This is a genomic window from Arthrobacter sp. TWP1-1, assembly GCF_049897845.1.
Classification (GTDB): domain Bacteria; phylum Actinomycetota; class Actinomycetes; order Actinomycetales; family Micrococcaceae; genus Specibacter.
Window position 1 is genome coordinate 281,569 of the sequence record NZ_JAFCXC010000001.1, and the last position, 52,558, is coordinate 334,126.

Here is a 52,558-nt window from a genome sequence, read left to right on the forward strand (position 1 = left end):
ACCTTGGCGCCCTGCTGGTGTCCGGCGGCCATACGGAGATCCTGCGCGTACGCAGCATCGCCTCCGATGTCGAACTCCTCGGCGCAACCATCGACGACGCCGCGGGCGAGGCCTTTGACAAGGTGGCCCGCCTGCTCGGGCTGAATTACCCGGGCGGGCCTGCCATCGACAGGCTGGCTCGCGAAGGCAACGCGAAAGCCGTCAGGTTCCCCCGCGGCCTGACCATGCCCAAGTACATGGGCACGGCGGAGGCGCCGGGCCCGCATCGCTATGACTTCTCCTTCTCCGGGCTCAAGACCGCCGTGGCCCGATGCGTTGAAGGCTACGAAGCCCGCGGCGAGGACGTCCCGGTGGCCGACATCGCGGCATCGTTCCAGGAAGCTGTCCTGGATGTCATCACGGCCAAGGCGGTGCTGGCCTGCAAGGAACAGGGCATCACCACCCTGCTCCTCGGCGGCGGCGTGGCGGCAAATACCCGGTTGCGCGAAGTGGCGCAGCAGCGGTGTTTGGCTGCCGGCATTACGCTTCTCGTGCCCAAGCTTTCGCTCTGTACCGACAACGGCGCCATGGTTGCGGCACTGGGTGCGCAGCTGGTCATGAACGGGGTGGCTCCCAGTGATCTGGCGTTCGCCCCGGATTCCTCCATGCCGGTGACGAGCATCAGCCTGTAGTCTCGACCGCCGGAAAGTGGTGCGGCGTCGGGGGATTATTGCCGGAAAGTGGTGCGGCGTTGGTCTGGGGAAGTTCGACGGCGGAGCCTGGCTGCGCGGTAAAGGATCCCCACCGCGAACATCACCAACCCGGCCAGCACCGCCTCGAACGGCAGGGTGGCAACTAACAGCAGGCAGGCCGCGGCTCCGATGAGCTGCAGGGCCTTGGGGTAGCGGCGGTCTGCGGCGGGTTGAGTGAATGCCGCAATGTTGGCCACGAGGTAGTAGACCAGCACGCCGAAGGATGAGAAGCCAATGGCGCCGCGCAGATCGGCGAAGGCAATGATCAAGGCGATGGCCGCACCCAGCGCCAGTTCGGCCCGGTGCGGCACCTGGAACTTGGGGTGAATGGCGGCAAACCAGTGCGGGAAATCGCCCTCCCGTGCCATGGCTAGCGACGTCCTGCCCAGCCCTGCCACGAGGGCCAGCAGCGCGCCCAGGGACGCCAACGCCGCACCCAAACGGACCACGGGACCGGCCCAGGCCCACGCCCCCGAGGCCACAGCGGCCGCGAGGGGAGCGGGGGTGGCGGCAACGCCGTCGGGCCCTAAAGTGGCCAGAAGTGTCACGCCCACCAGAGCGTAAATGACGGCGGCGATGGCCAAAGCCAGCAGGATGGCCCGCGGGATGGTGCGTCGCGGATTCCTGACCTCCTCACCCAACGTGGCAATTCGGGCGTAGCCGGCAAACGCGAAGAACAGCAGCCCGGCCGATTGTAAAATCCCGTACCAGCCATGCGACAACAGCCCATCACCAGCGATCTTGCCGCCGCTGGGACTGCCCGCCCACGCCGCCGACACCGCGATGGCCAGGGCAATCAACACGGCCACCACAATGATCCGGGCCAACGCGGCGGTGCGGCTGATGCCCCGGTAGTTCACGGCCACCAAAAGTACGACGGCGGCAATCGCCACCGGCCGTTCCCACCCGGCTGGCGCGGCATAAGCAGCAAAGGTCATGGCCATGGCGGCGCTGCTGGCCACCTTGCCCACCACGAATCCCCATCCCGCCAGGAATCCGGGCCACGGGCCAAGTCGCTCACGGCCGTAGATATAGGTGCCGCCGGAGGTGGGATACGCCGCGGCCAGCTGGGCCGATGAGGTGGCGTTGCAATAGGCCACGAACGCGGCGATGACCAGGCCAATCAACAATCCGGAACCGGCCGCCTGGGCCGCGGGTGTGAAGGCGGCAAAAACGCCGGCGCCGATCATGGAGCCGAGCCCCACCACCACGGCGTCGAAGGTTCCCAATCTGCGGGCTAGACTCTGCGGGCTGTTCATTGGATCGATCGTATCGATGCCATATGAACGGTTTATGAACACCGTGGCTGCGGACACTGTTACTGCGGACCCCGGCCAAGGTGTCTAGGCGGAATGCGCAGGCGCCTTAGCATCGATCGTTGCCTTTTCAGGTGTTGGAAGCTGGGCCGAGCTGGCCCTGCGACGCTTGCCCACGATGCTGATCAGGCCGGGAGTCACGGAGATCACAACCAAGAGAATTGCTATGACGTCGACGTTATTGGCCACGATTTCATAGCGACCCAGCCACGTCCCTAGGAGGGTGATGGAGCCGGCCCAGCCCACGGCGCCGGCAATGTTCCACAGCACGAATTTCCTGTAGTTATAGTTGGCAACTCCGGCCACCAGCGGAGCATAGGTGCGCACCACGGGTACAAAACGTGCCAAGACCAGCGCCCAGCCGCCGCGCTTGGCGAAGAATTCCTCAGTCTCCGTTAAGTACTTGGTCTTGAGGATGCGGGCGTCGTCCTTGAACCAGCGGCGGCCAAACTTGCGCCCCAGCATATAGCCCACCTGGTCACCGGCAATGGCTGCAACTATCACCACCCCGATCAGCACGGGAAGGGATAGGTTGAGCTGCTGGTGCAAGAGACCGGCAGTGAAGAGGAGCGAATCCCCTGGCAGGAACGGAAACAGAAGGCCTGATTCGACGAACACGATCAAGCCCACGACGGCGAGAGTCGCCGGGCCCAGGCCGTTTAGAAGAACAGCCGGGTCCAGTGCGGACAGCAGCCCGGATATTGATGAAACGTTGGCAGAGAGCAAGACAGGGCCTCGATTACGAATACGGGTTGGATGGGGCAGCGGAGGTGCCGTCTTCAACGGTAGGCGTGCTGGCTGTGCGGATTGCTTGTGGTAGCTGTGAGACCGGATGCGGGATTTGGCCCAGAGAATCGCTCTCCCAAAAAGGGGTTTAATGCATTACGCTCTCCCCGGAAAGGAGAGAGCGTAATGGGTTAAAGCCCCATATCTGAGCGAGGGTCAGTGGGTTGGAGGGCGGTGGGTTATTTGTGAGTTAGAGGGCGGAGAAACGCAGGAGCAGCGTCCTTGCCTCCGGACGCAACGCGAATTCCGGCCACACATCAGGACCGCAGGCCCGCGAACCCAGACCATGCTGGGCGGCATCAAGGTAGAGGTAGTTATTTTCTGATGCCGGAAGCTCGTGCGGGTGCCCGGAGTTGGCGATTTCCTGGGCCGTGTTCCGCGTCAGCGTGAACCCGGGACGCCGTCCCAGCGCGTCGGGATCGGCCTCAACGCGAAGCCACGGCGCTCCTTCTCGGGCCAGCTCCAACCACCGAACATCGCTGTGGTGCCCGGTTTCCTGAGGGCGCGCGTAGCTGACATTGAGTTCATCAATGGATCCGCTGTGCGCTCCCACAACTGCCGAACGCAAGCTGTCAGGGTAGGATTCCCGCGGGCCAGCGCCGAACCATGATGCCCCGTCAATGTCGGTGGGCAGGTCTAACCGCACGCCGATCCGCGGGAACACCAGGTCCCAGCCCGCACTGGGGGCGATGCCGATGCGCAGCCACAGATCCTCGCCAGCGAGCTGCCAGTTTTCCTCCACAGCAACGGAGTTGCCGCTGTCGGCAGCGGCATAGCGCGTGCGCACCCGCAGCCCGTTCGGCAGGGCGGCAACGTCCTCAACACGGCGGGTCAGGCGGTCAAGTCCGGCCTGCTTCCACACGGTCTCCGACGACGGCGCCGGGACGCCCCGGCCGCTGTTGAGCCACGGATCTTCCGGGCCATAAACCCCAAAACCGTTACCCTTGTCATTGTCCGTGGGGGCCCGCCACAGCTCGAGCCGGGGACCCGCCACAGGCAAGCCCGCCAGCGAAACGAGGGATCCGCCGTCGAACATGGCAGGACCAAGTTCGAGCGGTGCCGCGCCATCGACGGGTGAGGCCGGGCGGGGTGCGCGGGGAGCGGCGTGCGGCGCCGAGAGATCCAGCTGAGTTTCGGCCAGGGAGTGCCCCGCAGGCGCCCAGCTCGTTGCCTCGCGCAGCACGGCCACAACGCTCAGCCAGGTCTCACCGGCCGCAGCAGCTGCGACGGGCGGCAGTGCCAAGGTGGCTGATTCGCCAGGCTGCAACGGACCGGAAGTGCCATCCGCGGCCAGCTCGCCCGAGGCGGCAAGGGTGCCGTTGTGCTCCACACGCCAGCGAAGCACGACGTCGGACGCGTCAGCTGTGTGCCGCAGATTGGCTACCGTGAGACTCGCGTTCCCCTCGGCGTTCAGGGCCAACGCGAGCCGGATCGGGGAGACGATCTGCTTGTACTCATACAGGCCGGGAGTAGGTGTGGAATCGGAGAGGACCATGCCGTCCATGACGAAGTTTCCGTCGTGGATCACCTCGCCAAAATCGCCACCATAGGCAAAGAACTCCGTTCCATCAGCGGTGCGCGTGCGGATGCCGTGATCGCGCCACTCCCAGACAAAACCGCCGTGCAGGCGCGGGTACTTATCCACCAGTGCCTCGTACTGGTCCATGGCACCGGGGCCATTGCCCATGGCATGAACGTACTCGCACAGGATGAACGGGCGGGTGCGCTGGCGCGCCGATTCGATGGCGTTGCAGCCAAGGAGCAGCGCATGGGAATCATCCCGACCAATGGAATCGGTTTCCGGAATGGAGGAGTACATGCGCGAGTACACATCCGTGTAAGCGCCGGTGTAATCGCCCTCGTAGTGCACCGGGCGGGACGTGTCGCGGGCATGCGTCCACGCGGCCATGGCGGCCAGGTTTGCACCCGTTCCGGACTCATTTCCCAAGGACCACATGACGATGGAGGCGTGGTTCTTGTCGCGCTCCACTGTGCGTTCCATGCGGTCAACGAAGGCATCGCGCCAGGCCGGATCGTCGCTCGGGTTGCCCACCCAGTCAAGGGCGTGGAAGCCGTGAGTCTCCAGATCGCATTCCAAGATGACCCAGAAGCCCATCTCGTCAGCCAAATCGAGCAGCCGCGGGTGGGGAGGGTAGTGACTGGTACGGATGGCGTTGACGTTGAACCGCTTCATGAGGGCCAGGTCTTCGCGGGCACTGGCCTCGTCAAAGACGCGGCCGCGATCTGGGTTCGTCTCGTGGCGGTTGACGCCATGGAACACCACCCGGCGGCCATTGACCAGGAACTGGTCGCCCACGGTCTCCACCGTGCGGAAGCCCAAGCGGAGCGAGATGCTTTCCGCCGCGCTGGCCACGGTTGCTTCGTAGAGTCGGGGGACCTCGGCGGACCAGGGCTCGGCCTTCTCCGCTACAAGCGGAGCAACCTCGGCTGCGGAATTCCAGATGACGTTGATACCCAGCTCCGGGACGGTCAGCGTTACAGGGAATGCGGCCGCATCGGCAGTGATTTCGGGATTGATGGTGCCCGCCGTCGCGTTCCACCCTGTCCGCAGCCACACATCCGTGAGTCCTCCGGCCGGGCGAGCCTGCAGCGCGACATCACGGAAGATGCCGGGCAGCCACCACTGGTCCTGATCCTCGAGGTAACTTGCGGCAGACCACTGGTGCACCCTGACAGCCAGGACATTGCTGCCCGGACGCAGGGCCTCGGTGACATCGAACTCCTGGGCGAGCCGGCTGCCGGAGCCAACCCCAATTTCCGTCCCGTTCACCCACACCTTGTAACGAGACTCGACGCCGTCGAAGCGCAAGGTGAGTGCCGCCGTCGTACTTTTAAACCAGGTATCCGGGACGTCAAAGCTGCGGCGGTAATCGCCTGTGGGGTTGGCGTCAGGCACGAAGGGCGGATCGATCGGGAACGGGTATTGCACGTTGGTATAGATGGGCCGGCCGTATTTGCCGTCTTCCGCCAGGACCCAATGTGAGGGGACAGCCAGGGTGTCCCATTCGGAATCGTCGAAGGATTCGGAGCCAACGCCTTCCGTGGCTTCGCCGGCGGGAAGGATGGATCCGGCGCCAGGGGTTCCGGGAGCCGCGGGCAGCAGGCGGAAACGCCAATCCCCATTAAGAGAGAGCGACGGGGCATCGCTGTTCAACCATGACCGGGCAGGAACGCGGAGGCCCGAGCCGGGGCCCTGGTCTGTGATGTAGGAAGAAGACATTGTTTAACCGATCCTTATGGGAGGCCGCCGCCCAGTAATTGTCGTCATGGGCAGTGTGGCGTGTGCTCCACCTCACCCTAAGGGCTGATTTAGGACGATAGCACAAATCCCGAGTGACCACTCGAATTTAAAATAATGCGCCACGTAACTCATGTAGGCTCGCTAGTCATGACCACCAATGAGGCTCGAATGAGGGCACCGCGCGGTCCTTACGCCAAATCCAAGGAGCGCAGGGAGAGCATTGTTGCCGCCGCCCACGAGGTGTTTGCCGCCCACGGCTACCGCGGTGGCTCCCTTCAGGATGTGGCGGACAAAGTGGGAATGAGCCAGACAAGCCTGCTGCACTATTTCCCTTCCAAGAGGGACATGCTGTTGGCAGTGCTGAATTTGCGTGACACCGTCACGGGCGACGGCGCGACCCGTGATCCGGAGGAAACTCTCGTCGACGCTGTCATCCGGCAAGCCCGCTTCAATGAGACCGTGCCGGGCGTCATTGAGCTCTATACGGTCCTGTGTGCCGAATCTGTCACTGACGATCATCCTGGGCGCGAGTACTTCACGCAGCGGTATGAGCGGCTGCGGCTCAGTTATCTGCGTTCATTTTCTGCGCTCGCGGACGAAGGCAAGTTGCGTGTTGGAGTGGACCCACAGCGGGCCGCGGCGAGCCTCATTGCACTGTGGGACGGCATTCAAACGCAGTGGCTGCTGGATCCCACGAGCGTCGATATGGCCGGTTGCCTGCGTGACTACCTGCAATTGCTGATCCTCCCTGAATGACAGGGGAATTACCAAGGCGCAAGACGAGGCGTCAGTCGCCCAGCAGGATCAGTGCCGTGTCCAGGGTGGCCAATGACTGCGGGTTGTCGACCCGGGCAAGGGTCATGGCTGCCACGACCAGCGAACTGAGAACCGTGGCTAGCTGCTGATGGGCGGCGCTCGCCATTTCGGGGCGGTGCGCGGCGATTCCGCGAAGCAATGACGCGCTCAGTTCCTGCCGATAGCCGGCAATGGTGAGGCTGACCGCTTCTTCGTTGGAGATGGGTGAACCGGCAACGTTCAGGAGCAGGCAGCCGTTGTTGGAGGGCAAGGTGCCGCGACGGGCTAGTGCGTCCCGCAGCCCAATGAAATAGTCGACGATGGCGCCGGGCTCAACTTCCGGGGCGTTCAGCGGCAGCAATCGTGGGCGGATAATTTCCCCGAGGTAGCTCGCCAGTGCAGCATCAAAAAGCCCCCGCTTGTTGCCGAAGGCGTGATAGATGCTTGAGCGGCTCAGTCCGGTGGCGCGCTCAAGGTCAGGCAGTGAGGCGTCCTCGTAGCCGTGCTCCCAAAATACCGTCCGCGCAGCGCGGACGGCCTCCTGGGTATCGAAGGCTTGTGTACGTCCCATCGGGCCCCTCATTTTGTGGATTGATCGGTTCAATATATAGTGGACTAGTCAATACATAATAAACCATGGGTGATGGTTCCCCGAACCAGCGCCCCCTTGAGGAGTCATCCATCGTGGTTATCACCGGTCTCGTGTTCGCAGGCATTGCGGCGCTCATTCACGTCTATATCTTCTACATGGAATCGATCGCCTGGACCGGGGATCGCAGCCGCGCCACCTTTGGAATTGCCAGTCTAGAAGAAGCCGAGGTTACGAAAGCTTTGGCCTTCAACCAAGGGTTCTACAACTTGTTCCTAGCCCTTGCAGTCATGATTGGCATCGTCGTTTTCGCCGCAGGAAACACCACCGTCGGCGCCACGCTGATTTTTGTCGGAGCAGGTTCCATGGTCGCCGCCGGCGCGGTGCTGCTTTGCTCCAGCCCTAGCAAGGCTTCGGCCGCCCTAAAGCAACTTGTTCCTCCCCTCCTGGGACTTCTGTCCCTTGCTCTCGGCCTGTCTCTCTAAAACAAGCCCTCTCCATCTCCTTCAACAGAATTCAACAGAAAGCTCAGATCATGACCAACTCAGTCAGCACCCAAATCCAACTCACTTCCCGCCCCATCGGCTGGCCCACCGCTGCGGACTTCACCACTGTCAAGGTGGAGCTTGCCTCGCTTGCTCCCGGAGAAGTCCGTGTGGTCAATGAGTACGTTTCCGTTGATCCCTATATGCGTGGCCGGATGAGCGCAGCCAAGAGCTACTCGGCGCCCTTTGCCTTGGGCGAGACCATGACCGGTGGCGCGATCGGCCGCGTGGTCGAATCTGCCAGTGAGCAGATTCCGGTGGGCTCCGTGGTGCTCCACCAGTTTGGCTGGCGCGATGTGGTTCAGGAAGATGCTGCCGGGTTTAAGATCGTTCCCGAGTTGCCCGGGGTTCCGCTTTCGCTTTATCTGGGAATCCTCGGCATGACTGGGTTCACCGGCTATGTTGGCCTGACCGCGATCGCCAACATGAAGGCTGGGGACACCGTCTTCATCTCGGGGGCTGCCGGTGCCGTGGGTACCGCTGCTGGTCAGATTGCCCGCCTGCTGGGCGCGGGCCGCGTCATTGGTTCGGCAGGAAGTGACGAGAAGGTCGCGCTCCTGACGGAAAAGTACGGCTACGACGCAGCCTTCAATTACAAGTCCGGTTCCGTGCGTGAGTTGCTGGCCGCAGCGGCACCGGAAGGCATCGACGTGTTCTTCGACAACGTGGGTGGGGATCACCTGGAAGCCGCTCTCGACGTCTTCAACCCGGGTGGCCGGGCCGCGTTGTGCGGGGCCATCGCTGGCTACAACACCACGGACCGAAAGTCAGGTCCGGACAACATGGTCAACATGATCACCCGCGGCCTGAACCTGAGGGGTTTCACCCTGGGCAGCCACCTGGACATGGCCGCGGAATTCAACCAGCACATGACCGGCTGGTTCACCGAGGGCAAGATCGCCTACGACGAGACGGTAGTTGACGGAATTGACCATGCCGTTGATGCCTTGCTGGACATGATGCGCGGAGCCAACACCGGAAAAATGGTGGTTCGCACGGCCATTCCGGTCGCCGCGAACGCCTAGTTGCTCGCCATCTCCGTCACAAGATTCCGGACGACGGCGCGAAGGTCACCATTGTTGCTGGCTGCCACGGCGCGTTGCCGCTGGTAGCTGGCACCTTTGTTGATGATCGCTTCAACGCTGGCCAGCTCGTCCGAGCAACCTAGCTTGGCGGCAACAGGTTCAAGCTTGTTCAGCAGCTCGAGCGTGTTCTCGGTGACGAGCTGTTCCTTGCCTGCGGCATCCAGAATGATGATGGCTTCCATGCCGTAGCGGGCCGCCCGCCACTTGTTTTCTTGGATGTGCCACGGCGGCATCGTGGGGATGGTGCCGCCGTCGTTCAGGGTATTTGAAAAATCTTCAACCAGGCACTGGGTCAGCGCCGCAACGGCACCAATCTCCTCCAGTGTGGACATGCCGTCGCAGATGCGCATTTCGATGGTGCCAAGGCCCGCCACTGGGCGGATATCCCAACGGATCTCATTGGTTGCATCGATGACACCCGTGGTGAACATGTCCTGCACATAGGATTCGTAGGCAGCCCAGTTCGGGAACTGGAACGGCAGCCCTGCCGTGGGGAGCTGCTGGAACATGAGCGCTCGCTGAGACGCGTAGCCGGTGTCCTCACCATTCCAATAGGGTGAGGACGCCGAGAGCGCCTGGAAGTGCGGGAAGTAGTTGACCAATCCGTCAAGGACCGGCATGGCCTTGGAAACATGGTCCAAACCGACGTGGACGTGAACGCCGTAAATGAGCATCTGGCTGCCCCACCATTGGGTCCTGTCAACGAGCTTGGCGTAGCGTTCCTTGTCGGTCACCACCTGGGTGCGCGAATTGCTGAACGGGTGGGTTCCTGCGCACAGCAGATCCAGTCCAAGCGGTTCGCTGGCGGCGCGCAAAATGTTCAGGCTGCGGCGAAGATCTTCGGTGCCTTCGGATACTGTGTGGTTGACTCCGGTGACCAACTCCACAGTGTTCTGGAGCATTTCACCCTTGATATGGGGGTGTTCGCCGTCTTCCATGACGTCGGGGTGGGCCGCGGTGATGTTGGCAAAAACATCATTGGCGCGGGCTGCCAATTCACCCGATTCCTTGTCAACGAGCGCTATTTCCCATTCCAAACCGAGCGTAGATTGCTCGGACTTTGCGAAATCAATCTTCACTGCGGCGCCTCCTTGGCAATGCGAAGTTGTGACAGCTATTCGGCAAAAGTGCCGACTGCTCTCTGATTGTAGTTCAGGATCTCAGGCACAATGGATGCATGCCTATCCTGAATAAAGACATGACATTGTGCATCTCACTGGCCGCGCGGCCCAGTAACATCGGCACGCGGTTCCACAATTATCTTTACGACGCGCTTGGGCTGAACTACGTCTACAAGGCATTCGCTCCGGTCGATTTGGCCCAGGCCGTTGCCGGAATCCGCGGCCTTGGCATTCGCGGCGCGGCCGTCTCCATGCCGTACAAGGAGGACGTGATCGAACTTATTGACGTCATGGATGCCTCCGCCTCGGCCATCGATTCGGTCAACACCATCGTCAACAATGACGGCGTACTCACCGCCTACAACACCGATTACCTCGCCATCGCACGCCTCTTGACCGTCAATGACGTGGATCCGGCCACGACAGTCCTCTTGCGTGGTTCCGGCGGTATGGCTAAGGCCGTCGCCGCCGCAATGTTCGACGCCGGATTCGCCCACGTCACGATTGTGGCCCGCAACGAAGAGCGTGGCCGGGCACTTGCCGCGCTCTATAACTTCGCGTGGCTGCCCGAAGTGGGCGACGCTACCGCCGGAATGCTGATCAACGTCACGCCGCTGGGCATGACGGGCGCCGATGAATCTGTTCAGTCATTCGACGATGAAACGATCGCGGCCGCACAGATTGTGTTTGACGTCGTGGCGCTGCCCGCCGAAACGCCTCTGGTTAAGGCTGGACGCGCCGCAGGCAAGCAGCTCATCACCGGCGCCGAGGTCATCGCCATTCAGGCCGAGGAGCAATTTGTGCTCTACACCGGAGTGCGCCCCAGCCCCGAGTTGGTGCTCGAAGCCTCGGAGTTCTCCCGCGCCCAATAGACGCTCGCTCACTTGCGGGTCGTTTTTGGGCAACGCTCCTTCACATTAAGTGCAGGAGCGTCGGGGGAAAACGCCCCACAAGTGCAGGAGCGTAGGTAGGTAGGTAGGGTCAGGCGCCGTGCGGTTCGACCACCACGGCCACGCGGTCCTCGCCAATGCGCGTCAGGATCAGCGTTGCCTTGTTGGGGCCCTTGCCTGACCCTGTCAGCAACTGGCGCCGGAGCTCCTCCGGCGTGACGGAAATGCCGCGCTTCTTGATATCCAGCACGCCGATCCGGTTCGCCTTAACCCAGCCCTTGAGCGCCTTGACGTTGAAGGGTTTGACCTCGAGAACCTTGTAACAACGGGCAAATGGCGTGGCCACGGGTTCATCGCAGGATAGGTAAGCGATGTGTTCATCCAGCAGGTGGGCGCCCATGGTCCGGGCCAGGTCCGCCACCAGACCCGCCCGGATGACGGCGCCGTCGGGCTCGTAAAGGTAGTTGCCCACGGGGCCAATCTCGGCGTTTTGGTGAAGCGGATCAAACGATTCGGCACTTGTCAGCTCTGAGGTACCGTGCCGGCCGATCACCAGCGCGGAGCGCCGGATGCCTGGCCGGGCCAGCTGGTTGAAGTACAGGCCGGCTTCAACCACGTCGCCATCAATGGAAATCCATTGGGCCTCAGCGGTTGCCGGAACAGCGTCATGGGGGATGCCGGGGCCCATTTTCACACCAACGGCCAAACCCTGATCCGCCAGTGATTCCACAAAGGACAGCGGCGGGGAGAACGCCTCCGGGTCAAAGAGGCGGGTGGTGCCCGAGGTGCTGGTGGTGCGCCGCGCCGGATCCAGCCATATGCCTTCGATGCCGGCGAGGTCCACCTCCTCGGCCTTGGCACAAAGCACCTTGGCGTTAGGGAAGGGCATCAGGTTCACGGTGGTGCAGGCTGCGGTGATCTCGTCCATCTCCACGGCGGTGACGTCGATATCTAGGCTGGCCATCGCCAGTGAATCTGCCCCGAGGCCGCAGCCCAGATCCGCCACGGAGGTGATGTTCGCCGTCGTAAATCTTTGGGCGTGGAGAGCTGCAATGCTCAACCGGGTGGCCTGCTCAAGCCCCGCCTGGGTAAACAGCATCTGGCGTGCAAACTCGCCAAACTTAACCTCAGCCTTTGCGCGCAGCCGGGCCTGTGTCAGGGCAGCGGCAACCAGCTCGGGGGAGTGGCCCGCTTTACGCAGGGACTCGTTGAGCTTGAGGGAATCGGCCTCGCTGTACGGGCCCAGGGAGGACAACAGCTCCCAGCCTTCGACGGTGAGCAGAGGGGAAATCGCATCGATTGGCATAGCTAAAGCCTAGCCGCCACAGCGAGAGTGATAAGAGTCACGTTAAATACGTTACAAATAATTTGCGCAATTATTGGCGTGTGTAATAGCTTCAAAGGACTGCGTAAGGATTGCCTAAGCTAATCTACCTCTGGAGAAAATTGATGTTGAAGACGCGCCTGATGACGTTCGCCGCCACCGCCGCCGTACTTGCCCTGACCGCCTGCGGAACACAGTCCGGCGCTCCCACGAATGCCGAAAACGCAGCGGCCGCAACGGTGACCGTTGAGGATAACAACGGGACTCACACCATCAACACCCCGTTGAAATCTGTCGTCGCCACTGACAATCGAACCTTCGAGACGCTCGGCGCCTGGGGTATCAAGCTCAGTGCAGCCGCCGTGGCCCTGATGCCCGCGTCCAGCCCATACAAGAGCGACACATCCATCGTTGACCTGGGCAGCCACAACGAACCGGATCTGGAAGCCATTGTGGCCGTGGACCCGGACGTCATTGTCAATGGACAGCGCTTCACCCAGTACCAGGATGACTTCGTCAAGCTGGCACCCAACGCCACCGTGTTGGCACTTGACCCGCGTGATGGTGAGCCGTTCGACGTCGAACTTAAGCGCCAGATTACGGTCCTGGGCGAGGTCTTCAGCAAGCAGGCTGAGGCCACAAAGCTTAACGCCGACTTCGACGCCGCCGTTGCCCGCGTCAAGGGTGCCTACAACAAGGAAGACACCGTCATGGGCCTCATCGCCTCCGGCGGCAAGATCAACTACTCGGCGCCCAGCACGGGACGCACCCTCGGCCCACTGTTTGATTTCCTCGAACTGACCCCGGCCCTGGCCGTAGATAAGTCCAGCACCGACCACAAGGGTGATGACATCTCGGTCGAGGCCATCGCCAAGTCCAACCCGTCCTGGATGCTGGTCATGGACCGCGACGCAGCCGTTTCAGCTGAGGACGCCGACTACAAGCCCGCCAACGAAGTCCTGGAGACGTCCGCGGCCCTGAAGAATGTCACGGCCACCAAGTCCGGAAACATTGTTTACATGCCTGCCGATACCTACACCAATGAAGGTATCCAGACCTACACCGAATTCCTCAACACCTTCGCCGATGCACTCGAAGGCAAGTAGTTAATTAGCGTTCCGCAGCGCTGTTTCCAAGCACGTTCTGAAAGGACTGCTGCATCATGACCACCAGGCCCGCTCCCGCAACACTTGTGACGCCCACGACTGCTCGCGGCAAGGGCAGGCTTTTTGAACCCAGCCTGCTCATAGGTATCGCCATTGTGGCTGCCTTGCTGGTGGTTTCCCTGTTTACCGGTGTCTACGACATCTTCGGCGGCCAAGATGGCGGGGAGATGTTCGCCGTGACCCGTATTCCGCGCACTATGGCCCTGGTCCTAGCGGGTGCGGCCATGGCGATGTCCGGCTTGGTCATGCAGCTGCTGACGCAGAACCGCTTTGTTGAACCAACCACCACGGGCACCACCGAGTGGGCCGGGTTGGGCCTGTTGACGGTCATGATCATCAACCCCGGCGCCAGCATACTTATCAAGATGTGTGGAGCGGTCCTTGCTGCTTTCATCGGCACCATGATCTTCTTCCTGTTCCTGCGCCGCGTCTCACTCAAAGCATCACTGACAGTGCCCATTGTGGGCATCATGCTCGGTGCCGTGGTGGGCGCCATTTCTACGTTCATCGCCTTGCAGACAGACATGCTCCAGAGCCTTGGCATCTGGTTCACCGGCAGCTTCACCTCCGTTCTGCGCGGACAGTATGAAGTGCTCTGGATTGTGGCCCTGGTCGGTGTGGCCGTGTTTTATGTTGCCGACAGATTCACGGTTGCCGGTCTGGGCGAAGAGGTGGCCACGAACGTCGGCCTGAATTACAACCAGATCATGCTGCTGGGAACCGGGCTCATCGCCGTCGCTACCGGTATTGTCACAGTGGTTGTGGGCAATCTGCCCTTCCTGGGGTTGATTGTGCCGAACATCGTCTCGATGTTCCGCGGTGATGACCTCCGCGGAAACCTGCCATGGGTATGCCTTCTGGGCATCGCCACCGTGACGGTCTGTGATCTGGTGGGACGCACCATCATCATGCCTTTTGAGGTTCCCGTGTCCTTGATCCTTGGCGTGGTTGGTGCCGTGGTCTTCATTTCACTCCTACTGAAGCAGCGTCGACATGGTTGAAACGCTCCCACGCACCACCGCACCATCGTTGAGCCGGCATCATGCCGGCCGGAAGTCCGGCCCCTTGCCCACGGCAGGAGTGCGGAAGCGCTACTGGATCGTACTGGGCATCTTGATTGTCCTGGCCACCGGCTTTGGCTTCGGACTGCTTGCCTGGGACAACCCCATGCCGGTAGGCACCCCGGGCTTCTGGCGGATCGCCGAGCTTCGGGCCACGAGCATTGTTGTCATGGCGATAGTGGCAATTTGCCAGGCCATGGCGACCGTCAGCTTTCAGACAGCCACCAACAACCGCATCATCACGCCGTCGATCATGGGCTTTGAATCCTTGTTCGTCGCCGTGCAAACGTGTGCCGTGTTCTTCATGGGCGCGGCGGGCGTGGTCATGATGGCCGGTGTCCCGCAATTCATCCTGCAGATCGTGGTCATGGTGGGCCTGTCCATGGCGCTCTACGGCTGGTTGCTGTCGGGCAGGTATGGGAACCTGCAAATCATGCTGCTCGTTGGCATCGTGATTGGTGGCGGGCTGGGCTCCATCTCGGTGTTCATGCAGAGGTTGTTGAGCCCCGGCAACTTTGACATCCTCACGGCAAGGCTCTTCGGATCAGTCTCCAATGCCGATCCAGGCTACCTGCCCATCGCCATCCCGCTGTGCCTGGCTGCAGGAACGCTGCTGCTACTGAACGCCAAGCGGCTGAACATCATTGCCCTGGGTGCGGACACAAGCACCAACTTGGGGCTGAACCACCGCTTCGAAGTGATGCGGGTGCTGTTTCTTGTTTCCATTCTCATGGCAACCTCGACGGCGCTTGTTGGCCCCATGACGTTCCTCGGCTTCCTCGTGGCCACGTTGGCTTATCAGCTGGCTGATACCTACGATCACAAATACGTTTTCCCCGTAGCCGTCCTGGTGGGGTTCGTAGTTCTCTCTGGGGCCTACTTCGTCATGAAAAACGTCTTCTACGCTCAGGGCGTGGTCTCCATCATCATCGAGGCCGTGGGCGGAACGCTCTTCTTGTTCTTCATTCTCCGAAAGGGTCGACTGTGATCACGCTGACCGATGTTTCAAAAAGCTACAGTAACGAGGTTGCCATTGGTCCGGTGACCTTGCAGATTCCCTCCGGTGGCATCACGGCTCTGGTTGGCCCCAACGGGGCAGGAAAATCGACACTTTTGACCATGATTGGACGCCTGCTGGGGCTGGATGCCGGCGTCATTGACATCGCTGGGTATGACGTTTCCAGCACCTCGTCCAAGGACCTGGCCAAGATTGTGGCGATCCTGCGCCAGGAGAACCACTTCGTTGCACGCCTCACCGTGCGTCAACTGGTTGGCTTCGGCCGGTTTCCCCACTCCAAGGGGAGGCTGACCGCGGACGATGAAGAGGTCATCAGCCGCTCCATCGATTTCCTCAACCTCAACGAGTTGGAGAATCGCTACCTTGACCAACTCTCCGGAGGGCAGCGCCAGCGAGCCTATGTTGCCATGGTGCTGGCGCAGGAGACCGATCACGTCCTGCTGGATGAACCACTCAACAACCTCGACATGAAGCACTCCGCGCAGATGATGCAGCTGTTGCACCGGGCCGCGCGGGAGCTGGGCCGCACCATTGTGATTGTCCTGCATGACATTAACTTCGCCGGGCACTACGCGGACCACATCTGCGCCGTGAAGGATGGCAAGGTCATCGAGTTTGGGACCCCGGCACAAATCATGACCGACGACGTCCTCAGCAAGGTCTTTGACACTCCCGTGACAGTCATCGATGGACCTCGTGGTCCGCTGGCGGTTTACTACTAAGCGCTCGCAGGCAGCCGGGGAGCTACGAGTCCTTACGGATCCATTTGAACGTCATCTTGCACAGTGCGAGCCCCAATACCAGCCATACTCCAAGTACCAACGCCACAAGACCCAAATCCCACCCGCCCGAGGGTTCGGCGACTTCGAAAGAGGCAGGCAGGAACACGCTGCGCATGCCTTGAGCCATCCATTTCAGCGGGAAAATGCTGGCAACGTTCTGTAGCCAGCCCGGCAGTTGTGAGAAGTTCAGGTACACGCCCGAGATGAACTGCAGCACCAGAACCAGCGGGATGATCACCGCCGTGGCCGACTTGCCCGTGCGGGGCAGCGCCGAGAGAGCAATACCCAAGACACAACTGGTGATGACACCAAAGAGAAATACCCAAGCAAAAGTCAGCCACTTACTAGGTTCGCTGGGCAGCTCCACGTTGAAGGCAAGCCGTGCCACGAGTAGCAGTAGGGCCACCTGCAACACCGAACTGAGCAGGACCATGCCGATCTTGCCCATGAAATAGGAAAACACCGGCAGGGGAGTGCCGCCGAGACGTTTGAGCGTGCCGTCACCCTTTTCTGCCGCGATGTCCACCGCGAGGTTTTGCACACCACTGAGCAACATGCCAGCGGCCACCATGCCTGGCACATAGAACGACGCCACCGTGATGCCGCCGCTGCCATCGGGGGCCGTGCCGATGTTGCCGCTGGTGCTGAAAGCTACGGCAAAAATGGACAACATCATGATGGGGAACAAGAACGTGAAGAACACGGTATCGCCCTGCCGGAAGTACACCTTGAGCTCGTAGCCGATCCGTGAGGTGCCCAGTTGCAGTGTTCTCATGCGTTTTCCTCAGCAGTCTTGAGTGCGGCTGAATGGTTGGCCACCATGTCTAGATAAATGTCCTCGAGGCTGGGCCGGGTGATTTCCAAACCATCTACCTCACCTCCTGCTTCGGCGTACAGCCGCGAAGCGAGGGCTGCCGGTTCGGTGGTGCGTTCACTGCGTACGACGCCGTCCTGCCGCCACCGCACCAGTGGCACCTTTGCGCTTGCCCCGCCAATAGCGTCGATGGGGCCGATGTCCACGAGTTTGCCACCCACAATGACACCCGCCCGATCCGCCAACGTCGCCGCCTCATCCAAGTAATGGGTGGTGAGCAAAATGGTGGTGCCTTCGGCCTTGAGCTGGTTGATCAAGCCCCAAAATTGTCGCCGGGCTTCTGGATCGAAGCCGGTGGTGGGTTCGTCCAAGAATAAGAGCTTGGGCCTGCCAATGATTCCTAACGCCACATCAACCCGTCGGCGCTGACCCCCCGGATAATTTGCTGATGCGAGTCTTTGCTTTGCTGCCCAGGCCCACCGCCTCGATGACGTCGGCGACGTTGCGTGGATGAGGATAGTAGGCGGCGAAGTGAGTCAGCTGCTCCACGACGCTGACATTGCCGCTCTCACCGGTGGATTGCAAAACAATGCCCAGTTGCGACTTCCAGTCCAGCCCGCCGCGTGCTGGGTCCACGCCCAATACGCGAACGTCGCCGCTTGTTTTGTCGCGGTAGCCTTCCAAGATTTCTATCGTGGTGCTCTTGCCAGCACCGTTGGGGCCGAGCAAGGCAAAGGTCTCGCCCTCATCGATGTCGAAGCTGATGACGTCCACGGCCTGGAAACTGCCATAGGATTTTTGGAGGTCGCGCACCTGCACAGGGCTCGTTGTCATAGCTTCATCCTGACATCTTTGGTGAAGACTCCACAGATGTTTAGGCACAATATGACGCGCTAGGCTGTGCGGCATGATCAATTCGCATCTTGGCTTGAAGCTGGCGTTCCTGTTGGCCGCGTCAGTAGTGTTAACCAGCTGCCAGACGAGTAAGCCAGCAGACGACGGAACGCCAGTGCCAACTGTGGCCACTTCGGCGGCGCAACCTTCCTCGCCGTCGTCAGTGCCGTCCTCAGCGCCATTGGTATCCAATGCTCCGCCACTGGCACCCGAAGCTCAAATGGCGCTCAACACCCAACTCATTGGCGCGGCCACGAACAATGATTCCGCTTCGGTGGTGGCCCTGCTGGCCGATGGAGCCCAGCTGGAGTTCAAGGGAGCAGACGGGAGAACGGCTCTCGTGGCAGCGACGAAATCCAACGCAGTGGCGGCCGCCAGGACCTTGATGGAAGCCGGGGCCAATGTCAATGCCCAAGACGATTTACAAGATTCCGCCTTCCTTTATGCCGGAGCCGAAGCCCTCGACGAGATCCTGCTGATGACGCTGGCGCACGGGGCAGACGTCAAAAGCACTAACCGTTACGGGGGAACCGCCTTGATTCCGGCGTGTGAGCACGGGCATGTCAGTACCGTGAAGATCCTGCTCGCTGCCGAGGTTCCTGTGGACCACGTGAACAATCTGGGATGGACGGGGCTGTTGGAAGCGGTAATCCTTGGAACCGGTGGGGCAGCCCATCAGGAAGTGGTTCGCCTCCTCATTGAGGCTGGAGCCAACGTCAATCTGGCCGACTCGAACGGAGTGACCGCGCTGGCTCATGCCCAAGCCACGGGGCAGGGCGCCGTAGCGCAGCTGCTGCTCGACGCCGGAGCCCACGGTGCGCCGTGAGCGTAACCGGGCCCGCCGACGTCGTACTTTTGGGGTCAAATCTGGCACTCGCCTTGACCGAGTGCTAATCGATTCCCTAGAGTCAGAGTTAGCACTCTCGCCCTGAGGGTGCTAACTTGCTTTTCTTTTTGGCCATGGGAGCAACACCGGCACCGCGACGACGGTTGAGGCTCCGCACAACATGGTGAAAAAGAACGCCAGCCATCCATAGAATTTACGCATGTGAAGGGGAGGTCCGAGTGTCGGTCTCTATTAAGCCTCTTGAGGATCGTATTGTTGTTCGCCAGCTCGAAGCAGAGCTGACTACCGCTTCCGGTCTGGTTATCCCGGACACTGCCAAGGAAAAGCCCCAGGAGGGCGAAGTTGTGGCAGTTGGACCCGGCCGCGTTGATGACAACGGCAACCGTGTCCCGATCGATGTTGCTGTTGGCGACGTTGTTATCTACTCCAAGTACGGTGGAACCGAAGTGAAGACCGGTGGCGAAGAGCTGCTCGTTCTCTCGGCCCGCGACGTACTGGCCATCGTAGTTAAGTAACCACTTTTGTAAAGCCCCGCACCGGTCATTCCTGCGGCCTCGATTCGTTCGAGATCAGCAGGTTCGGGGGCGGGGTCTTTGCTTGAAAGGACCACACGCATGGCAAAGCAGCTTGCATTTAATGACAGCGCACGGAAGGCCCTCGAGGCCGGTATCGACAAGCTTGCCGATACCGTCAAGGTCACCCTCGGCCCGCGCGGTCGCAACGTTGTGCTCGATAAGAAGTGGGGCGCTCCCACTATCACCAACGACGGCGTAACCATCGCCCGCGAGGTGGAGCTGGAAGACCCGTACGAAAACCTTGGCGCTCAGCTGGCCAAGGAAGTTGCCACGAAGACTAACGATGTTGCCGGCGACGGCACCACCACGGCCACCGTTTTGGCACAGGCACTGGTCAAGGAAGGCCTGCGCAACGTAGCCGCAGGTGCGGCTCCCGGTGAGCTCAAGCGCGGCATCCAGGTTTCGGTTGAAGCCATTGCCAAGCGCCTGCTGGAGAACGCCCGCCCGGTTGAGGGTGGTCAGGTTGCAGAAGTTGCCGCCATCTCCGCTCAGAGCCAGGAAATCGGCGACCTGCTCGCCGAGGCTTTCGACAAGGTCGGCAAGGATGGTGTCATCACCATCGAAGAGTCCTCCACGACCTCCACCGAACTGGTCCTCACCGAGGGCATGCAGTTCGACAAGGGCTACCTGTCCCCGTACTTCGTCACTGACGCAGAACGCCAGGAAGCTGTCATGGAAGACGCACTGGTTTTGATCAACCAGGGCAAGATCTCCAACCTGCAGGAATTCCTGCCGCTGCTGGAAAAGGCACTTGCTGCTAACAAGCCGCTCTTCATCATTGCTGAAGATGTCGATGGCGAGGCTCTGTCCACGCTGATCGTCAACCGCTTGCGCGGCACCTTGAACGTTGTTGCTGTCAAGGCTCCGGGCTTCGGCGACCGCCGCAAGGCCATGCTGCAGGACATTGCGATCCTGACCGGCGCACAGGTTGTCTCCGCTGAGATCGGCCTGTCCCTGGACCAGGTTGGCCTCGAGGTGCTGGGTACGGCTCGCCGTATCACCGTCACCAAGGACAACACCACCATCGTTGACGGTGCTGGCACGGCCGAGGATGTTGCAGAGCGCGTTGCTCAGCTGCACGCAGAGCTCAAGCGCACCGACTCCGACTGGGACAAGGAAAAGCTGCAGGAACGCCTGGCCAAGTTGGCCGGCGGCATCGGCGTGATCAAGGTTGGCGCAGCCACCGAGGTCGAGCTGAAGGAAAAGAAGCACCGCATCGAGGATGCCGTTTCGGCTACTCGTGCAGCTTTGGAAGAGGGCATTGTGGCCGGTGGCGGTTCCGCACTGGTTCAGGCCGCCAAGGCTCTCGACGATGACGCTGCGGTTCTGGCATTGACCGGCGACGCAGCAACCGCTGTTGAGCTGGTCCGCAAGGCTGTTGCACAGCCGCTGCGTTGGATCGCCCAGAATGCTGGCCACGACGGTTACGTTGTTGTCCACAAGGTTGGCGAACTTGAAGACGGCTTCGGCTTCAACGCTGCAACCGGCGAGTACGAGAACCTGGTTTCGGCCGGCGTTATCGACCCCGTAAAGGTTACCCGTTCAGCCCTGCGCAACGCAGCCTCCATCGCAGCTTTGGTGCTCACCACCGAAGTTCTCGTGACGGACAAGCCTGCCGAGGATGACGAAGCTGGCCACCAGCACTAATCCCCACTCGCCGGCCGGGTAAATCGCTGACGCGATTTCCCGGGAACCTGGCGAGCGTGGGCCCAGCGTGTATGGGCCCGGTTGTTTGAGAAATGCCGCCGTTCCCGCATTTTGCCACCGATATACCGGTGGCATTTTGCGGGAACGGCGGCATTTCTGCGTTAACGGCGAAAGGAGCTGCGAACACCGATATGAAGGCGCCCACCAGCCGGGATAACAAGCCGAATTGGCAGTGCCGTCTGCCGCTTCCTGTGGTGCCGGCACTTGATCGGAACGCTGCTACGGGGCCGTGAGGTGGTTCACGGAAGGCGCGTCTCCTGTCCTGATGGACGTACGGTGTTAAGGAAGACTCAAACCGTGGGGGGCGGTGCAATCCACACTGAAAGTGCTTTTTGAATGTCGCTTGGACTAGTAAACGTACCGAAAACTAGCGGCCCGCATGGGGAACCGAAGGTTCCGGCCAGGCTGGCCCCGCGTGAGCGGAAGTTCCTTCCGGAGGTTCAGGGACTGCGTGCCCTGGCTGTCCTCATGGTGGTCAGCTACCACGTCTGGTTTGGCCGCATCTCAGGCGGCGTGGACATATTCCTGCTCATCTCAGCCTTCTTGCTCACGGGGCAATTTACCCGCAAGCTTGAGAGCGGCCGTCCCTTGGGCCTGCTCAAATACTGGGTTCACTTGTTCAAACGGCTTCTTCCGCTCATTGCCGTCACACTCGTAGCTACCCTGGTTGGCGCATATTTCCTCATTCCTGAGGCGCGTTGGCACAGCATTATTGGGCAAAGCTGGGCGTCGCTCTTGTATTACCAAAATTGGTTCCTGGCTGCTGAATCCGTGGACTACTACGCCACCGACCACAGTTTGGCCAGCCCGCTGCAGCATTTTTGGTCCTTGTCCATCCAAGGGCAGATCTTCATTATTTGGCCGTTGGTGTTTGCTGTGGCGGCGCTCATTGCGCGGCGAAGCAAGCTGAGGGTGCGCCCATTGCTCATGTGCATGTTTGGTGCAGTCTTTGTTGTGTCGCTGCTCTTTTCCATCATCACCACCCATACCAATCAGGCCTTCGCCTACTTTGATACGCGGACCAGGCTTTGGGAGTTTGCCCTAGGTTCATTGCTCGCCCTGGTGCTGCCTTACGTTCGCCTCCGCCGAAATACGAGAATTGTGCTTGGCTGGGTGGGGATCGTCGGCATGCTGTCCTGTGGTCTCATTTTGCAGGTGGGCCAGCAATTTCCGGGCTATATGGCCTTGTGGCCCACGCTTTCGGCAGCGTTCATCATTGTCGCCGGATTCACCGACAGCAAGGCGGGAGTGGATAGATTCCTTAGTTGGAAGCCACTGGTGAGCCTGGGCAACAGCTCCTACGCTTTGTACTTGTTCCACTGGCCACTGCTGGTGTTTGTCTTGGTAGTGACGGGCCGCGACCATGCCGGTCCCAAGGCTGGGCTGGCGATCATAGTTGTCTCCATCGTGGCGGCTTACCTTGCCACGAGATGGATTGATATACCCCTGCGTCGGAACAAGTGGTTTGACCTCAAGCTTCGCCGAGCAGCGGTGGTCATCGCTGTGTGCATTGCCGTGGTGGCGGCGCCTCTGGCTGGTTGGCAACACCAGATCCAGGCAAAAGAACAGGCCGCCTTGGCGCAAGCAGAAAGCAACAATCCCGGTGCCGAAGCCCTTCGCCCCGGTTTTGTGCCACAGGGTGATCCTGCAGCGCCCATGCAGCCAGCGCTGACGGCCTTGGACAAGCAGTGGGTCAGCTTAGATAAGAAATGCGAAGGGGATCTGGCAACTACAGGTGCCGTGCTGGCAAAATCCTGTACACAATCAAGTCCCACAGGCACGCCAAGCAAAACCATCGTTGTTGTAGGCGACTCGCACGCTGAACAGTGGATGGGAGCACTGATTCCCGTTGCCGAGGAGAACAACTGGCAGTTGGTCTCGGTTCTGTTGGGCGGCTGTGACTTTGGCGATGAAGCAGAAGACAGCGGCAGAGAAAGCAGTTGCGTTGATTTCAACGTTGCGGCGCAGGACTATATTTTGGACCAACAGCCAGATGCCGTCTTTACCATTGCAACGAATGCTGTCCCTGATTCGCCGAGTGAGAATGTCGTTGCCGGCTACGAGACCGCCGTCAAGACTTTTACCGGTGCCGGGATTGACGTGGTGGGTATGCGCGACAACCCGCGATTCCTAGCCAACGTTGCCAGCTGCGTCTCCGCGCAGGGGGCCGATGCGTGCTCGTTCCAAAAGGACAACAACCTTGCGCCGGAGAACCCAGCAGAAAGCCTGAACTCGATCAAGGGTGCCTACATGCTGGATCTCACCGACAGCTTGTGCACAGACGGGAGCTGTGATGCAGTGATTGGCAACACCTTGGTGTACATGGACAACAACCACTTGACGGGGGTCTACGCCAAGTCAATGGCCCCTGATATGGAAGAGCACTTGTTTGCTGCCACTGGATGGAAACGTGGCTAGCTGAACAAGGCATGAGGGCTGCCGGTGTGACCTATTGAACGGGAATAGGGCAACGGCCGCTTTCGTTTTAGACTGTAACCAACGCATAGGCCAGCTTCGTAATGACGGGACCGGCCATCGGATGCACACACCCACCGGTTCTACCCCCGCCAAGGAGCCTTCGTGTCCCAGCCCGAAATTCATGACCCATTCGCCTTTATTGGACTGACGTACGACGACGTCCTGCTCCTTCCCGGACACACCAACGTGATCCCCTCCGATGCTGACACCAGCTCACGCGTATCCAAGCGCATCACGGTTCAGACGCCGCTGCTTTCGGCCGCCATGGACACCGTGACCGAATCCCGCATGGCCATCGCCATGGCCCGCCAGGGTGGTTTGGGTGTTGTCCACCGCAACCTGTCCATCGAGCGCCAGGCCGAAGAAGTAGACCTGGTCAAGCGCAGCGAATCCGGCATGATCACCAACCCGGTGACCATTGGCTCCGAAGCAACGTTGGCCGAGTTGGACGAGCTCTGCGCCCGCTTCCGCGTTTCCGGTCTGCCGGTCGTGGACAAGGATGGCCGTCTCATGGGCATCGTGACCAACCGCGACACCGTGTTCATCCCGGAAAACGAATACTCCCAGCGCTTGGTGCGCGACGTCATGACGCACATGCCGCTGATCACCGGCAAGGTCGGCATCAGCCGCGAAGACGCCTCCAACTTGCTGGCAAAGAACAAGATCGAGAAGCTGCCCCTCGTCGACAATGCAGGCATTCTCCGCGGCCTGATCACCGTGAAGGACTTCGCCAAGGCCGAGCAGTACCCCTTGGCTACCAAGGATGACGAGGGCCGCCTGCGCGTTGGTGCTGCTATCGGTTTCTTTGGTGATGGCTACGAGCGCGCTATGACGCTGGTTGAGGCTGGCGTGGATGCCTTGTTCGTTGACACGGCCAATGGTCACAGCCAGGGCGTGTTGGAAATGATCGCACGCCTGAAGAGCGAAAAGGCTGCCGCTCACGTTGACATCATCGGCGGCCAGGCAGCTACCCGCGAGGGCGCTCAGGCCCTGATCGACGCCGGTGCTGACGGCATCAAGGTTGGCGTTGGCCCGGGCTCCATCTGCACCACCCGCGTTGTTGCAGGTGTTGGCGTCCCGCAGATCACCGCCATCTACGAATCCGCCAAGGCTGCTATCCCGGCCGGTGTTCCGTTGATCGCCGATGGCGGGTTGCAGTACTCGGGCGACATCGGCAAGGCACTCGTTGCCGGCGCCGACACCGTCATGATCGGTTCGCTTTTGGCTGGCACAGAGGAATCCCCGGGCGAGACCGTGTTCGTCAACGGCAAGCAGTTCAAGGCTTACCGCGGCATGGGTTCCTTGGGTGCAATGCAGACCCGTGGCAACAACACCTCCTACTCCAAGGACCGTTACTTCCAGGCCAATGTCTCCGGCGATGACAAGCTCATCCCCGAGGGCATCGAGGGTCGCGTTGCTTACCGCGGCCCGCTCGCCTCGGTTGCCTACCAGCTCGTGGGCGGCCTGCGCCAGACCATGTTCTACGTTGGTTCGCCCACCATTCCTGAGCTCAAGGCCCGCGGCAAGTTTGTCCGCATCACGGCTGCCGGCCTGAAGGAATCGCACCCCCACGACATCACCATGACCGTGGAAGCCCCGAACTACAACAAGTAGCTCACCCTCCACGTCAAAGTTCGACGGCGGCGACTCACCTTTCGCAGGTGGGTCGCCGCCGTTCGTTGTAGGACTGATGGGTGCAGGAACGCTTAGCTGAGTGCGTCCTGGAACTTTGCCATGGCTTCCCCGACCGGCAGGGCGGTCTCGGTGAATTCGGTTTCGGAACCGGAGCGCAGCACCCAGTCGCCGGATTCCAGTGCGGTGAGTTGGGCAACCACCGGCTCGGAGTCAATGCGTAAGCGCCGCAGAACGGCTGTGGCGGGCAGGCCTTCGGCGGCGCCCGTGAGGTATTCATTGCTCAGGTGCAGGCCCAACGCCAGCATGGCGGGGCCGGACTCAATGGGCTGGATGTCGTGCGTGCCGTAAGGGCTGATGCTCAACAATACGGCGCCAACGTTCGAGCCCACCGCGAAGAGCACATGGTTGCCGGTGGGTGTGGTCAAGGCGATTTCCAGCCACTCCTGGGCTTGCGACAGCACCGAACCCACCACGGCGGCTTTCTCCACCGGCACGATCTTTTCAGCCTGCGGCTCGGCCAGCCCGCGTACCATCAACGTGGTGAGGCCGGCGTTTTGCAGGAGTTCGTTGCCGCTGTGCTGGTCAAGCCGGAGCAGGCCAAGAGTCACTCCTGCAGACTCCGTCGGCGTCATTGATAACAAAGCCAGCAGCTCATGGTCGGTCATCCGCAGTTCAGTCTCAGTCATGGTCCCAGCCTACAGAAACGCGGCGCCGCCCAAGCGCCGCCGTCCGGGCTAGAATCGACGCATGCTTTCCCCTTATGACGCCCGCACCGACTATTCGCACTGGGACTCGGGGCTGTGGACACGGGTCCTTGCCGCGTCCGGTGTTCTCAATCCCTTGACTCGCGCCCCCTTCAGCGAGGCGATGCTTGCGGGACTGGCCGGCGGCATCGGTTTCATGATCTTCACGTTTGAATACAAGGAGACCACCACGGCGTCGGTGGTCACACGATTCCACCCTGGTCCCTACACGGAGAACCTTCTGCGCCGCAGCGGTGCCGCCGTGAATATTCAGCAGACCGGCAGCGCCAACCTTGCCCAATCGCGACTGGATGCCGCCCTGGATACCGGGGTACCCGCCGTCGTACGCGTTGTGCGCGGAAAGCTGCCCTGGGTTGCGGAGGATTGGCTGGCGGACTCTGACTCGGTCGATGTTGCCGTGGTGGCCCGGGATGGTGCCGATTATCTGATGGACGACGGCGGCGGGAGCCTTTCGCGGATCAGCCCGGCTGCGCTGGCGCAGGCGCGCGGCTCCCGCAAGGCGGATAAGCATTGGCAGGCGCATGTGGTGGAAGGCAGCGGGACGGCGCTGACAACGCAGGTGCTGCGCCAAGCCATGGCTGAGACGGCGCACGGTTTGTTGACGCAGCAGGCCCCGCCCGGAATTCCGCCGGGTTATGCGAAGAATTTTGGCATCTTGGGGATGGATTCGTGGGCCCAGCGGCTGACGGATGGCAAAACCAAGCGCGGCTGGATGCGCATCTTTGGCGATCCTCAACGTTCCTTCGATGGCATGGCCATGTTGCATGGCCTGTTGGCCGGGAAGCGGTTCAGCGGTCCCGGCGCGCTGCGGCCGTTGTATGCGGAATTCTTGCGGGAGGCGGCGGCGGTGCCCGGCGTTGATGCTGCCGCGTTGAACGAGGCCGCGGGGCAGTATCTGGTGTTGGGAGCCACCTGGGATGCACTCGCGGACCTGATCGGAAACGCAGGGGAACCCGATTTTGAGGGCATGGCGGTACAGGTGGAGGCCATCGCCCGGCTGGAAACCGCAGCGGCGCAAGCCTTGGAATCCGCGGCGAACGGCGCCTTGTAACGACGCTTTAATGGCTCTGGCCCTTGCTGCGATAGGCTAGGGGGCGTGACTTATGAGATTGAGATTGGCCGTGGAAAGCGTGGACGCCGCGCATATTCGTTGGATGAGATTTCGATTGTGCCTGCTCGGCGTACTCGCGATCCTCAAGATGTGTCGGTGAAATGGCAGATCGACGCGTACCAGTTTGACGCACCCGTCATCGGTGCACCCATGGATTCGGTGATGTCTCCTGAGACCGCCATTGCCCTGGGTAAGCTCGGCGGCCTTGGTGTGCTGGACCTCGAGGGTCTGTGGACTCGCTACGAAGACCCGCAGCCGGTGCTGGATGAGATCGCCACGCTGGAGGGTTCGGTCATTGACCCCGGGACCACCAGCCGCCTGCAGGAGCTCTACAGTGCGCCTATCCAGGCGGAGCTCATCACGGCCCGCCTAGCCGAGATTCGCGCCGCTGGCGTGACGGTCGCCGGATCTTTGACCCCGGGACGCACCCAGGAGTTCTACAAGACGGTGATTGCCGCCGGCGTTGACATCTTCGTCATCCGCGGCACCACGGTTTCGGCCGAGCATGTCTCCAAGACCACCGAGTCCTTGAACCTCAAGCAGTTCATTTACGAGCTCGATGTGCCCGTCATCGTTGGCGGTGCGGCCGGTTACACCTCCGCACTGCACCTCATGCGCACCGGTGCTGCCGGCGTACTCGTGGGCTTCGGCGGCGGGGCCTCCACCACGACCCAGCGCGCCCTGGGCATCCGTTCACCCATGGCCAGCGCCATCTCCGATGTTGCGGCCGCCCGCCGTGACTACATGGATGAGTCCGGCGGACGGTACGTTCACGTTATTGCCGACGGCGGCATGGGCTCCAGCGGCGACATCGTCAAGGCAATCGCCATGGGTGCCGACGCCGTCATGCTCGGCGCAGCGCTCTCCCGCGCAGCCGAGGCTCCCGGCCAGGGCTGGCACTGGGGCGCCGAAGCGCACCACGCCGAACTGCCGCGCGGACACCGCGTGAAGATGGACACAGTGGGCACCTTGGAAGAGGTCCTGCACGGTCCGGCCCACCGCGCCGATGGAAGCTCAAACCTGATCGGCGCCCTGCGCCGGGCCATGGCGACCACCGGGTACTCAGATCTGAAGGAATTCCAGCGGATTGACGTTATCGTTTCCGCATAGTTTTCGCGCATGAAAGTGCCCCGGTCCCGTTAGTGGGCCGGGGCACTTTCATGCCTGAAACCCCCGACGTCGTAACGTCTCGGAGCGAGACTCTCACCTCGCAGTAAGCGGCAACGGATAGACTGAGCGTAGATTTACGTCGCCGCCCTGCCTTGAAAGGTACAGATGACACCGGGTTCACTGGAACGCTATGAAACTGAACTAACCAACGCCGGTTTGGTGATTCTGGAAATGGAAGCCCATTCCAAGGAGGACGCGGCGGCACAGTTGGCTACCAAGTTGTTTGAACAGGGCCGAGTTTCGGATCTTGACGGATTCCTGAAGGACGTAAACGCCCGCGAACACCAGATGGCCACCGGTCTGCCAGGCGGTATTGGGCTCCCTCACGCGCGAAGTGCTTTTGTAAAGGAAATATCCATCGCCGTGGGCATCACCAAGTTTGATCACAGCCTGGATTTTGGTGCGGTGGACGGGCCGGCAACAGTGATCCTGCTCATCGCCACTCCGGCGAGCTCCTTCTCGGCCCATCTGGAGGTTTTGGCCACGCTGGCACGCTCACTGTTCAAGGAGAATTTCCGTGAATCACTGCGCCGCGCTCACGACGCTGAGGTCATTGCCGAACTGATCAACTCAACGCTGGTCTTCTTCGACCACTGACAGCGTGCGCTCCGCTCTGCGGTGGTAATCACTGCATTCGTTGTTCTACACGATTACGAAGTACCTTTGAAGTGTGTTAAAAACTGCCGTCAAGCCCAAATGGATAGCTGCGCTGGTCTTTGCGCTGGCTGTTTCAGCCGTTCTCGTCCTGTTGAGCCAATGGCAGTTCTCCCGCTCTCTTGAAAAGGACGTGGCTCCACCCTCCGTGACGGAGAAGGTCCAGCCACTTCTGGACACCATGACGCCCGGGCACCTCATGACAGGTGACGTTGAGGGCCAAATGGTCACGGTGCAAGGCCATTTCGATCCCAGTAAGCAGGTCCTGGTGCCTTCGCGACTGCAGGATGGCAACGAAGGTTATTGGGCGGTAGCCGGATTCATCGTCGACGGTGCGGTACCTCCCGTGGGGTCGGCGGCCACCAAGGAAGTGGTGATTTCGGTTGCGCGCGGATGGGTTGCCTCGGCCGACGACGTGCCCGCGGTACCGGTTGGCGCCGTCGAACTTACAGGACGGCTGTTGAATTCGGAAGGTCCGGTACTGAAAAAGGATCTTCCCGAAGGTCAGGTTGCCGCATTGTCCTCGGCCGAGCTGACAAACCGGTGGAACGTGAGCATGTACGCGTCCTTTATCGTCTCGTTCAATGAGGTTGTTGACGGTCAGGAAGTCGGTGCCGCCGCCGGCAACGCCGCCGACAAGAGTGCACTGGTGCCCATCACCGTGACCGCTACCGACCAGAATGACAAGATCAACTGGCTGAACATTTTCTACTCGATCGAGTGGGCCGTATTCGCCGGATTCGCTGTCTTCCTGTGGTGGCGTCTTGTGGCGGACGACTTCCGCCGCGACCAAGACGCGCTCTATGACCTCGAGCATGATGACGATGATGCTGACGATGCTGACGATGCAGATGATGAAACGCCCTGACACGCGACGCCCTGCCACAGAAGCACCACTAATACCCTGACACCCAGAACAGATTGAGGAGAGCCGGCACCGTGACCGAGCCCAGCAACACAGAATCAACCGATACGCCGGCGGCCGCGCAGCCGGCAACGCCCAAGCGCCGTTTTGGTGGCACCCCGGCACAGATCCTCACGGCACTGAAGTTCTACAAGGTGCTGGCCTACGCAACAGGCATCATGCTGCTATTGCTGGTCATTGAATTGGTGCTGCGCTACGGCTTCCAGAGCGTTCTGGTCGCCGGCGGCACGGACACCCTCGGCGCCAGCCACAGCTTCGGCCTGGTCAACATCGAGGGCGGTGTCATGCCCGTCACCGGCGGCGTGAATCTCTCGACCATGGTCTTGATCATCCATGGCTGGATGTACGTTGTTTACCTCATCGCCGATTTCCGCTTGTGGACCCTCATGCGCTGGCCGTTCGGCAAGCTGGTCTTGATCGCACTCGGTGGCGTGATTCCTTTCTTGTCGTTCTTCGTTGAGGCAAAGGTGCACAAGGAAGTTCTCGCAGAGATTGCCGCCAACCCCAAGGCCGGCAAGCGCTACTAGCCCAACCTTCACCCCAAGCTCCAACGCTCGCGCAGATGCGGGTGGATTTCCTGAAACCCTCTTGCACATCAAGTGCGAGAGGGTTTCACATTTGACACCAAAGCTGCGCGAGCGTCACAAGGGCGTGCATATGTGAGTGACTCGTCACTGAAATGACGGCGCTGGGGAAAGCTCACTGAACCGTGGGTTAAGATTGAACCGTGACTAATCCCGCTACGGCCCAGACTTCCCAGAAGCCCGTCCTGGTTGTGGACTACGGTGCCCAGTATGCCCAGTTGATTGCGCGCCGCGTGCGTGAGGCCAATGTGTACTCGGAAATCGTGCCGCATACCTATACAACTGCGCAGTTGCTGGCTAAAAACCCAGCTGCCATCATCCTCTCCGGTGGACCCTCCAGTGTCTACGCAGAGGGCGCACCCAGCGTTGGTGCAGACCTTTTCGAAGCCGGCATTCCGGTCCTGGGTATTTGCTATGGCTTCCAGGCCATGGCAGCAGCCTTGGGCGGAACCGTTGCCCAGACAGGTCAGCGCGAATACGGGTCAACCCAGGTGCAGATCCTCGGCGAAAGCCGTTCCATTCTCGCCTCGACCGATGCTGACCAAACAACGTGGATGAGCCACGGCGACAGCGTGCAGGAGGCCCCTGAGGGCTTCGATGTGCTCGCTTCCTCCGCCGGTGCACCCGTTGCCGCGTTCGCCAACGAGGAAAAGTGCCTCTTCGGCGTGCAGTGGCACCCCGAGGTCAAGCACTCCGAGTTCGGCCAGAAGGTGTTGGAGAACTTCTTGTTCAACGGCGCCAAGCTGGAAAAGAACTGGACTGCCACCAGCATCCTCGACGAGCAGGTCGATCGCATCCGCGAGCAGATCGGCAGCGCCAAGGTCATCTGTGGCCTGTCCGGTGGCGTTGACTCCGCTGTTGCCGCCGCCCTCGTGCAGCGCGCAGTTGGCGATCAGCTGACCTGTGTATTCGTCAACCACGGCCTGCTCCGCCAGGGCGAAGCCGAACAGGTCGAGACCGACTTCGTGGCTTCCACCGGCGCCAAGCTGTACGTTGCCAACGAGCAGGACCGCTTCCTGAACGCCTTGGCAGGTGTCTCCGACCCCGAGACCAAGCGCAAGATTATTGGCCGCGAATTCATTCGCGCCTTCGAAGAGGCAGAACGCGCCATCATGGCCGAGGCAGCTTCTGAAGGCGAAGAGATTAAGTTCCTGGTTCAGGGCACCCTGTACCCGGACGTAGTGGAATCCGGCGGTGGTGAAGGCGCAGCCAACATCAAGAGCCACCACAACGTGGGCGGCCTTCCTGAAGACCTGCGCTTCGAGCTCGTTGAGCCGCTGCGCGCACTCTTCAAGGATGAGGTCCGCGCTGTTGGCGCCGAGCTTGGCCTCCCGGCCGAGATCGTTGGCCGCCAGCCGTTCCCTGGCCCCGGCCTAGGTATCCGCATCGTCGGTGAAATCACCGGCGAACGCCTGGAACTGCTGCGCAAGGCAGACGCCATTGCCCGCGCCGAGCTCACCGCAGCTGGCCTGGACAACGAGGTATGGCAGATGCCCGTCGTGCTGCTGGCAGATGTCCGCAGCGTTGGCGTCATGGGTGACGGCCGCACCTACGGTCACCCGATCGTGCTGCGTCCGGTGTCCTCTGAGGACGCCATGACCGCCGACTGGTCACGCTTGCCCTACGATCTGTTGGCTAAGATCTCGAACCGAATCACCAATGAGGTGGAAGGTGTAAACCGCGTAGTTCTGGACGTCACGTCCAAGCCACCGGGAACCATCGAGTGGGAGTAATCTCCACGAGGTAGCCTGAAGGGCGCCAAAGCCTGTGAAATCACGGGAAATTTGGCGCCCTTCCGTGTGCCGAGCATACTTTTGTGGGCTGAGAGCGATAGCCTGAAAAGCATGTCAGTATGGTCAAGACCGTTTCGCTCAAGTGCAGAGAAGAAGGCACCCGTGTCCGAAGTTGCAGGCCCCAATGAGAGTTCATTGGAACTCCAAACCTGGCTTGCTGGATTGGATTCCTATTCCGGGGCTGACACTGCCCTGGCCTTTGTGAAGACCGGGCATGGCAGTATCAACCTCACGCATGCCAATCCGTCTGGCCTGGCCCAGCTGCTGGCCGGCCGGAAAACACGCCTGTCCACGCTAATTCGTGAACCTGAGCACTACACCGCCGCCAAGCGCACCGCCGCGGCCTTGCGTGCCAAAATTTTTGAATTGAGCACCGATCGCGGGATCGACGTCGGTTACCTCGGCGCCGGGATGGCCCGTTGGTCCTCTGCCGGGGAACCTTCCAGGGGCGTGACGCCCGACGGCGAGGTGTGCGCACCAGTGCTGCTGGCCGCCGTCGCCCTTACCGTACGGCCCGGCCAGGATGATTACGAGCTCCAGCTGATGGAGCAGGCCCAGTTGAACCCCTCGCTGGTCAAACACCTTGCCCAGCAGTGGCACATCCACCTCGACTCGGCAGCCCTTGGTCGCCTGGCCTACAGCACGGCACGCTTCGACCCGGCCCCCGTGCTGGACCGCGTGCGTACCCTGCTGGCCTCCATTCCTGGGGCAACCGTGGAGCACGATCTTGTGGTTTCCACTTTTGCGTTCCTGGCCAACAACCTGAAAGATCCTGCTCTGCAGGGCGGCAGTGAATTGTTGGAGCTGTTGCACAACCACAGCGCCGACGACGTCCTGCCGGTTGAGCTGGCACCCGATTTCTCCCGCTTCGCCGCGCTGGATGATCGCCACCCCGAGGAAGAAATCCTGGTGCGCGACGCCGATCGGCACCAGCAATACGTGCTGGACATGATCGGCAACGGCGAATCCGTGCTGGTCTCCACGCCTCCGGGCACCGGCCAGACTCAGACCGCAGTCAACGCCATTGCCCAGCTGGTCCATGACGGCAAGAGCGTTCTGGTGGTCGGCGAACGCCGCGGAACACTCAATGAACTGGCTCAGATCTTCACGGACCACGGCCTTGATTCACTGCTTCTGCAGCTGAGCGCCCAGACCGGGCCGCAGCAGATCAAGTCGCAGCTGATCCGTGCCATCACGCGCAATGAAAAGGCAGTTGAGCCCAAGCTCTCCAGCCTGCACGAAACACTGGTTGACCATCGCCACCAGCTGGTCGACCACGTCGCCAGCCTGCATAATGTGCGCGATCGTTGGGGCTGCTCGCCGTACCAGGCCATGCAGTCACTGGCCGAGCTGACCTCGATCCACCCGGCACCGTCCACAACCGTTCGCCTCAAGCGCAGCGTTCTGGACAGTATCCGTGACCGCAAGGAACTGACGGGTCGCCTGCGCCGTGCAGCCGAACTTGGCGCATTTAGCCAGGCTGCTGTCAGCAGCGCCTGGCACGGGGCCCGCATGGTCACGCGCAAGGAAACCGAAACGGCCTATGTGCTTGCCGAGCAACTCAACGAGCAGGTGCCGGACTTCGCCAACAAGATGCGCGAGGTGGCCGAGTTTGGCCAGATCCGCCAGGGTAATTCCTTCGCCCAGTGGGGCCGCCAGCTAAATATGCTGGTTGCCATCCGCGAGAGCCTTGACAAGTTCAACGCCGACATTTTCGACTGGTCTACAGACGAGATGATTGCCGCAACGGCCACCGCTTCATGGCGCCGCGAACGCGGCATCGAGATGCCCGCATTGCAGCGCGCCCGTTTCCGCCGTAATGCCAAAGACTTGGTGCGCCCCGGTGTGCACATCGCGGATCTGCACGAATCACTGGTACTCGTCAACGAACAAAGTGCACTCTGGGCCGAGGCCGCGACGAGCAAGCGCCACCCCACGGTTCCCTCTGGCCTGGCCGAGCTGAGCCGCAGCTACATGAGCCTGCGCGAGAAGCTGCAGACACTCGGCAAGGTGCTAGAACGCACGGTTGACGGCGGGGATCTGCTGAACTTCAACGCCGGTGAACTTGCCGGCCGCCTTGAGGCCCTAGTTGCCTCCAAGGCGTCACTGGAAACCCTGCCGGAGCGCACGCTCCTGCTGGAAGGCATGCGCGAGCAGGGTCTTGGCGAACTCCTCGAGGACCTCGCGAGTCGTGAGGTCCCTGCGGCAGAGACCGGCTCCGAGCTCGAGTTGGCTTGGTGGCAGTCTGCCCTTGAGGCCATGATCAGCGGCGATGAATACCTGGCCATGTCCGACGGCGCCAACCTGCGCCGCTTGGAGGCCGAGTTCCGCTTGGCTGACCAGACGCACGTTGCTTCCGGACCAAACCGGATTCGTTGGCGATTGGCCCAGCAATGGTCCAAGGTCTTGTCAGGCCGTAACCGGCAGGGTGAGATGCTGCGCAACGTCCTCAAGGATGGCCGGGTTTCCTTGTCCGCGCTGAGCGCGCAGGCTCCGGATCTGCTGCGCAACTTGGCGCCAGTTTTTGTACTGAGCCCCTTGGCGGTGCCCACTGCAATTCCTGTTGACTACCGCTTTGATGCCGTGGTGATCCTGGATGCTGAATCCACCTCGCTGCAATCGGCGCTGCCTGCTTTGGCCCGCGCCGAGCAGGTTGTGGCGTTCGGTGACGAGCAAACTGCCTGCCCCAAGAGCTTCTCCGTTTCCGTCAGTGCACCCGGCGACAAGAGCTCCGATCAGCACCCCTTGGAGAGTGTCTTTGGTGCACTGTCGAGGGTCTTGCCGCGGCACCGCCTCAGCGTTTCCTACCGTGCCGTGGATGAAGAACTGGTTCGCCAGCTCAGCACGGGCTTCTACGATTCCCAGTTGGAGCGCCTGCCTGATGGTCGCGCGGTGACCGGTCTGGACCGGGCCATCACGGTTGACTACCTTCCCGACGGTAAGGGTCTTCCCGGCGTTGGCGACGGCGGTGTGGAATCGGTGGTTGCCGAAGTCAACCGCATCGTCGATTTGGTGTTTGAACACGCACGGGTACGCCCGCGTGAATCTCTGGCCGTCATCACGGCGAGCGATCGTCACGCCGTTCGGGTGGCTCAGGCCATCCGGTTGCACATGGCCAACCACCCGCTGCTCACCGATTTCTTCGGCTCGGGCCCGGAATCCTTCCGCGTTGTCACAGTGGACAGGGCAGCTGGCCTGGTCCGCGACCGTGTGATCTTCTCGCTCGGTTATGGTCGTACGCCGCATGGCCGCGCCCTGCATGGCTTTGGCCCGTTGTCCGAGCCCGATGGCCGAGCCAAGTTCGCCTTGGCTATGACCCGGGCCCGCACTCACATCCACCTGGTGACCTGCTTCCGTCCCGAGGATCTGGACGCGACCCGGTTGAGCTACGGCGCCGTTGACTTCTTTGAGCTGCTTGATCGTGAACTGGCCGGCAACTCGCTGTTGGGCACACCGGCAACGCGTGCAATGGACAGCGAACGGGAAACTGGTGAAGACCCTCTCGTGGCAGATCTGGCCGATAGGCTCCGTGCCCGTGGCGCCCGCGTGTGGCACCACTACGACGGTGCCCTTGACATGGCAGCAGCTCCGGATCCCATTCAGCTGCTGGGCCGCGAAGAGCACGAGATTCCGGTCCCCGTTGCGGTTGAGTCCGACGGTACAGCCAGATACCAGAACATGAGTGTGCGTGAGCGGAGCCGCTTGCGCCCGGAAATGCTGGAACGTTTGGGTTGGCGCTATGTGCCGCTGTGGACGATTGAGGTCTTCACGGATCCTTCCAGCTGTGCGGATCAGATTGGCCGGTACCTTGGCTTGGGCGGAGGAACCGGCGATGCGCTGATGCCGTCCCTCATGAGCTCATCCCAGGACCCGTCGATGACAGCCGTGATCGATTCCCCGCGCTCCCGCCGCCGCTCCACCGCCTCAGGTGATGCTGGCACGGACAGCACCGGCTCCGTCCCCGACGGTGCAGAAACAGCCGACGGTGCAGAAAAAGCAGACAGCGCAGAAAAAGCAGACGCTGTAGAAACAGCTGACGCTGATGAGGCGGCAGCAGTTGCCACCAGCAAGGTTGGCGATGAAGCAAAAGTTGTTGAAGAAAGTGAAACACCCGTGAGTGAGCAAGAGGAAATCTCGAACGAGGATGAGAACGTGACCGGTTCAGTCTCGGAGCAGACGAGCAATACGCCGGCTCCGGCCAAGGAAGCGGAGCTACTGCCGAAGGTTGCTCCGCACGACGCCGACCACACCTGGGGCGATGCAACCAGCGATCGCGGTCATGATGAGTGGCTACGCGAAAACAAGCCCCCACACTGGGGATAAGGACCAATAACAACATGGCAACTCCGCCACAGATCCCCGGGCTGGGTGCCTTCTTTGAGAAGGATAAGGCTAAGGACAAAGCCAGAGTCAATGACAAGGGCTCGGAAACGCCCAAGCCGGCTGCCCCGCGACCGATAATTGCTGCCGCATGGCTGCTGGTGTTAGCTGCTGCGGCTCAGGTCGTCGCCTCCGTCCTTGGCATCATCCATGCTGTCTCTCCCGAACGAGCGGCGGTCCTTCAGGCTCAGTTGGATGCTGGTGGAGATTCCACTCTAAGCTTGGAAGCCATGCGAAATATGGGTGTCATTACGGTGGTGCTGGCCGCGCTGGCCACTGTGTCGGCCTACGTGCTGTTTGCTTTCTTCCTCTACAAGGGCCGTACATGGGCTAGGACAGCGACGACCGTCTTGGTGGTGCTGACCCTGTCGCAACTGGTCGGAATTGCTTTCCCTGGCGGCTACACGACCATTTCGCAGCTCGCCCTGGGAGCGCTGGCCATCGGACTTTGTTATCTGCCGGCGTCCATAAAGTACTTCGCGGACATGAAGGCTTACCGGAGCTAACAGGAGCCAGCTTCCGTGGTGTGGCTCAGTTCAACAAGATCAGGAAAACCTTTCCGCGGCTGATGGCGCCAGCCAGTTGCACAGACTGAGCCGCCGAGGCTGCCACCACCACAATGCCTTCGCTTTCTTGGTCGGGAAACAGCCCGCTACCTGTTGGTGCGAGGGCGGGGGTCCAGAGCACCGGGACCTTTTCAGCCAACACCTCATTGTTCACCGGACCATCCAAACCTTGGCTGCTACTGAGCACCACGGTGACGAGTTGTCCCTGGCGTAGCAGCGTGAGGGTTGAGGGATCGCTGAGCCGGATGGGGACGGCTTGACTGCCGGCCGGTGCGCCGGTCAATAGTCCATTGCCCAGAAGAGACGCATCCGTGAGTACCTCGCCGCGGCGAACCGGGCCGGAGAGCTGACTTCCAAGCCAGTCGAACGACGCCTCGGGAGGCGGGGTTCCCGTGGTGAAGGCCTCGGGCGACGAGGGCCGCAACGCGCCGTCGGGCACCATCGCTGGGCCGACCTCCGCGGCTCGCACATCACCATCGCCAATAACATGACCGGCGGGAAGATCGCGGACGGCAACCATCACCGTGGCGGTGACGGGACTTGCTGGCGTGAGTTGTTGAACGGCTAGTGCGGCTGCGGCACATAAGAGGAGAGCTGCGAAGAGGCGACGACGCCGGGTGATCAGGCGGGCAAGCTTTTCGAGCGGAGAAGGGCGTCTGGACCATTGTTGGGAACCCCACGCAGGTCCGGGATATACCGGCGGCGTTGAGGGAGTGCGTGTGGACTTCATGAGGCCACGCTAGACCGGCCCGAAGTAGGGCAAAAGGGCAAGTTAGCTAAGAGTGGACAAGCCCTAGGGCAACAGAGGCTGTGGAGGATTCAACGCAGCACGACGCGTCCTAACCGGCGCAGAAAACACCGCCGCAGAAAGGGGAGAAACCCTAGCTGACCGAAGCCGAAGCCGTAGCCGGCGTGCTGGCAGCCGCAGGGGCAGCAGCGGGCGCGGCCGGAACTGAGCTGGAGGTCGAGCGGGAATCGGTCCGGTAGAAGCCCGTTCCCTTGAATACAACGCCCACGGAGTTGAATTTCTTGCGCAGGTTGCCGCGGCATTCGGGGCAGACCGTCAGGGAATCGTCACTGAACGACTGCTGAATATCGAAAGCATGGTTGCAATCTTTGCAAGCATAGGCGTACGTAGGCACTAAATTTCCTCCTGGATACATGCGTTGGGACCGTGTGATAACCAGTCGCGTGACTGGAAATCCATAGTCCCAAGGTCTGATTCTATCACCGCACTATTCAACGCCCCGAAGGGCCTCTTCATTCCCGCGCCCAAATTTCGTTGCCTACGTTAGGCCTACAGCGTGGTGCCCGGCCGGAGTGAGTGCATAGGCAACGGGTGCGTCCAAGGAATCATGGGGGAGTGAACCGGCCGGGAAATACTCGTTTTCATGCACGACGGCGGCCAGTGGCACCGAGGTTGCCCCGCCGTCATTGGAAAGGCCGGCGAGGAATCGATCGTAGTAGCCGCCACCCTGGCCTAAACGCACGCCGGAGCCATCAACGGCAAGGGCGGGGAGCAATATGGCCCGCACGGATTCCAGCCGATCAAAGGGCAATCGTCTACCCACAACTTCCATGACCGGAGCCAAGGAGCTCCGCTGCATCTGCGCGCCGGGAGTCCAACGCGCCCACGTCATCTGAAATCCGGGTTCGCACACCGGGACAAACACGGCATAGCCAGCAGAAGCCAGCGCAGCAAGGAGAGGGCCGGTGGGTGGTTCGCCACCTATGGACATATAGGCACAAACAGAACCTCCAGCTGAAGGGCCGGAGCCAGCCAATCCGGCGTCGTCCGGGCCAAGCGTCTCCAACCAATCAAGGGCCACGCTGGCCAGCCCCCCGCCATCGGCAGCAGACTGCAGTTCTCGCCGCTGTGCGCGCAAACGGGAGCGCCACGCCGCCTTGTCGAGTGCGTTCACGGGAATCCTGTCGAGAGAAAAGGAGGGCAAATATGACGCCGAAAAAATGTTGCGCACCTAACATTATCCCGGGAAACGTGACCCAGTCCGCTAGCCTAAGGTCATGACTTCTGCAAAAACTGTACGCAAGGCCGTTATTCCCGCAGCTGGTTTGGGAACACGTTTCTTGCCCGCAACCAAGGCTATGCCCAAAGAAATGCTGCCAGTGGTAGACAAGCCTGCCATCCAGTACGTGGTTCAGGAAGCCGTCAGCGCCGGGCTCATCGATGTCCTGATGATCACCGGACGTAACAAGCGTGCCCTGGAAGACCACTTTGACCGCGTTCCCGTCACGGAGCAGCTGCTGGAGGACAAGGGCGATACCGATCGCCTCGCCGCCGTACAGCACGCCACCGACCTGGGTGAAATCCACTACGTCCGCCAGGGTGACCCCAAGGGCTTGGGTCACGCAGTGTTGCGTGCCAAGACGCACGTGGGCGATGAGCCGTTTGCCGTGCTCCTCGGTGATGACCTGATCGACGAGCGCGATGAACTGTTGACCACCATGATCGAGGTGCAGCAGCGCACCGGCGGTTCAGTGATCGCCTTGATCGAGGTTCCCCAGGAAAAGATTTCGGCTTACGGCTGTGCCGATATGACAGTTATTGAGGGCGAAAACTACGTTCGCGTCAACCATCTTGTGGAGAAGCCGTCGGTTGAAGAGGCTCCCTCCAACTTGGCGGTCATTGGCCGCTACGTCCTGCACCCGGCCGTGTTTGAGGTTCTTGAAAACACCCCTCCGGGACGTGGCAACGAGATCCAGCTGACGGATGCCCTGCAGACCCTTGCCACCATGGAGGGTGAGGGCGGCGGAGTGTACGGCGTTGTGTTCCATGGTCGGCGCTATGACACCGGTGACAAGCTGAGCTACCTCAAGGCAGTGGTTACGCTTGCCTGCGAAAACGAAGAGCTCGGCGAAGACCTGCGCGACTGGCTGGGCGATTTCACAGCCGATTTCAAGAGCTAGTTCGTGTGGGGGCAGGCCATTTGGCCCGTGACCTTGGAAAGCGGTGACGTGGTCCTGCGCCCCATCAAGCTTCGCGACAAGGCGGAGTGGACGCGAGTGCGGGCCCGTAACGCCGCGTGGTTGCAGCCGTGGGAGGCCAGCAATCCCGTGAGTCAGGGGCAGCTGCCCACATTCGGTGGGATGGTGCGGGTCCTGAATCAGCAGGCGCGTGAGGCTTCGGCGCTGCCGTTCATCATTACCGAGCGCGTTCCCTCGCAGTCCAAACCGGTCATTGTTGGGCAGCTGACGGTTTCCTCGATCATGTGGGGCTCGGCGATGTCGGCCACCCTAGGTTATTGGGTTGATCAGGACAGGGCAGGCCGCGGGATTGTTCCCACGGCGGTGGCCTTGGCCACGGATCATTGCTTCCGCGAGCTGGGCCTGCACCGGATGGAGATCAACATCCGTCCGGAGAATGCTGCCAGCCTGCGCGTGGTGGAGAAGTTGGGCTTCCGCGACGAGGGCTTGCGTCCGCGGTTCCTGCACATCAACGGCGCCTGGGCCGATCACCGCAGCTTCGCCTTGACCCGCGAGGAAGTGCCGGAAGGGATTCTGGCCAGGTGGCTGTCACGTCGTTAGGCGCCTAACAGGACTATCCAAACGGCGAATTTTCCCCTTGCCCGGCGACACACCGGCAGTAATGCCAGACGCGGCATGTTTCCCCTTTAGGGTTGAAATGTGGCCGGACATTCGTTGCCAGTCCGCCAAATCCAGCAGTTGCAGGAGACGTCAATGGAAAGCATCACTTCCGACGCCCACACCCACGTGGAGCCGGGACCTTCAACGGCCGTGCCCTCGGCAATTGCGAAACCCCTCAATATTCGTTGGGGCCGAACATTTTTCGCGTTGGTGGGTCTGCTTGCCCTGCTGACAGCTGGCATTTCTGGCGCGTTGAGCGTTTTCAACTTGGGCTCTGCTGGCCTAGCTTGGACCTCGCTTGCGGTCTTTGCCGCCGTGATCGTGGCACTGCGCACCTCTGCTATTCGTGATCAAGCGGCCCGCCGGGCAGCTCGCCTTTCTGCAAGTACGACGGCGTATGCAGCTTCCGAGGAATCGGACGCCCACGCTGTGGAATTGAAAGAGACGGCACTCTTTGATCGTGCCGAGGGTGCCGATCCTGCTCCTGTTCAGAAGCCACTCACGGCCGAAGAGTTGCGTGCCGCTGCCATGCGCGTGGCAGCCAAGGGAACAGCGGATGCCAAGATCGCGCACACTCAAACCATTGCCGAAGGCGAGTTGGAAACCGAAACATGGGAGCCCGTTGAGGTCCCTGTTCCCGGCTACGTAACGGCAAACCGTGCTTTGACTTTGGAGAAGCCGCTGGTCCTTCCGGAAGCACCCAAGTCTGCTGGTACGTCCATTAGGGCCGATCAGGCTGGCGTAGGTGTTGCCGGCGAACACGATGGCATTGTTGCTGTTGTTGACGCTCCTGAGGTTGCCGCAGAGAAGATCGCCAAGAAGGAAAAGTACATCGCAGCCTCAGAGCGCGGAACACACGCACTGACCAACCTGGATGACGTCCTTCAGCGCCGTAGGGCTTAATCCCCTCTGACCGCGCTGGTCGAGTCTGACGGCGCTGGTCGAGCCTGTCGAGACCCAGACCCGAGAGCCTGCACCGCTAAGCTAGCCAATATGACGCTAATTGCAGTGGCAGGTGGAACTGGTTTGGCTGGTCGGGCCGTGGTGGCAGAGGCTGTGGCCCGCGGATACCGGGTGCGGTCGTTGAGCCGTCACCTGCCCTCTGACGAGAAACGCGTGGCAGGGGCCGAATATGTCAAGGTTGACTTCACTACCGGCATCGGCGTCGCCACAGGGCTCGAGGGTGTGGGTGCCCTGATTGAAACGCTCGATGCCCGTTCTGGTGCAGCACTGAGTGCCTTGCCCGTCACCAGTGTTGCGGTTCTAGCTGCAGCGGCCGAAGCTGGGATTGGCCGGATTGTACTGTTGACGATAGTTCGTGCCGGCGAATGCTCCATGGCCTACTATCAGGCGCAGGCGGCGCGTGCCCTGAGTTATGAACATTCTGGCCTGGCTGCCACGATTGTCTACGCCACGCAGTTTCATGACTTGGTGGCAGGAATCTTTGCTGCCGGTGCCAAGGTAGGCGTCATTCCGGCATTCAAGGGTGTCTCCTTTCAGCCGATTTCCACGGTGGACGTTGCGCGTTTACTCGTGGATGCGGCCGTGGCTGACGGCTCCGGAAAACGAAAGGTGTTGACTGGCGGGCCCGAGGTGATGGACATGAAGGAACTGGCCCGCCAATGGAAACTCGTAACTGGCAGCAAGGCTATGGTGGTTGGCTTGCCGTTGCCCGGATCGTTTGGCAGATTCCTCCGGGCCGGCAAGAACCTGATTCCGGACGCCGCCGTGGGGTCCGTCAAATTCCGTGACTGGATGGCGGCCCGGTAAGGCTGTTCGCGGCGCGTTTCGTCCTGCGATTCCTTTTGTCTTGATCGCTGTGCCGGGTCTAGTCTAAGAAAGTGGCAGTTCAAGAACTGCTGCGGGGCTATGGCGCAGTTGGTAGCGCGCCTCGTTCGCATCGAGGAGGTCAGGAGTTCGAATCTCCTTAGCTCCACCAGAATACCCCTCTGACTAGGGCAAACGTCCTGTTGGAGGGGTTTTGGGTTGCCCTTTTTGGCCCAGCGACACGCTTTGAGGTCTGTAGAGGGCCTATTGATCCGAAGCCGAAGGGCTCGGTTCATCGTCGAGTCAGTCCAAGGCTGCCGTCAGCTTCGCGGCGTCCGGCAGCCCGGCTCGTACCGTCGCAGGCAGGCAGGGAGTCGTAGGTGTAGGAAGCCACAGCCAATGGGGAAACGGCCCTGCCGAGGCTGTAGCGGACGGTGTGGTCGTTCTTGTCCCCGCAGATCAGGATGCCGACGGTGTCGGCATGGGATTCCCGCCGCAACCCGTCATCAATCAGGGGCACGTAGAAGTTGAGTTTTCCGGCGTGCTCCGGCTGGAACTTTCCCGTCTTGAGTTCGATGACGATGTAACGCAATTGCTCTACGTGGAAGAAGAGCAGGTCGATGTTATTCCGGAGTCGGAATAACATCGACCTTATCTGGCGCCATACCGAGGCGCTCGCCCCGGACCTGCCACTCATGCAGACGATCGCCGGACTTGGGCGGGCGTGTTGCCAGCGTTGCCTGTTGTCGGAGCTTGAGTACGGTCGTTTCGGAGGGTTCGTGGCTGTGGTCTTCCATCCATTTGGCGACCAGACTGCCCTCCTCCAGCTCAATGGATCGGGCCCGTGCGGAGAACTCTGAGATGAGTGCGGGGTCTATACCAGCCAGTTCCAGAACGAAGTTGTGACTGGCAACAGCAGGGGCCCGTAGTTCAGCAGCAGTCCTCAGTCGACGATGGAGTTCGTCAAAGAGAAGCCCGTTGTAGTGCTCGATGGCCTCGACAACAGACTGGTAGATGGTACGGGCGTCGAGAGTCGTCCACGATCCATCGGTGATCCGCTGCATACGGTTGGCGATGACCAGATGGGTGTGGAGTTGTGGGTCTCCTGCACGGCTTGGTGGTGGGCTGCAAGCACTCGGTCCTGGATGTCATTGGTTACCGATGCACAGATGACTGAAACGGATTTTGGAACGCTGAATGTGAGGTCGAAGCGGGCGACGGATGCGCGAACTTTCGTGGCGGTGGTCGGCTGCCCATTGGATGGATAGCGGTGCGGTGACCCTGCGGTCTCCCGCTCCCCGGATTGTTGGCATGCTCGAGGCTAATGCCCGCCATTTCCGCACCCAGCCAAGTTCCTTGGGGATTGCCTGATTTGGTGTACTAATCAGTCGGGTCCTTGACGCTTACGTCCCCCTGGGTGGTGGTCTTTAGTAGGTACTTCACGCCGGCATCCGCTGAGAGTCGGGCGATCGACATGGTCATGCGCCACACCGACCAAGGCGGGGGAGCGGTCTAGCCACCAACGTGTGGTTATCGCCGTGTCTTTGGACTCCGTTGTGGTACTTCATGCCAGTTCATGGTGATTGGAAGGTGAAACGACATGACTAAGCAGTCTCGACCGACGTGTCTCCGCTTGGAGGCAAGGCGTGAGAGGATCTGAGGATCTTGAAAGCGAGATGGGCGGCCGCATTTCTTCGTTGTGTTTGTCGACTCGGGGGCTATCCGGATGAGAAGGTGGCAGCCGCGGCGGGGCACGGCTATGAAGCCAAGGGAGGTACTTGATCTCGATCCAAGGGTTTTGTAGCGTGTGACGGTTCCGCTGGTGGTCAGGGACGGGCGGTCGGCACCAAGGTCCACATTAGTGGGCGCCCCAAACGGCTTGACGTGGCTATTCGTCCCCTCAGTAAGCCGATGGCGCAAGGCTGACTGAGGCGGACGAGCCTTCCGATGTCGGCTGCATGTTCTCTTGATCTGCAATTCGGTGCATACTTGTCCCGGCTCAGCAAAGGTGGTCCATGACGAGCACTAAAGCCAGCTGGCTGGTCCAACTGTCAAAGCTGGACACAGACCCTCGAATCAAGCCGTGAAGTGCAGCAAGTCCGTATATTCCGCTTCCGGTGGCCTCACGTACCAGCAAGTATTGAGTAAGTTTCACTGTGAATGGTGGCGGACGCCAAGCTCAAGTCCTTCTCCGTCGTTGCTATGACGGTTGCGCTTCGATTTCTATCCAGGAAACCTTTTGATGAAAATAAATGGCAATCGGTTGCAATATGAGTTTGGCTCGCGGTATTGTGGGATGCGGCTTCAAGGTCAATGGTTTACATTGAACGGAATCCATGTGAGGGACTGAATAGTAATCGTTAACGTCAACCGATTGCCATACCCTCTGGTGAAGTGAGAATTCTGTTTTTGCTTCTCTGTCCGGCGATTGCATACTTTGACGTCATGAACAATTTCGTAGTCCTGCATCTGGGAGACCACCTTGATATTGCCTCAATTCAGTCACTGCCTTGTAAGCGGTTTGCGTCTGCGGACGCAAGCGAGCAGGCGGCCTGCCCTGGTCTATCCGGCTCTTCTTGCCGCTTTCATGGACGAGTTCTAGGATGGCTTCGACTGTCGCCACCGATTCGGTGCCGCAGCTGGGGTCTCCAGCACGAGTATTGGCTGTGGGCGTCCCGCTGGCCGTGGCTGCTGGCTTGACCTTGCCGTTGCAGGCTCGGATTAACGGTGAATTGGGGCATCGGCTGAATGATCCGCTACTGGCAGGATTATTCAGCTTTGGCGGTGCGGCCCTCGTCATGGCTGCCGCCACACTTGTTCTGCCCCGTGGTCGTGCAGCGTTTACGAAACTCATTTCCGACACCCGGCAGCGCACCATCCCCTGGTACTTCCATGCCGCCGGCTTGATCGGTGCCTACTTCATCTTTGCGCAGACCAGCTTCGTCGCAAGCATAGGGATTGCGATCTATACGGTGGCCGTGGTGACCGGCCAGACGGTCAGCGGGCTTGCTGTGGACCGGATTGGTTTAGGTCCCGGCGGTAAGCGGGCCATCACGGCACTGCGGGTGCTCGGTGTCCTGCTCACTGTTTGCGCGGTGTTCTGGGCCGTGTCGCCGCGGATTTCAGGGACGCCGGACCCCACCGCTTTGCTGCTCCCACTGGCGTTGGTTGTCCTGGCGGGGGTGCTGATGACTTTTCAGCACGCAGTTAACGGCAGGATCGCCGCACAGGTCCGTTCACCAATACCGGGGACACTGATCAACTATGTGGTCGGCAGTGTTGCCCTGTCACTGATCTGGCTCATCAAAGTAACGATCACGGGCGGCCTTCCCACATTGCCCTCCGAGTTGTGGTTGTATGCAGGCGGAGTGCTGGGCTGTATCAACTTGGTGCTCAGTGCCCTGCTGATCAAGCGTATTGGGGTGCTGCTGACCGGATTGAGCATGATCGCCGGTCAACTCATTGGGGCGCTGTTGATGGACTGGCTGCTGCCGGTAGCCGGCAGCGTCATCCATCCGCAAACAGTGTTCGGCACCTTGCTCACGCTTGCGGCGATTGTTGTGGCCGCCCTGCCAGGGTCAGCGCTTCGAGGATTCTGGTCGCGAGATCGAGGCCTCGATAACTTCCGCCCGTAGGACCTCCAGAAGAGCTGTCTCCCTAGCGGACATGGCATGAAGCCGCCCAGAGCTTCCTGCCGGGTGGAATCGGCTGTCCTTAGAAAGGAAAGCACGCCCGTGAAGCCCCTCATGTCAGTGCTCTTGACCGGCGAGGGGACAAGCTGCAGCTCCCTGGGCAAGGTCCATGGAGTCATCTTATTTTTGGCTGAACCCGCCCGACCCGACCCGCTGAGCGACGGGCCATTGGCTGCGATTGTTGGCTTTCGGCCCAGTTTGGGGCGTCTCTGTGGCCGACTAGTACCCCTGTGGGGCGGTGGAGAGCAGTGGTTCGAGCCCAAAGGCCCTTTGTTATGGGCCCAGTTCTTGCGGATTAGCCCCGGGTTCTAAAGGATGTTCTCGCAGGCGATGAGGAGGACTTCGGCGTCGAGAACGCCGGTGCTGCGCATTTGATGGTTCAGGGAGGAGTCAAAGTAGGCGCCGTCCCCGGCGTTTAGAGTGCAAATCTCAGTATCGTGGTGCAGCTCGATGGTCCCAGCGACGACGTAGATGAATTCTTGACCGCCATGGTCTGAGTGTGGGTCGTTGGCGAAGTCTGGCCCCGGCCGAACAATAAATGGAGACATCACTTTCCCAAGCATTCTTGGTGCGATGGGGTGATAGCGCTCTGAGCTGGCACGGCCTTGTGCACGATCAATTGCTATCCGTGAACGCGACGCGTCGTCAGCGAAGAGTTGTCCGACATCCACGTTGAGGGAGTGGGCAATTCGCATGGCCACTGCGATTGAAGGCGTGCTTTGTCCACGTTCAATCTTTGACAGGTAGCTCTTGGTGAGATCTGTCTGCGCTGCGAGGGCTTCGAGGGTCAGTCTTCGTTCCTTGCGTATCGTGCGGACTAGTTCGGTCATATCGCCCTACCTTCTTGTCGCCTAATGGAAGGAAGTATACAAGGTTTCCTGACGACTGAATATTTCAAAAAAACGCTTGTCAGGACACTTTGTGTCATGTAGTCTTCTTGTGTTTCCTATCACAGCTAGCAAGAGGAGTTCCGCATGTCTGAAACTTTTACCGCCACCAAGGAAGAATTGATGGACCAGGCCCAAAGTCAGATGCGAGTACATTTGGCGGAATCGCAATGGACGACCCGCCAGAAGATCGCACTTACCTGCCGCGCACTGTTCGACGCCGGCCACGATTCCGGTTTGGCAGGTCAGATTACTGCCCGTGCCGAACGGCCAGGAACCTACTACACCCAGCAACTCGGCCTCGGATTCGATGAGATCACCGAGGACAATCTGCTGCTGGTCGACGAGGATCTTAACGTTCTCGAAGGATCGGGCATGGCAAACCCTGCCAACCGCTTCCATAGCTGGATTTACCGCGCCCGGCCCGACGTTGAGTGCATTGTCCATACCCACCCTTTTCATGTTGCCGCCCTGTCCATGCTTGAAACTCCGCTTGTCGTATCGCAAATGGACATTGCTCCGCTCTATGACGACTGCGCATTCCTGGCCAACTGGCCGGGTGTTCCCGTTGGCAATGAAGAGGGCGAGATTATCACCGCGGCACTCGGCCAGAAGAAGGCAATACTCCTGGCACATCACGGACATGTCATCGCAGGCAGCAGCATTGAGGAAGCGTGCTCTCTCGCCGTGTTGATCGAACGTGGAGCGAAGCTGCAACTCACTGCCATGGCTGCCGGAACCATCGCAGAACTTCCCGAACGGCTTGCCCGCGAAGCACACGATTGGACACTGAACCCAAAGCGCAGCCAGGCGAACTTCTCCTACTATGCACGCCGCGCCCTGTCCCGGCATCCCGACTCCATTACGAGCTAATAGTTCGTCGTCCCCACATCAACCTCTGTTTTCACTTTCCCGCCCATGTACAGGCCGCTAGAAGGAACAACGCTCATGACCACCCTCGAAGGCATTATCGCCTACCCGATCACTCCGTTCACCACCGGCGACGACGCGTCAATAGATACTGTCGCCCTGGCATCTCTCGTCGATCGCCTTGTTTGTGACGGCGTACATGCCGTGGCGCCACTAGGCAGCACGGGAGAAAGTGCATACCTCACAGACGAAGAGTTCTTCACAGTTCTCGACACGACGATCGGTGCGGCCGCTGGTCGTGTCCCTGTCGTCGCTGGAGTGTCCGACCTGACCACAGCCAACACTGTGCGCCGGGCGCGACGCGCCCAGGCAGCCGGGGCATCAGCTGTCATGGTGCTGCCCGTCTCGTACTGGAAGCTCAGCGAGCGGGAAATCACCGCCCATTTCGCCGCTGTGGGCGCTGCGATCGATATTCCCATGATGGCCTACAACAACCCCGCTACCAGTGGAATCGACATGAGTCCAGAACTGCTGGTGTCAATGTTCGAGGAAATCGACAACTTAACCATGGTGAAAGAGTCGACCGGCGACCTTTCCCGAATGCAGCGCATCATCGAACTCACCGGCGGGCGGCTTCCCGTCTATAACGGCAGCAATCCGCTGGTATTCGAAGCGCTCAAAGCGGGGGCTGCGGGCTGGTGCACCGCCCTGCCGTGCCTGCGCCCACAACCGTGCTTGGATCTGTACGAGGCCGTCCGCAGCGGCGAACTCGACCGTGCGCAGGAACAGTACAACCAGCTTCAACCCCTGCTTGAGTTCATAGTCGCAGGAGGATTGCCCACCACGATTAAGGCCGGCCTGGACATTCTCGGTACCAACATGGGCGTCCCTAGGGCGCCGTTGCTGCCACTGGACTCCGAGAACCGCGCAATACTCACCCAAATGCTGTCCCTCGTTTGACAGGACTGATGTAGCGCTGCGATTACGGCTCCCAGCCGTCTTGGGCTGGAACTGAATCTCAAAAGCGCACTTCCTCAGCTCAGATTGAACTAACGACCATCTTCATCCAACCCAGTAGGTTTCAAAAAGTTCCTACTAACTCTGAAACAGGCCAAGGAGCCCCCCCATGAAAAGTGTATCTTCACTTGATGTCGAACTTGAGATCGACAAGCGACCGCGAGGCAGTATCTCCGGCGACGTAGTTCGTTCCGCTCTGGCTGTGGCCGAAATCGGGACAGTTCGACTTGGCGTGTGGGAAGTGACGCCAGGAGTTTTCGAGGGGCATTGGAGCGGGGACGATTGGGAAGCCTTCACAATCATCAGCGGTTCCGGAACCTTGACCACCGACGAGGGGACGGTTCACGACCTCCACCCAGGGGCCCTGGTCGTAGTTCCACCAGGTACCCATGCCATCTGGGACATCAAAGAGACCTTGCGGAAGACTTTCGTCTTCCCAAATGACAGCGCCGACCGGCGCTAACCGCTAACAGACTGTAGATCACGGACACGAGTTTCAAGTGTCAAGTTTGGAGTGTGCGGCCCGAGGGCCGCACACTCCTCCCGCCTTGGTAGCAAAACCGCGGTTCGAGCCAGCGATTTTCATCTAGACCACCAGGGCCCCTCACCTGTCAGTGACAGTGCAGCTTCGCACAGGATTATTGTGCGAGGTCAGTGCTTCACGGCCAAGCGCAATGGCGCGTTTTGAGTCGGTAGTACAGCGAATCTTTGCGCCAAAACGCTTTCCTTGAATTGATATGCACGAAGGAAGCCTCATGACCACTTTAGTTGATCCCCATACAGAACTTTATGCCCTTGATCCAGCAAATATCAAAGAGCCACCCAGCGGTTGGAAATCGAGTCTCCGCTTCCTTGGACCGGGAATGGTCACTAGTGCAGCCGTGGTGGGCTCCGGAGAACTACTTCTGGCCACCGCCTTGGGTGCCCAAGCAGGGTTTGTCTTGCTTTGGCTCGTCCTAGTCTCGACGTTTGTAAAAGTAGCGGTCCAGATTGAACTGGCACGATGGTCCATTTCCACTGGAAAAGTGGCCCTGACGGGGTATGACCAAGTCGGGCCCCGGATCGCTGGGCGGGGCTGGATTTCTTACCTTGGATTACTGATGTTCATTCAGAACATCCTCGGTCAAGCTGGCGTGCTTGGGGCAGGAGCCCTGGCATTCTCGATGGTCATGCCGATCGGCGGCGACCCCTTCTCAACGATCTCCATTGGATTTTGGGTGGCGGTCCTTGTCGCGTTGACCATTGCCGTTCATAGGACCAACAAGTACGGAGTGGTAGAAAAAGTTTCCACCATTCTTGTTATCATCATTACTTCCTTGGCTGTGGCGATGATGTTCGGCATTCAAGTCACCCCCTTCGCGTGGGATATTGCTGATCTCGCAACGGGTTTCTCCTTCCAAATGTCCGTCGGCCTCATGGGCGTTGCTTTGGCTATGTTCGGCATGACCGGCGTTGGAGGCGGAGAGCTGACCGCCTACACATACTGGTGCGTGGAAAAGGGTTACGCCCGTTGGGCAGGGCCCAACGACGGCTCCGAGGATTGGGCTCGACGAGCCCGCGGCTGGATTTCCGTCATGAAGAAGGATGCCTGGGTCTCTTGGGTGGTCTACACATTGTCGACCGTGGCCTTCTACGTTCTTGGGGCCGCGTTCCTCCACCCACAAGGACTTGTTCCCAAGGGAACTGAGGTTCTCGAAGTGATCTCCCAAATCTTTACCGGAACCCTCGGTGAATGGGCGCGCGTGGTCTTCCTTCTCGGGGCAGGCGTGGCTCTAGTAAAGACCATTCTTGCGAATGCGCCGGGGTTCGCACGCTCAATGTCCAACACCCTCGCCGTCTTCCGTGTCTTTGACTGGGCTGACACGTCCAAGAGGGATAAATGGATGCGTGCATTCTTAGTCGGGCTCCCAATTTCCTGGGGAATCTTTGCTGTCCTCGTCAAGTCACCACTGCTGTTGATTACATTCGCCGGTATTGCGAATGCCGTCTTCTTGATGGCGGTTGTGATTGCCACACTGGTCCTGTCCAAGAAAGAGACCGATCCCAAGGTAAAAGATAGAGGAATTTGGACTATCTACCTGGGAGTTTCTAGCTTTGCTGTTTTCGCTGTCGGTGCACTTGCCGTTATAGATAAATTCTAAGCAGGTTCACGGGGACCGCACGATCAAGAGGCACGGCCAGGGCGACAGCCCTGGCCGTGCAAAGTCGACGAGCCGACAGCGACGACTCGAACATACAGGCACTCCATTCGGTCAATCTCTGGCGAGAGACCGAGGAAAAACTACCTCAAGCAAAGGAACGAAACACGATGGACGATTGGGTTTATCCACTCGGCACTGCCCGCGACGGCAACTGGGACATCTCCCTGGGCACCTCCGATTCCGCCGCGCAAATTGATGGCTGGGCCCACACCGGGCTGAAGGTCGCCACCCTGGAACCGGGCGCCACTGTCACCCTGGCGGCTGCGGCCGAGGAACGGATCGTGGTGCCGCTCAACGGCGCTTTCACCGTCACCATCGACGGAACGGACTATCCGCTGGCTGGTCGCGCTAGCGTCTTTGCAGGTCCGTGCGACGTCATCTATTCCGGTATCGACAAGGCCGTCACCATTAGTTCCGCCGACGGCGGCCGTGTCGCCATTGCGACGGCTCCGGCACGCCTCGAGTACCCGACGAGGCATGTCACGGCAGCGGAAATCCCAGTTGAACTCCGCGGGTCCGGGAACTGCTCGCGTCAAGTGCACAACTTTGGCACGCCGGCGACTCTTGAAGCGGACAGGTTCATCGTCTGCGAGGTAATTACCCCGGCCGGGAATTGGTCCTCCTACCCTCCGCACAAGCACGACGAGACCAAAGATGGAGAGACCGCCCTTGAAGAGATTTACTACTTCGAGACACAGGCGGCTGCAGGTTTCCCCGCACCACCGGACGGGGACGCCATCGCCTACCATCGCGTTTACGCCTCCGATGACCGCCCCATTGATGTTAACGCCGAAGTCCGCACTGGCGATACCGTCCTGGTCCCCTACGGTTGGCATGGTCCTGCCATGGCGGCACCCGGCTACGACCTCTACTACCTAAACGTCATGGCCGGGCCCGGGCCCGTCCGAGACTGGCTCATCAGCGACGACCCACACCACGGCTGGATCCGGCAGACCTGGGATCCCGCCAACATAGACCCGAGATTGCCATTCTCGCCAAAGCGATAAGGCACTCGTAATACAGACTCTCAAGCGTCGGCCAAGCTGTCACAACGCATGAGCGGCGGGGGGGGGCCGGGGGGGGGGGGGCCCCCCCCCCAGTTGGGGAATTTTGGGTGTGCCAAAATTTGTTGGGGGGGGGGAGGCCGGCC

The 52,558-nt window shown here is 60.6% G+C and carries 44 protein-coding genes, 1 tRNA gene and 3 pseudogenes (1 of these 48 cut by a window edge); 33 read left to right on the top strand and 15 right to left on the bottom strand.

What is annotated here, in order from left to right:
- On the top strand, nucleotides 1-671 hold the 3' portion of the coding sequence (tsaD, locus tag ACP7B9_RS01395; protein WP_425860057.1) for a tRNA (adenosine(37)-N6)-threonylcarbamoyltransferase complex transferase subunit TsaD. It extends 421 nt beyond the left edge of the window; 671 of the gene's 1,092 nt are visible here — the last part of the coding sequence; the start codon falls outside the window, past its left edge; the stop codon is at nucleotides 669-671.
- 35 nt (nucleotides 672-706) lie between these two features.
- Here the strand turns inward: tsaD and ACP7B9_RS01400 are convergent, their stop codons facing one another.
- From ACP7B9_RS01400 to ACP7B9_RS01410, 3 genes are all read right to left on the bottom strand, one after another.
- Entirely contained in the window at nucleotides 707-1,990 is a 1,284-nt protein-coding gene (locus tag ACP7B9_RS01400) for an APC family permease (RefSeq protein ID WP_425860059.1), read from the bottom strand.
- 84 nt (nucleotides 1,991-2,074) lie between these two features.
- A complete protein-coding gene (locus ACP7B9_RS01405) occupies nucleotides 2,075-2,773 on the bottom strand; it encodes a DedA family protein (protein WP_425860061.1) in 699 nt (232 codons plus the stop codon).
- A 250-nt stretch (nucleotides 2,774-3,023) separates the two neighbouring features.
- Nucleotides 3,024-6,074 (bottom strand): glycoside hydrolase family 2 TIM barrel-domain containing protein, encoded by a 3,051-nt coding sequence (locus ACP7B9_RS01410; protein WP_425860062.1) that lies wholly within the window; start codon nucleotides 6,072-6,074, stop codon nucleotides 3,024-3,026.
- A 168-nt stretch (nucleotides 6,075-6,242) separates the two neighbouring features.
- Between ACP7B9_RS01410 and ACP7B9_RS01415 the strand changes: the two genes are divergently transcribed.
- Nucleotides 6,243-6,851 (top strand): TetR/AcrR family transcriptional regulator, encoded by a 609-nt coding sequence (locus ACP7B9_RS01415; RefSeq protein WP_425860064.1) that lies wholly within the window; start codon nucleotides 6,243-6,245, stop codon nucleotides 6,849-6,851.
- Between the two features lie 31 nt (nucleotides 6,852-6,882).
- Here ACP7B9_RS01415 and ACP7B9_RS01420 read toward each other — a convergent pair whose 3' ends face one another.
- The gene (locus ACP7B9_RS01420; RefSeq protein WP_425860066.1) at nucleotides 6,883-7,461 is read right to left on the bottom strand and encodes a TetR/AcrR family transcriptional regulator; all 579 of its coding nucleotides are present in this window, start codon (nucleotides 7,459-7,461) and stop codon (nucleotides 6,883-6,885) included.
- A gap of 113 nt (nucleotides 7,462-7,574) precedes the next feature.
- Between ACP7B9_RS01420 and ACP7B9_RS01425 the strand changes: the two genes are divergently transcribed.
- Together ACP7B9_RS01425 and ACP7B9_RS01430 are read left to right on the top strand one after the other, a co-directional pair.
- Entirely contained in the window at nucleotides 7,575-7,964 is a 390-nt protein-coding gene (locus ACP7B9_RS01425; protein ID WP_425860716.1) for a DUF1304 domain-containing protein, read from the top strand.
- Nucleotides 7,965-8,014: 50 nt separating this feature from the next.
- Nucleotides 8,015-9,049 (top strand): NADP-dependent oxidoreductase, encoded by a 1,035-nt coding sequence (locus tag ACP7B9_RS01430; protein ID WP_425860068.1) that lies wholly within the window; start codon nucleotides 8,015-8,017, stop codon nucleotides 9,047-9,049.
- On the opposite strand, the gene ACP7B9_RS01435 is transcribed toward ACP7B9_RS01430, so the two are convergent.
- Complete coding sequence (locus ACP7B9_RS01435) at nucleotides 9,046-10,188, bottom strand: glutamate--cysteine ligase (RefSeq protein ID WP_425860070.1); 1,143 nt, start codon at nucleotides 10,186-10,188, stop codon at nucleotides 9,046-9,048. The two genes, ACP7B9_RS01430 and ACP7B9_RS01435, sit on opposite strands and share 4 nt — an antisense overlap.
- Before the next feature lie 98 nt (nucleotides 10,189-10,286).
- On the opposite strand from ACP7B9_RS01435, the gene ACP7B9_RS01440 reads away from it, so the two are divergent.
- Complete coding sequence (locus tag ACP7B9_RS01440) at nucleotides 10,287-11,102, top strand: shikimate 5-dehydrogenase (protein WP_425860072.1); 816 nt, start codon at nucleotides 10,287-10,289, stop codon at nucleotides 11,100-11,102.
- A gap of 109 nt (nucleotides 11,103-11,211) precedes the next feature.
- Here the strand turns inward: ACP7B9_RS01440 and ACP7B9_RS01445 are convergent, their stop codons facing one another.
- A complete protein-coding gene (locus ACP7B9_RS01445; RefSeq protein WP_425860074.1) occupies nucleotides 11,212-12,426 on the bottom strand; it encodes a THUMP-like domain-containing protein in 1,215 nt (404 codons plus the stop codon).
- A 143-nt stretch (nucleotides 12,427-12,569) separates the two neighbouring features.
- Here ACP7B9_RS01445 and ACP7B9_RS01450 point away from each other — a divergent pair, with 143 nt between their 5' ends.
- Genes ACP7B9_RS01450 through ACP7B9_RS01465 form a run of 4 tightly spaced genes read left to right on the top strand, consistent with a single transcriptional unit; the run spans nucleotide 12,570 to nucleotide 16,411 of the window.
- A complete protein-coding gene (locus ACP7B9_RS01450; RefSeq protein ID WP_425860076.1) occupies nucleotides 12,570-13,550 on the top strand; it encodes a siderophore ABC transporter substrate-binding protein in 981 nt (326 codons plus the stop codon).
- Between the two features lie 56 nt (nucleotides 13,551-13,606).
- Nucleotides 13,607-14,611, top strand: coding sequence for an ABC transporter permease (locus ACP7B9_RS01455; RefSeq protein ID WP_425860078.1), 1,005 nt, complete (start codon nucleotides 13,607-13,609; stop codon nucleotides 14,609-14,611).
- Complete coding sequence (locus tag ACP7B9_RS01460) at nucleotides 14,604-15,659, top strand: iron chelate uptake ABC transporter family permease subunit (RefSeq protein ID WP_425860080.1); 1,056 nt, start codon at nucleotides 14,604-14,606, stop codon at nucleotides 15,657-15,659. The genes ACP7B9_RS01455 and ACP7B9_RS01460 overlap by 8 nt, the downstream gene beginning before the upstream one ends.
- Complete coding sequence (locus ACP7B9_RS01465) at nucleotides 15,656-16,411, top strand: ABC transporter ATP-binding protein (RefSeq protein WP_425860082.1); 756 nt, start codon at nucleotides 15,656-15,658, stop codon at nucleotides 16,409-16,411. The genes ACP7B9_RS01460 and ACP7B9_RS01465 overlap by 4 nt, the downstream gene beginning before the upstream one ends.
- Before the next feature lie 22 nt (nucleotides 16,412-16,433).
- Here the strand turns inward: ACP7B9_RS01465 and ACP7B9_RS01470 are convergent, their stop codons facing one another.
- Both ACP7B9_RS01470 and ACP7B9_RS01475 read right to left on the bottom strand, forming a co-directional pair.
- The gene (locus ACP7B9_RS01470; RefSeq protein ID WP_425860084.1) at nucleotides 16,434-17,246 is read right to left on the bottom strand and encodes an ABC transporter permease; all 813 of its coding nucleotides are present in this window, start codon (nucleotides 17,244-17,246) and stop codon (nucleotides 16,434-16,436) included.
- A pseudogene (locus ACP7B9_RS01475) lies at nucleotides 17,243-18,119 on the bottom strand (ABC transporter ATP-binding protein). The gene ACP7B9_RS01470 and the pseudogene ACP7B9_RS01475 overlap by 4 nt, the downstream one beginning before the upstream one ends.
- A 73-nt stretch (nucleotides 18,120-18,192) precedes the next feature.
- Here ACP7B9_RS01475 and ACP7B9_RS01480 point away from each other — a divergent pair.
- The 5 genes from ACP7B9_RS01480 to guaB all read left to right on the top strand — a co-directional run bounded on the left by ACP7B9_RS01480 (nucleotide 18,193) and on the right by guaB (nucleotide 25,400).
- Entirely contained in the window at nucleotides 18,193-19,005 is an 813-nt protein-coding gene (locus ACP7B9_RS01480; protein ID WP_425860086.1) for an ankyrin repeat domain-containing protein, read from the top strand.
- A 239-nt stretch (nucleotides 19,006-19,244) separates the two neighbouring features.
- Nucleotides 19,245-19,541 carry a co-chaperone GroES gene (groES, locus tag ACP7B9_RS01485; protein ID WP_038464523.1) on the top strand — a complete coding sequence of 99 codons (297 nt, stop codon included), beginning with the start codon at nucleotides 19,245-19,247 and terminating at the stop codon, nucleotides 19,539-19,541.
- Between the two features lie 99 nt (nucleotides 19,542-19,640).
- Nucleotides 19,641-21,248 (top strand): chaperonin GroEL, encoded by a 1,608-nt coding sequence (gene groL / locus ACP7B9_RS01490; RefSeq protein ID WP_425860088.1) that lies wholly within the window; start codon nucleotides 19,641-19,643, stop codon nucleotides 21,246-21,248.
- A 396-nt stretch (nucleotides 21,249-21,644) separates the two neighbouring features.
- Entirely contained in the window at nucleotides 21,645-23,726 is a 2,082-nt protein-coding gene (locus ACP7B9_RS01495; RefSeq protein ID WP_425860090.1) for an acyltransferase family protein, read from the top strand.
- Between the two features lie 162 nt (nucleotides 23,727-23,888).
- Nucleotides 23,889-25,400: an IMP dehydrogenase gene (guaB, locus tag ACP7B9_RS01500; RefSeq protein ID WP_425860092.1), complete on the top strand. Its 1,512-nt coding sequence runs from the start codon at nucleotides 23,889-23,891 to the stop codon at nucleotides 25,398-25,400.
- Between the two features lie 92 nt (nucleotides 25,401-25,492).
- Here the strand turns inward: guaB and ACP7B9_RS01505 are convergent, their stop codons facing one another.
- On the bottom strand, nucleotides 25,493-26,107 hold the full coding sequence (locus ACP7B9_RS01505; protein WP_425860094.1) for a hypothetical protein: 615 nt from the start codon (nucleotides 26,105-26,107) through the stop codon (nucleotides 25,493-25,495).
- A gap of 61 nt (nucleotides 26,108-26,168) precedes the next feature.
- Here ACP7B9_RS01505 and ACP7B9_RS01510 point away from each other — a divergent pair, with 61 nt between their 5' ends.
- The 8 genes from ACP7B9_RS01510 to ACP7B9_RS01545 all read left to right on the top strand — a co-directional run bounded on the left by ACP7B9_RS01510 (nucleotide 26,169) and on the right by ACP7B9_RS01545 (nucleotide 37,308).
- A complete protein-coding gene (locus ACP7B9_RS01510) occupies nucleotides 26,169-27,236 on the top strand; it encodes a DUF4872 domain-containing protein (protein WP_425860096.1) in 1,068 nt (355 codons plus the stop codon).
- Between the two features lie 45 nt (nucleotides 27,237-27,281).
- Nucleotides 27,282-28,406: a GuaB3 family IMP dehydrogenase-related protein gene (locus ACP7B9_RS01515; RefSeq protein WP_425860097.1), complete on the top strand. Its 1,125-nt coding sequence runs from the start codon at nucleotides 27,282-27,284 to the stop codon at nucleotides 28,404-28,406.
- 165 nt (nucleotides 28,407-28,571) lie between these two features.
- Nucleotides 28,572-29,063: a PTS sugar transporter subunit IIA gene (locus ACP7B9_RS01520; RefSeq protein ID WP_425860099.1), complete on the top strand. Its 492-nt coding sequence runs from the start codon at nucleotides 28,572-28,574 to the stop codon at nucleotides 29,061-29,063.
- A gap of 73 nt (nucleotides 29,064-29,136) precedes the next feature.
- Entirely contained in the window at nucleotides 29,137-29,988 is an 852-nt protein-coding gene (locus ACP7B9_RS01525) for an SURF1 family protein (RefSeq protein ID WP_425860101.1), read from the top strand.
- A 71-nt stretch (nucleotides 29,989-30,059) separates the two neighbouring features.
- Nucleotides 30,060-30,572 carry a DUF3817 domain-containing protein gene (locus tag ACP7B9_RS01530; RefSeq protein WP_425860103.1) on the top strand — a complete coding sequence of 171 codons (513 nt, stop codon included), beginning with the start codon at nucleotides 30,060-30,062 and terminating at the stop codon, nucleotides 30,570-30,572.
- A 200-nt stretch (nucleotides 30,573-30,772) separates the two neighbouring features.
- Complete coding sequence (gene guaA, locus ACP7B9_RS01535) at nucleotides 30,773-32,362, top strand: glutamine-hydrolyzing GMP synthase (RefSeq protein WP_425860105.1); 1,590 nt, start codon at nucleotides 30,773-30,775, stop codon at nucleotides 32,360-32,362.
- 111 nt (nucleotides 32,363-32,473) lie between these two features.
- On the top strand, nucleotides 32,474-36,745 hold the full coding sequence (locus ACP7B9_RS01540) for an AAA family ATPase (protein ID WP_425860106.1): 4,272 nt from the start codon (nucleotides 32,474-32,476) through the stop codon (nucleotides 36,743-36,745).
- Between the two features lie 14 nt (nucleotides 36,746-36,759).
- Nucleotides 36,760-37,308, top strand: a complete 549-nt coding sequence (locus ACP7B9_RS01545) for a hypothetical protein (RefSeq protein ID WP_425860108.1) — start codon at nucleotides 36,760-36,762, stop codon at nucleotides 37,306-37,308.
- Between the two features lie 25 nt (nucleotides 37,309-37,333).
- Here the strand turns inward: ACP7B9_RS01545 and ACP7B9_RS01550 are convergent, their stop codons facing one another.
- From ACP7B9_RS01550 to ACP7B9_RS01560, 3 genes are all read right to left on the bottom strand, one after another.
- On the bottom strand, nucleotides 37,334-38,098 hold the full coding sequence (locus ACP7B9_RS01550; RefSeq protein WP_425860110.1) for an SAF domain-containing protein: 765 nt from the start codon (nucleotides 38,096-38,098) through the stop codon (nucleotides 37,334-37,336).
- Nucleotides 38,099-38,249: 151 nt separating this feature from the next.
- Nucleotides 38,250-38,510, bottom strand: coding sequence for an FmdB family zinc ribbon protein (locus ACP7B9_RS01555; RefSeq protein WP_425860112.1), 261 nt, complete (start codon nucleotides 38,508-38,510; stop codon nucleotides 38,250-38,252).
- A gap of 144 nt (nucleotides 38,511-38,654) precedes the next feature.
- The gene (locus ACP7B9_RS01560; protein WP_425860114.1) at nucleotides 38,655-39,290 is read right to left on the bottom strand and encodes a 5-formyltetrahydrofolate cyclo-ligase; all 636 of its coding nucleotides are present in this window, start codon (nucleotides 39,288-39,290) and stop codon (nucleotides 38,655-38,657) included.
- A gap of 103 nt (nucleotides 39,291-39,393) precedes the next feature.
- Here ACP7B9_RS01560 and galU point away from each other — a divergent pair, with 103 nt between their 5' ends.
- The 5 genes from galU to ACP7B9_RS01585 all read left to right on the top strand — a co-directional run bounded on the left by galU (nucleotide 39,394) and on the right by ACP7B9_RS01585 (nucleotide 42,913).
- Complete coding sequence (gene galU / locus ACP7B9_RS01565) at nucleotides 39,394-40,296, top strand: UTP--glucose-1-phosphate uridylyltransferase GalU (protein WP_425860116.1); 903 nt, start codon at nucleotides 39,394-39,396, stop codon at nucleotides 40,294-40,296.
- A gap of 3 nt (nucleotides 40,297-40,299) precedes the next feature.
- Nucleotides 40,300-40,914: a GNAT family N-acetyltransferase gene (locus ACP7B9_RS01570; RefSeq protein WP_425860118.1), complete on the top strand. Its 615-nt coding sequence runs from the start codon at nucleotides 40,300-40,302 to the stop codon at nucleotides 40,912-40,914.
- Nucleotides 40,915-41,067: 153 nt separating this feature from the next.
- The gene (locus ACP7B9_RS01575) at nucleotides 41,068-41,877 is read left to right on the top strand and encodes a hypothetical protein (protein WP_425860120.1); all 810 of its coding nucleotides are present in this window, start codon (nucleotides 41,068-41,070) and stop codon (nucleotides 41,875-41,877) included.
- A 90-nt stretch (nucleotides 41,878-41,967) separates the two neighbouring features.
- Nucleotides 41,968-42,744, top strand: coding sequence for an SDR family oxidoreductase (locus tag ACP7B9_RS01580; protein ID WP_425860122.1), 777 nt, complete (start codon nucleotides 41,968-41,970; stop codon nucleotides 42,742-42,744).
- A 93-nt stretch (nucleotides 42,745-42,837) separates the two neighbouring features.
- Nucleotides 42,838-42,913, top strand: a tRNA-Ala gene (locus ACP7B9_RS01585).
- Between the two features lie 131 nt (nucleotides 42,914-43,044).
- Here ACP7B9_RS01585 and ACP7B9_RS01590 read toward each other — a convergent pair.
- Both ACP7B9_RS01590 and ACP7B9_RS01595 read right to left on the bottom strand, forming a co-directional pair.
- Nucleotides 43,045-43,363: pseudogene (locus ACP7B9_RS01590) on the bottom strand (PDDEXK nuclease domain-containing protein); the annotation flags it as partial.
- 1 nt (nucleotide 43,364) lies between these two features.
- Nucleotides 43,365-43,945 (bottom strand): annotated as a pseudogene (locus tag ACP7B9_RS01595) (relaxase domain-containing protein); the annotation flags it as partial.
- A gap of 1,399 nt (nucleotides 43,946-45,344) precedes the next feature.
- Here ACP7B9_RS01595 and ACP7B9_RS01600 point away from each other — a divergent pair.
- Nucleotides 45,345-46,376, top strand: coding sequence for a DMT family transporter (locus ACP7B9_RS01600; RefSeq protein ID WP_425860124.1), 1,032 nt, complete (start codon nucleotides 45,345-45,347; stop codon nucleotides 46,374-46,376).
- Between the two features lie 365 nt (nucleotides 46,377-46,741).
- On the opposite strand, the gene ACP7B9_RS01605 is transcribed toward ACP7B9_RS01600, so the two are convergent.
- The gene (locus ACP7B9_RS01605) at nucleotides 46,742-47,263 is read right to left on the bottom strand and encodes a helix-turn-helix domain-containing protein (protein WP_425860125.1); all 522 of its coding nucleotides are present in this window, start codon (nucleotides 47,261-47,263) and stop codon (nucleotides 46,742-46,744) included.
- 144 nt (nucleotides 47,264-47,407) lie between these two features.
- On the opposite strand from ACP7B9_RS01605, the gene ACP7B9_RS01610 reads away from it, so the two are divergent.
- From ACP7B9_RS01610 to iolB, 5 genes are all read left to right on the top strand, one after another.
- Entirely contained in the window at nucleotides 47,408-48,193 is a 786-nt protein-coding gene (locus tag ACP7B9_RS01610; RefSeq protein ID WP_425860127.1) for an aldolase, read from the top strand.
- 75 nt (nucleotides 48,194-48,268) lie between these two features.
- Nucleotides 48,269-49,150, top strand: a complete 882-nt coding sequence (locus ACP7B9_RS01615; protein ID WP_425860129.1) for a dihydrodipicolinate synthase family protein — start codon at nucleotides 48,269-48,271, stop codon at nucleotides 49,148-49,150.
- Between the two features lie 166 nt (nucleotides 49,151-49,316).
- The gene (locus tag ACP7B9_RS01620) at nucleotides 49,317-49,670 is read left to right on the top strand and encodes a cupin domain-containing protein (protein ID WP_425860131.1); all 354 of its coding nucleotides are present in this window, start codon (nucleotides 49,317-49,319) and stop codon (nucleotides 49,668-49,670) included.
- Between the two features lie 292 nt (nucleotides 49,671-49,962).
- Nucleotides 49,963-51,348 carry an Nramp family divalent metal transporter gene (locus ACP7B9_RS01625; RefSeq protein WP_425860133.1) on the top strand — a complete coding sequence of 462 codons (1,386 nt, stop codon included), beginning with the start codon at nucleotides 49,963-49,965 and terminating at the stop codon, nucleotides 51,346-51,348.
- A gap of 167 nt (nucleotides 51,349-51,515) precedes the next feature.
- Nucleotides 51,516-52,415 (top strand): 5-deoxy-glucuronate isomerase, encoded by a 900-nt coding sequence (gene iolB, locus ACP7B9_RS01630; RefSeq protein WP_425860135.1) that lies wholly within the window; start codon nucleotides 51,516-51,518, stop codon nucleotides 52,413-52,415.
- The last annotated feature ends 143 nt before the right edge of the window (nucleotides 52,416-52,558 follow it).

Excerpts from the sequence above, each read along its gene's own strand:
- ACP7B9_RS01480 (WP_425860086.1), top strand. The coding sequence starts at position 18,193 with ATGATCAATTCGCATCTTGGCTTGAAGCTGGCGTTCCTGTTGGCCGCG.
- ACP7B9_RS01625 (WP_425860133.1), top strand. The coding sequence starts at position 49,963 with ATGACCACTTTAGTTGATCCCCATACAGAACTTTATGCCCTTGATCCA.
- ACP7B9_RS01550 (WP_425860110.1), bottom strand. The coding sequence starts at position 38,098 with ATGAAGTCCACACGCACTCCCTCAACGCCGCCGGTATATCCCGGACCT.
- ACP7B9_RS01605 (WP_425860125.1), bottom strand. The coding sequence starts at position 47,263 with ATGACCGAACTAGTCCGCACGATACGCAAGGAACGAAGACTGACCCTC.
- ACP7B9_RS01430 (WP_425860068.1), top strand. The coding sequence starts at position 8,015 with ATGACCAACTCAGTCAGCACCCAAATCCAACTCACTTCCCGCCCCATC.
- groL (WP_425860088.1), top strand. The coding sequence starts at position 19,641 with ATGGCAAAGCAGCTTGCATTTAATGACAGCGCACGGAAGGCCCTCGAG.
- ACP7B9_RS01460 (WP_425860080.1), top strand. The coding sequence starts at position 14,604 with ATGGTTGAAACGCTCCCACGCACCACCGCACCATCGTTGAGCCGGCAT.
- ACP7B9_RS01505 (WP_425860094.1), bottom strand. The coding sequence starts at position 26,107 with ATGACTGAGACTGAACTGCGGATGACCGACCATGAGCTGCTGGCTTTG.
- ACP7B9_RS01440 (WP_425860072.1), top strand. The coding sequence starts at position 10,287 with ATGCCTATCCTGAATAAAGACATGACATTGTGCATCTCACTGGCCGCG.
- ACP7B9_RS01470 (WP_425860084.1), bottom strand. The coding sequence starts at position 17,246 with ATGAGAACACTGCAACTGGGCACCTCACGGATCGGCTACGAGCTCAAG.
- ACP7B9_RS01580 (WP_425860122.1), top strand. The coding sequence starts at position 41,968 with ATGACGCTAATTGCAGTGGCAGGTGGAACTGGTTTGGCTGGTCGGGCC.
- iolB (WP_425860135.1), top strand. The coding sequence starts at position 51,516 with ATGGACGATTGGGTTTATCCACTCGGCACTGCCCGCGACGGCAACTGG.
- ACP7B9_RS01520 (WP_425860099.1), top strand. The coding sequence starts at position 28,572 with ATGACACCGGGTTCACTGGAACGCTATGAAACTGAACTAACCAACGCC.
- ACP7B9_RS01610 (WP_425860127.1), top strand. The coding sequence starts at position 47,408 with ATGTCTGAAACTTTTACCGCCACCAAGGAAGAATTGATGGACCAGGCC.
- ACP7B9_RS01620 (WP_425860131.1), top strand. The coding sequence starts at position 49,317 with ATGAAAAGTGTATCTTCACTTGATGTCGAACTTGAGATCGACAAGCGA.
- galU (WP_425860116.1), top strand. The coding sequence starts at position 39,394 with ATGACTTCTGCAAAAACTGTACGCAAGGCCGTTATTCCCGCAGCTGGT.
- ACP7B9_RS01450 (WP_425860076.1), top strand. The coding sequence starts at position 12,570 with ATGTTGAAGACGCGCCTGATGACGTTCGCCGCCACCGCCGCCGTACTT.
- ACP7B9_RS01415 (WP_425860064.1), top strand. The coding sequence starts at position 6,243 with ATGACCACCAATGAGGCTCGAATGAGGGCACCGCGCGGTCCTTACGCC.
- ACP7B9_RS01545 (WP_425860108.1), top strand. The coding sequence starts at position 36,760 with ATGGCAACTCCGCCACAGATCCCCGGGCTGGGTGCCTTCTTTGAGAAG.
- ACP7B9_RS01410 (WP_425860062.1), bottom strand. The coding sequence starts at position 6,074 with ATGTCTTCTTCCTACATCACAGACCAGGGCCCCGGCTCGGGCCTCCGC.
- ACP7B9_RS01445 (WP_425860074.1), bottom strand. The coding sequence starts at position 12,426 with ATGCCAATCGATGCGATTTCCCCTCTGCTCACCGTCGAAGGCTGGGAG.
- ACP7B9_RS01575 (WP_425860120.1), top strand. The coding sequence starts at position 41,068 with ATGGAAAGCATCACTTCCGACGCCCACACCCACGTGGAGCCGGGACCT.
- ACP7B9_RS01615 (WP_425860129.1), top strand. The coding sequence starts at position 48,269 with ATGACCACCCTCGAAGGCATTATCGCCTACCCGATCACTCCGTTCACC.
- ACP7B9_RS01455 (WP_425860078.1), top strand. The coding sequence starts at position 13,607 with ATGACCACCAGGCCCGCTCCCGCAACACTTGTGACGCCCACGACTGCT.
- ACP7B9_RS01400 (WP_425860059.1), bottom strand. The coding sequence starts at position 1,990 with ATGAACAGCCCGCAGAGTCTAGCCCGCAGATTGGGAACCTTCGACGCC.
- ACP7B9_RS01495 (WP_425860090.1), top strand. The coding sequence starts at position 21,645 with ATGTCGCTTGGACTAGTAAACGTACCGAAAACTAGCGGCCCGCATGGG.
- ACP7B9_RS01420 (WP_425860066.1), bottom strand. The coding sequence starts at position 7,461 with ATGGGACGTACACAAGCCTTCGATACCCAGGAGGCCGTCCGCGCTGCG.
- ACP7B9_RS01540 (WP_425860106.1), top strand. The coding sequence starts at position 32,474 with ATGTCAGTATGGTCAAGACCGTTTCGCTCAAGTGCAGAGAAGAAGGCA.
- ACP7B9_RS01510 (WP_425860096.1), top strand. The coding sequence starts at position 26,169 with ATGCTTTCCCCTTATGACGCCCGCACCGACTATTCGCACTGGGACTCG.
- ACP7B9_RS01600 (WP_425860124.1), top strand. The coding sequence starts at position 45,345 with ATGGCTTCGACTGTCGCCACCGATTCGGTGCCGCAGCTGGGGTCTCCA.